Source organism: Microseira sp. BLCC-F43, assembly GCF_041929235.1.
Classification (GTDB): domain Bacteria; phylum Cyanobacteriota; class Cyanobacteriia; order Cyanobacteriales; family Aerosakkonemataceae; genus Microseira.
In genome coordinates, this window is sequence record NZ_JBHFNP010000031.1 from 56,318 (window position 1) to 99,728 (window position 43,411).

Here is a 43,411-nt window from a genome sequence, read left to right on the forward strand (position 1 = left end):
TTGCTCGCGTTCGGCAATTTCCTGCTCTAATTTCACATTGGCGCGGGCAAGTTGGGCAGTGCGTTCTGCCACTTTGGTTTCTAAAGTATGATAGTAGTCTGTTAAAATTTCTTCAGCTTCTTTGCGTTCTGTAATATCTTGAAAAACATTGATCGCATAAATCACCTTGCCTTGGTCGTCAAAAATGGGGATGCTTCGTACTTCTACAGGGATAACTTCTCCTGATCGATGAATTTCCATATCATCAACGGTTACAGTTTCCCCCTTTAATGCCCGTACCGCTGGCAGTTGCTCGGTGGGGTAGAACCGATCGGTTCCAGCCAGATAAATCTGGTAAACTTCTGTTAATTTTTCAACGCTGCATTCTGAGACTATCCCTTGACCCAATAAACGCTGTCCGGTTTGATTGACATAGGAAACCGTGCCATTGGCAGCAATGACACACACCCCGACGGGTAAGGCTTCCAAAAATTGATTCAGTCGGCGTTCGCTTGCTAATAAGGCTTGATTCAATGTTTTCATTTCGGCAAAGGATTCTTGCAGTTGCTTAGCCATATTATTAAACGAATTGGCCAATTGCCCTACTTCATCCCCTCGGTCAATTTTTACCGTATTTTCCCAATCCCCCTTGGCAATATTTTTAGCAGCGGCGTTGAGGTGTAAAATCGGACTCGTGACCCAACCAGCGGTGATAATCCCCATGAAAATAGCGCAGATTAAAGCTACCAGACATAACAGGAATGTCGTGCCAGTGTTGGCATTAATTTGCTCCATAAAGTCAGTTTCTGGAATGACCACGACAATTAGCCAGTCGAGTCCTTTATTATCTTTAAACGGCAAGACTTGCAAAAAGTGTTTCTCACCGTTGATTTTAAATTCCAGTTGCTCAGACTTTTGCAACAGCTTTTTCTTGTCAAAATTTGCGGCTAGGTATCGCGCTGTAGCTTGCGTGAGAGCGTTTTGACTGTCTGTGGCTTTAACTCTTTCGGCTCCGTATTCCTTTGGTTTGGTGCGAAAAGGTTGTTCCCCTGTCGAAGTTGCCACCAACATGCCGTCGCGCTCGATAATAAAACTTTGTCCGGTTTTTCCAATTTCTATTTTTTGTAAGAAATAGCCAATTTGCGATAAATTAATATTAGTTAGTAAAACACCTTGAAGTTTACCTTGTTTATCGTAAAAAGGCATCGATGCACCCAGATAAGCGGTAATGCCTTTAGTATGAGGATAAATCGGACTCCAAGTGGGTTTACCAGCAGCAACGGCGGCTTTATACCAGGGGCGAGTACGGGGATCGAAGTCGCTTTTGTGGTCTAGGATTTTGGTGCGCTCCCCCAATTCATTTGTAGAATAAGTCCGAAAATCATATCCCGTAGCTGAAGTCCCCACTCGAATTGTCAGCGAACCATCATCGCGCCTTTCTGCCCCAACGTTATCTTTTCGCTCTAATCCCAATCCGGCATAAGTTAGGCGATCAAATATCTGGATTTGCTGCCAAAAGTGACGTTCCAATCCTGCGTTATCTTGCAAGTTCAATTGACCGAGGCGAATCGCAGCAGCGTTACTCTGATTAACCTGATGGGGAATCGTTAGGTATGCACGCAGGTTATCCTCTATATGCTTGGTAATTTCGTGGCGTAATTGACTGGCTAAATCGTTAACAGCCTTCTGTCCGTTACGATAGGAGAGATACCCCACCAGTCCCACCGCCCCGGCAATTTGCAGGACAAACGGAACGATCAGAACCGTTTGCAGCGGTACTTGTCCATAAATTTTCACAATAACCTGCTTGAGTGGTTGAATAAACATCGAGTAACTCCACCTTGGCGGTTTGTTGTTGATTTCCCACTAGCCGAAATCAACATACCCAGCCTACGCTTGTAAATTTTGGCAGCGCAGCGATCGCACAGGCTGTATACTGAAAGCTATTTTTACGCCGGACTGGCGCCAAATCCGGCAATTTCCCAGTCTTTAATCCCCAATCGGCAACCCAACTTGTAAAACTTGCACCGCCTCTCCAGCGTTGATTGAGGTTATACCCACTGGCAAAACCGCTAATCCATTGGTTCGCGCTAAGTTAATCAAATTACCGGAACTGTGGCTGCCACCTGCAAGCTGAAATTCATACCCTCCATCTATTAAATGCATCTGTCCCCAGAGGTATGTTTCTCGCTTGCCATCCGAACGCAAATCTTGACCAGCACGCGCCTGCACGAACATCGGTTTCCAACCCTGAGCAAGTCCTGATAGTTTCTTCAGTGCTGGTTGGACAAACCGCCAAAACGTTACCAAAGAAGATGCGGGATTTCCCGGAAGTCCGAAGTATAAAACCCGGCGCAGGGCTTCGCCGCGCTTAAACGTGGCAAATGTCAAGGGTTTACCCGGTTTAATCGCAACTGCACGCAGGTGTATTTCAGCACCGAGGGATTCCAGAATCCGGTCTACGTAATCGTAATCTCCCACAGAAACGCCGCCGGAAGAAACAACGATATCGGCAGAGGTGAGGGCGGAGGCGATCGCATTTTTCAGCGCTTCAGGTTCATCTGGAACAATGCCCAGCAAAAGAGGAATGCCGCCGCTTTGTGCAACTATTGCAGCCATTGCATACTGATTCGAGTCTACAATCTGACCCGGTTGTAAGGGACGATCCGGCGTCACCAGTTCGTCACCCGTAGATAAAATCGCCACGCGAGGATGGCGGTAAACCGAAACCTGCGGACATTGCGCCGATGCCAAAATTGCGATTTCCGGGGCGAATAGGGGTATTCCCGGCATCAGGAGGGGCGTACCAGCTTGGTAATAAGATGCCCGATGGCGCACGAAAGCTTGGGGTTTTGGCGCTGCTAAAATGACAACGCGGGAACCTGAAAGTCGCGTCACTTCCTGCATTACGACGGTATCCGCACCCTCTGGCATCATCGCCCCGGTGAATATCCGCGCCGCTTGTCCTGGTTGAATAGTATGCTGGGGCTGCTTTCCCGCCGCGATTTCCTCTACAATTTCCAATACTGCTGGCTGTTCGGCGCTACAGCCTTCCACGTCCGCATATCGCACCGCGTAACCATCCATCGCCGAATTATCCCAATGGGGAAAATCCAGATGACTCGTTACCGGCATTGCCAAAATGCGTTCGCGCCGCGTGGCTAAAGTCGTATCAAAAGCCGCCAATAAGTCTACAACCTCTGCATCAAGCTTTGCATCCAACGGTTGCACCCGATGGAAAATTATTTCCTCTGCTTGTTGAACCGAAAGCATTGCCTTTTCCCCAGCCTCGTACAATAAGTTAGATTTTAGATTTTAGATTTTAGATTTCAATACCAACTTGCGCTCTCACAAGTAACATAATTTCCCCCCTGCTCACCTGCCCCCCTGCCCCTGTGACTCCTCAGCTGCCAGCGGCTGCTTGCACAAGCGACTTGTCTTATGCGAGAATAGAAATTTGTGATTAATTCTGTTCTTGACTTTACACCTGAGTTTAAAGTATGGCAAAAGGTGTTCGTATTATCATCACCCTGGAATGTACCGAGTGTCGCTCTAACCCAGCCAAGCGCTCAAAGGGCGTATCTCGTTACACTTCCACCAAGAACCGTCGCAACACGACGGCAAGGTTAGAACTGAAAAAGTTCTGCACTCACTGTAACAAACATACCGTCCACAAAGAAATCAAGTAGATGGTAATGGGTAATGGGTAATCGGTAATGGAAATGACCAATTACCAATCACCAATTACCAATCACCAATTACCAATGACCAATGACCAATTACCAAGAACTATGACCTACTACCGTCGTCGCCTTTCGCCGATTAAACCAAGCGAACCAATTGATTATAAAGACATCGATCTGTTGCGGAAATTTATCACCGAACGCGGGAAGATTTTGCCGCGCCGCATTACCGGGTTGACCGCTAAGCAACAAAGAGATTTGACACTTGCGATTAAGCGGGCACGCATTGTGGCATTGTTGCCTTTCATCAATCAAGAAGGCTAACAAAAATAGTTTTGAGTGGTAGAGATAAGGGTTCATCCCTGTGGGAGAGTTTGCCATGAAAGCAGGAACTTAAAACTCTACACTCATAACTATTCAAGCTACTAAACAGATAAACAGAGGAATTGGGCAAATTAAGAATAGCTTAAAGTCGGAAACGGCGAAGAGGGCGCCTACTAGGAACAAAGCGATGGCGCGCGTCTGGGATAACTTATATATATAGAAGTGCCGGGAATCAAAGTAACTTGTGGAAAAAGGAACCCTAGTCGAATTTCGGTTACATGGAGAGCGCTGCCTCGCCGTGGCAGAACGTCCGGAGGGCAAAAACCACTGGATCGTAGTAGACGATCGCGGTCAAGCTCGTACCATTAATGCTAAACAAGTTAGTTACGAAGTAAACGGTGAAACTTACAAACCGTCGGATATACCCCGCTTCCGCAAAGAGGTAGATCCGTTTATCGACCCAGAAAGCTTGGAAGTCGCTTGGGAATTCCTAGTAGAAGAGGGTTTGGCAGTAGATCCGGCGGAAATGGCAATGCTGCTGTTTTCGGAAAAAAGTCCGGCCCAATGCTACGCGGCGTACTATTTGTTAACAGAAGACAAACTGTATTTTAAACAAAAAGGCGATCGCTACGAACCCCGCTCGACGAACCAAGTGGCGGAAATAAAACATCAATTGGAAGTAGCAAGAGAGCGGGAGACTCAGCAGAAGGAGTTTTGGGCGCGGGTAGAGCAAGCGCTGAGTGGCTTTCAGGTAGAATGGCAGCAGAGCGATCGCAATCGCCTAGAAGCACTGGAACGGTTTGCCATCCAAGGAGACGAAGCAACTGGGCGCGCTGCCGCAGTGGAAACCCTGGCTGCCCTCAAACGACCGGAAAACCCCCAAGGTGCTTTCGATTTGTTAGTGGACTTGGGCGTGTGGAGTCGCCACGAAAACCTATTTTTGCGGCGCTCGTCAATTCCAGTTAATTTTTCAACAAAGGTGCTAGAAGTGGCGAAAGAGCGAACTGAGGTTGCTCCCCCCGACCCGGACTCAGAGCGCCTGGATCTGACCCGACTCAAAGTTTATACGATTGACGACGAAAGTACAAAAGAAATCGATGATGGTTTGAGTTGGGAATTACTCCCAGACGGGAAACAGCGACTATGGGTTCACATCGCTGACCCGACGCGCTGGCTGACTCCAGGTGATGAATTAGACTTAGATGCCAGACGGCGCAGCACGACGTTGTATTTGCCAACTGGCATGATTCCCATGTTTCCAGCGGAACTAGCTACAGGACCGATGAGTCTGGTGCAGGGGAAAATCTGCAACGCCCTCAGTTTTGGCATTATTTTAGATGACGACGGTGCCGTTGCCCAATACAGCATCCACGCCAGCATTATCAAACCTACCTATCGCTTGACTTACGAAGATGTGGATGAAATGCTGCAACTGGGCCTCCCATCAGAACTGGAAATAGATGCGATCGCGCGATACGCCCAACGGCGACAAATGTGGCGGCGTTCCCAAGGCGCGATCAATATCCACCTACCAGAAGCGAGCATTAAAGTTGACGCCGACGAGATCCACATCGAAGTGTTGGAGGACTCGCCTTCGCGGCAATTAGTAGCAGAAATGATGATCTTAGCAGGCGAAGTCGCCGCACGCTACGCTCAAACGCACCAGCTGGCACTGCCGTTCCGCTCTCAACCCCAACCCGAACTGCCCCCAGATGAAGAACTGCTACAACTCCCCGCCGGTCCAGTGCGCGCCTGTGCCATCCGACGCTGTATGCCCCGCAGCGAAATGAGCATTACCCCCGCTCGCCATGCTAGTTTGGGCTTAGACAGCTATACCCAGGTAACTTCTCCCATCCGGCGCTACAGCGACTTGCTCACCCACTTCCAAATTAAAGCCCACCTGCGAGGCGAACAGCCACCCTTTTCCCCAGAAGAAGTCAAAGAAGTGATGATCGGCGTCACGACGGCTTCTCAAGAAGCCTCGCTCGTAGAACGCCAAACCCAGCGCTATTGGGCATTGGAATATCTCCGACGCACCTCCGAGCAAGCTTGGCAAGCGGTATTGTTGCGCTGGTTGAGGGAAGATGAACGGTTGGGTTTAATTCTCCTAGAAGATCTGGGACTAGAATTACCCATGCAGATCAAGCGTTCCGTGGCACTGGGCGAGAATCTGGAAGTCCGCGTCAGCTATGTTGACCCCCGCTCCGACGCCATCCGGTTCCAAGAACTGATCGACCAACCCGCTCAACCTGCTGCCACGTAGGGAATTGCAGATTGCAGATTGCAGATTGCAGATTGATTTTAAATCTGCAATCTGCAATCTAAAATTTGCCATTACCCATTTCCGAATTAACAAAATTCAGTAACACCCACATCAGACGCTGCGGGTGACCAAATTTGACTGTTAGCGATAAAAAATTCTATCTGCACCGGACCTAACTGGATCAGGTCCCCATCTCTAAGGGGACAACGCTCCAAATGAGCTAGGCGGCGATGATTTACCCAAGTCCCGTTGGTGCTACCAACGTCTGTAATGTAGAACTCTCTGCCGAAAACATGTCCAATCACGGCATGTTGGCGAGAGATACAGGTATCTTTAATCGCGATCGCGCAATTGGCAGATCGTCCCACCAACCAGCTGGCAGCACTGTCCGTAATCTGAAGCGCTTCCGACTCTTTTAGGTTCGTCACGAGAAAAGTCGTTCTACCCGTTGTAATTGCCTGAATGTAGAAGCGAGCAATTTCACAACGCCAGGCAGCATTCAAAATCGGTTGGATAATCGTTGTAACCTTTTGGACATCGTGGTTACAGTCAGCCAACAATGAATCTGAGATCGCAGGATTTTGTTCCAGGAAGCTCAAAGCTTGGTCAAAATTATTAGGTTTAGGGGACTTCAGGTGGAACATAACTACCTATCTGACAAACGACTTTTACCCGCAAGAATCACATGTTAATCATCAGACCTAGATACCCTGATTAAACCCCTGATGAAGTAAATTTAGGTCTGCTTAATCGTGCTGCACAGACAAGAAGTTTACCAATTTCTTCTATTGCCTATGCCCAAACTGTTACTTTTTCGCTTCCCATTCAACTCAACGTAGAGCTAGTTGTTAAGCTTACATTTTATCAGCGTTCTAATTTTATCCTTGGGCTAGATGAAAATTGAACTCTTATTCATATTAATACACCCCTATTTGTGACGCCGGTCATATTTTTAGTGTGATTTCACCAAAACTTTACATGATCGGCGTTACCTACTGGGTTTTTTAAAGTTTTTGTGAAGCAGCTCTCAATCCTTATACTTAAATTAAAATACACTTTTCGGAGAAATGTCTTGGGTTATTCTACTGAATAGAGTCAGGAAAAATGGCTGCTAGCCACTGGTCGCAGACGCAGGCAATATTTCAGTAATTCTAAGGTTGACAAATAAGACTAAAGGCTAGAATGATTAGATTTTTGCATATAGCAAAACTAACAATCGTCTCAGGGCTATGAATTGATAGAATTTTTATATAAAACGAAGATTAAATAAAATAAACTCATCAATTCCACCGAATAACGACAGCTATGAGTCAGGTTCAACCGCCTTTAGAATTTATTCCACCGGCACTCAACTCGGTAGTTTTACGGGGAAGCCAGTGGATACTACCGTTGTGGTTGCGCTCGCGCACTAACATCAGCGACATTCAAGCAGATAACGTGGAACGCCTCGTCGATCTCTACCACGAGTTTCAATCTGGGAAAATCCGCTTCCTGCTTGCCTTTCGCCATCCCAGTGGCGACGATCCTTTTAGTCTAATGCACCTGCTGTGGCATCTGGTACCCCAGCTTGCCAAACGAAAGCAAATACCGCTAAACTATCCCGTACACGCCCATTTTATCTACGATCGGGGAATTCCCCTATGGGCTGGTTCAATCGTAGAATGGCTATATCCCCGTCTAGGTGGAACCCCCATCCTGCGAGGGAAAGTAGACCGACTCGGTTTGCGCTCGGCACGGGAGCTATTTGCCAACGGTAACTTGCCCATGATGGCAGCTCCAGAAGGCGCCACCAACGGACATAATGAAGTTGTCAGCCCCCTAGAACCGGGAATATGCCAACTGGGATTTTGGTGTGTCGAAGATATACTGAAAGCCGGACGCTCCGAACAAGTTTTAATCGTGCCAATTGGTATTAAGTATCAGTATATACACGATCCGTGGGATGCCTTAGATAAGCTTTTAACTCAATTAGAAATTGATAGCGGTTTACCTGTAGAAAATTTGAATTTAAGCGAAGAAACCCCAAAAAGCCAACATCATTTGCGTTACCGGCGCTTGTTTCGCTTAAGCGCACACTTACTCACCCGCGTGGAAGAATTCTACACTCGGTTTTATCACCAAACCTTGCCCGCCGGGACTGCTTTTGAACATCCCAGTACGAATGAAGAATTAGTCACTCGACTGCGCTCGCTCCTAGATGTAGCCTTAAAAGTAGCAGAGCAAGCGTTTAACCTCCAGCCCAAAGGTAGCTTAATCGACCGCTGTCGGCGTCTAGAGCAAGCGGGGTGGGATTGGATATTTCGAGAAGATATTAAAAATATTGACGCTTTACCCCCTCTAGAACGAGGACTCGCAGATCGGATTGCCGAAGAGGCCAGTTTGCGAATGTGGCACATGCGCTTGGTGGAAAGTTTCGTAGCTGTAACGGGTAGGTACGCGATCGAAAAACAAACCCCCGAAAGGTTTGCCGAAACAACTTTACTGATTTGGGACACAATGACCAAAATTAAAGGCGGCAACGCCTTCAAGCGCCCAAAACTGGGTAAGCAACGGGTATGCTTAAGTGTAGGAGAACCGATCTCAATTTCAGAACGTTGGGATGCTTATAAAAGCAATCGTCGTCAAGCTGTTGCCGATCTGACAAAAGACTTGCAAACAGCTTTAGAAAAAATGATTTAATTTTATCAGGCGCAAAGAAACCCGGTTTCTCACCTCTACCTGCGAATTCCTGTTGATGCAACCAATCGACAAAGAAACCGGGTTTATAGGAAAAGAGATTGACGCAGAAACCCGGTTTCTGGCGCAAAAACTGACGCAGATCCTAGAAACCGGGTTTCTTGCTGCGATCCTAGAAACCCGGTTTCTTTGCCTAAGTGCTATAAATGGTTTAATTTTATGCAACCAATCGAGCGTTATCGGGGATGTCTTCTTGGTTTAGCTGCTGGCGATGCGGTGGGAACTACCCTAGAGTTCCAGCAACCTGGGAGATTTACACCTATTAAAGATATGGTTGGCGGCGGTCCTTTTGGACTGCAACCAGGAGAGTGGACAGATGACACGTCAATGGCATTATGTTTAGCAGAAAGTCTGATCGAGCAAAAGGGTTTTGTTCCCATCGATCAACTGCAACGATATTTGCAATGGTTTAGAGGCGGACACCTAAGCTGCAAAGGATACTGCTTTGATATTGGTCGTACTGTCGCAAAGGCGCTGATCCGGTTTGAGAAGACACGAGAACCTTACTGTGGTGACACAAATCCCCGCAGTGCTGGAAATGGTTCGATTATGCGCTTGGCTCCCGTACCCCTGTTTTTCGCTCGAAACTTTGAAGATGCGATCGCATTTTCCGCTGCAAGTTCTCGCACAACTCATGGTGCAGAAACCGCTGTTGATGCTTGTCGATATTTAGGCGCGCTGCTTGTGGGAGCCGTCAATGGAGCAAGTCGAGATCAGTTACTCTCCCCATATTACAGCCAGATTCCCAACTATTGGGAAGAAAATCCCTTAGTTGATGAAATCGACGCCATTGCAGCAGGATCGTTTAAACATCGTCAACCCCCAAACATTAAAGGTTCCGGCTATGTAGTCGAATGTTTAGAAGCAGCTTTGTGGGCATTTTATCGCAGTCAATCTTTTGAGGAAGGCTGTCTTTTAGCCGTCAATTTGGGGGATGATGCCGATACAACCGGAGCAGTTTACGGACAGTTAGCCGGAGCCTTTTATGGAGAACAGGGAATACCCCAATCTTGGCGCGATCGCCTAGCATACCGCGATTTGATAGCATCCTTTGCTGAGCAACTTTTCTCTTTGTCTCAATCAAATTAAAACAGCGTTGGTAGTAAGGACTTTAGTCCCGATCGGGTGACAGCATTCGTAGTAAAAACAAGTGTCGAATAGCACTATAGCAGTTTGCACATCTATGAGGTATACCTTCGACAGCGGTGTGCGGGCACCCTTAAGGGTGCGCGCTTGACAAACGAGAGCCTTAAGGCTGTACCTAGACGAGCTTGCAATCTGCTGTAAGGTTAAGCGCGATCGCCTTGAGAAATAGCTTTACTTGAGAGCGATCGCTTCCAATTTGCACAGCCTCCCACAGGTCATAATAATTAATATGTAATTAAACCAACTTGCCTAAATTTCTAGCTCAAGGAGAAATTTCTATGGCTACAACACCCATTGCTAAAGCACCAGAGGACGTTTTTGGTTATACGGCTGCTTTTGAGGAGGCACTGCAAAAAATTGGGCAGATTTCCCCGCCAGAATTTGCCAAACGATATGCCAGCAATGCTAAATATCTCCCTCAAATTAGCTTCGACCCAACTACTGCAAAGTTCTGGGAGGATTTCCATCAAAATAACCTGTTTCAACTTAATGCAGAAGAACTGGCAATTTTTAAGCAAAATGGCTTCGTAGTCAGCGAAAGGCTAGGAGGACATAATTTTGCCGACTTGTTCTATCGCATCTACAGCCACGATCTGCCAGTTTTCGTTTCCGCCGATGCGGTGCTTCATGCTTGGCATCGGTCATACGATGCGATTCTCGAAGAACTAGAAGAAACTTACTTGTCTAGTTCGTTAGATGAAATTCTTGAGGGGATGCAAGAGGGGATTCCCGACGCTTGGAATCAGTATAGCAAGGGAGTGCTTGGTGCAAGCATCCTCGATGCTGACTACTTCCTGAGCGTAGCACGCTCGCTGCTTGCAGGTGAGGCGATTAAGACTTGCTTAGATCGGGATGCCCGCGTTGCCACTACCCTTGAAGCGATCCAAAACGAGCAACTTCAGAAATTTGAACTATTTGGACGCTGGCGTGAGGTAGATTTTTCTCAATTTAAAGTGCGCGGACATTATGAGAACTCCGAATTGCTCAAGCGATATTTCCGTGCCATGATGTGGTGCGGCAGAATTGACCTCCGCATTGCTGAAATTCCTTCTGAATCCTCCCCGGCTGAATCCTCACCGCGAGAACTCGGCGCAGCAGTAATTCTTTACGATCTCCTCAAACAATCTGGTAAGTTTGAGCAATGGCAACAATTCGACCAATTACTCCAAACTTTTGTCGGTCGAACGGATTCCATGACCTTTGCCCAACTGGGAGATATTTTGTCCAAGGCTAAGATTAAATCCCCAGCAGATGTTAAGGGTTTGGGAACGTTAGAACAACTACAAGCTGATATCCTAGCAAGTTCGATCGGCTTTCAAGATATTGGCAGTCACTACTACGAATCCCCGTTTGGGTCGGAAAAAATTCAGCTGCCGCGATCGCTCACAGTTCTTGGTCAAAAGTTTGTTTTGGATAGTTGGGTGACATCCAAAGTTGTATACGACGATATCCTGTGGGACGACGAGAAAGTGGGTCGTCGTATTCCTACCTGTCTAGATATGGCGTTCGCTGCACTGGGAAACGACCAAGTGGTGCCAGAACTGGTCGATCGCATGACTGACAAAAAAGGACGTAAGTTCAGAGATGGACTCAACTATCAGCACAATTTAGCAGCAGTCAAGACTGTAATTGACGAGCAAAATCCAGCAGTTTGGGAAGAAAATATTTACATGAACTGGCTTGCCACGTTGCGCGAACTTTCTGCACCGACAACAGACTCCAAATATCCCGAAGCTATGTGTACCCGTGCATGGGGAATGAAGACGCTTAACACGCAATTGGCTTCTTGGACGCAACTGCGCCACGACACCATTCTTTACGTCAAACAATCCTACACTTTTATGACCAGGTGCTACTACCCGGCAGGTTTTGTGGAACCTCGATTCGCATTTTGGGAGCGCTTTGAGAAAATGGCTCTGCTAGCAGCCGATTTAATTGAAAAAACTCCCTTTCCAGATCGTTCAGTCGAAAAGTCTAACGAATGGGGTCGTAAATTTACGGTTCAACTCCAAGACCTACATAAAAGACAAACCTCATTCTTCAAGAACTTCGCCGAGAAGTTAGCCATCCTCAAAGGAATTGCCAAGAAGCAACTCGCACAAAAGAAACTCAGTGAAAGTGAAACCGAATTTCTGAAAAAGATTGTTGAGTTTGAAGATCGCGCATCCGGGAAGCGAACCTACAGCGGCTGGTATTTTGGTCTTTTCTATAAGGGTCATCAGGATTCTAAAAAAAGGGATGCGATTGTCGCGGATGTACACACAGACGTACCCGATCCAATAATGCGAGATCCAGGTTGTGTGCTTCATCAGGGCGTAGGTAATGTCGATCTGCTGATGATTGCGGTAGACAACGGTGAGGACAAAATGGTCTATGTCGGACCAGTGCTTTCGCATTACGAATTTGAGATGCCGGGAGTCTCGCGTAAATCAGATTCTGAGTGGCTCAATGACATTAAAATCGGTAAGGTTCCACCCCGACCAAACTGGACAAACAGTTATCTCGTACCTCTGACACCTGAAGAGATGATTCAGCGTGAATCTGACGATGAAGAATTTGATCGCTGGTAAAGAGTGAATTTTATTTGCTCTTATAGCTAGTTGCGATCGCACCTGAAGATTCAGAAGCAGTTGGTGGGATGCGATCGCAACCTAGACGCTTGAAAATTCTTTCTTGGAGCGATCGCTACCCTTCACGCCCAGTGTTTGTAGTAAGGACTTTAGTCCTGATTCAGCCACAGAAACAGGACTGAAGTCCTTACTACGAACGATTAGTTTGAATCAACAAATAAACGTCATCTTGTTTAAATTTTAACTGAAAATTAGGATTATTTTGCCGTTTATTCAATAAATTTTCCGCAAATTCGCGGCTACTTTTCCAACCTGGATGGCGCAAATTGAGCAAGATATATTCAAACTCAGTCAAGTCAGTCGGTGGTGAATCGGCGTTGGTAAATTTAATTAAACTTCGGTGCGCTAAATGCGGTGCAATATTATGGGTAGTTAAGACACTTTCTGAGGTTTGAATTTGAGCGATCGCATCCCGCGTAGCCTTCCAAGTATCCAGCGAATTCAGATAAATAGAACCAAAATAACCATACTTTGCCAATGCTAAAAAAGCGACTAACGACCAAATAATTATTCCTCGCGCTCGCAGCCATCCCCGCCCCGCAGCTAAGCTAGAAATTACTGCTAATAGCAGAAACGGCAAAACTGGCAGCGAATATTGATGCACTAAGTTTTTTTGAGTTAAGTCATCTGCAAGCAGGTTCATCGCCAACGCAGGAATTGCACCTATTAAAGGCGTTAAATGTCGCGGGTAAATTCCCCAAATTATCGGTGCTAATAACAGAACAAGATATTCTATATTAGCCAGGGAGAATAGACTTTTAATCAATAAACCTGGCTGAAGCAGAAGATTTTTTACAATTTCTGAAAAAGAGTTTCCTAAATGTTGATAGCGGGAAAGGTGACGCCCAATAGTTGCTAACTCGCCGCCGAAAAAGGGAATAATAAAACCAGTGGCAATTATAAACCACGCGATGCCAGAAAACAGAGCGATCGCACCGCACAAACGCCGCTTTTCAAACACCAGCAGCCACAATCCCATTGCTGCTACCGTTAAAGCTAATACTGCCTTACAACTCAGAACTAAAATAATGCAAACACAAAACCACCCAACAGCACCTAACCTCGCCGCCAAAACAGCTGCTAAAATTCCGGGTAAAGCGATCGCTTCTGGGTGAAAATCGAACAAATTTATATTAAAAACCAGCGGATATAAAAGATATACCGCCGCCATTGCGATTGCTTGTGCTTTTTTTAACCCAGCATCACGCGCTAAATACCAGGTAGGTAGAGCGCCAAATGCTAACGCCAAGGCTTGCACTGCCAGCAACCAATGAACATCGGGATAAATTTTATACAAGATTGCTAGAGGATATAACAAAAAAGCAGCGTGATCGCCGAGAATGTGAAACCCGATCAAAGACGAAATGGGAGATTGACCTTGGCTAATTAAATAAACCGCTTGGTCAAAAATGGCTAAATCCCACGCCGAGGATTGAAACAAAGCGTGCCGGATACTACTGGATGCAAAAAAAAGCAGAGCGATCGCAACAATTATGACGCCAATCGGATGGGATCTTAGCTTTACCCAGAACGAGCGAGGAAGGTTCAAGTTTCTATTTTTAGCTTTTTGCCCATTTTAATGGACACGAGGCTATGACCAACAGAAATTCACGCTTTTCTTGGTCAAGAAAGGTGGCGGTAGGGGCACGGCAGTATAAAACTTCTCTGCTTTGAGAATAATATTTGCTGGTGCCGTGCCCCTACAGGTTGTTCCACCGATTGATTCGCCAACAGAATCAATTACCGGCGTACCAGGTGCAGCCGAGGTCCTACCCCTGGATTAACCATAGATGCTACTGCTTCTGGGGGTAATTTTTCAATCTGAGCTTGCAACTGTTCCACCGTGAAGTGATAGCCTTGGTCTGCGGCAATCTTGATGAAAGTTTCTGGCTCGGTGGTGGCTTTAAGTTTTACTTGCAATGCCTCGTCTTGCTGTGCGGCTTTAAAAAAGCGGGAAGCGCAATCTTGGGTCATAAAAACATCTCCTTAATCAAAGCGCGATTTTGATGCAGTCATTAGACTTCTTCAATAACTCTTGTGGGATAGGCGTCTCGCCTGTCTTTGAGATTCTTTGTTGGAGAAGTCTAATCGAGGTAGAGCATATTATTTCGGCTGAACTGCCATATATCGCACCCGGTGCAGAAATGCGAACTGTAACATTCCTACTGAATCCCTTGATGGGCAAACATCAAGGGCGAATTGCCGATTAATTTTAATTGCCTACTGGGTAATGAGACGGGTGCAAGATCGGAGATCAACCGATGATTGTATCTGAAAGGATAAATCAAACTCCGCTAAACTTTACAAAATCTTGACATAAATTAAAATTTCCGGTATCAAAGCGAACCTACAGGCTAATAACTTTGTGCTGTAGGTAATGGGTAATGGGTAATGGGTAATTGGTAATTGCTAACTCTCCTCTACCCCTTTGCCCACCTGCCCACCTGCACACCTGCACACCTGCCCACCTGCCCATCCGATCCCCAAGCAATTTATAGTGGATGGCGACGAGATAATTAAGCAATTGTCAGCACCCCGCTCTAAAGACACGGGGCTTCATACCCCAAATCTTTAGGTAGCTGACCAGCCTAAGTCCCAACAACGGGGAAACGAAGTTATCGGCAAGTGTTAAAGACCTACCAGGGAATGCTTTGCTAGTTCGCAAGCTCCTAGAACTCAAGGGTTAAACAGTTTTACGAGGGGTAAGACAGTGCTTTTGAGATAGTACAGACCGATAACTTTGGCCTTGCTAACTTTACCCCAGCAATGGGTGAAATGGGAAAACCACTTCCCCAGGTCGGGGAAACCATACCCCTCCACCCCGCAAGGGGACGGCAATTAAAATAGCTCGTCTCTATTTCCCCACTTAAAAGATGGGGCTTCCATACTCCCAGAGGTTTAAGGTGAAAGCAATAACTCTACTTGGTTCTACAGGCTCTATTGGGACTCAAACGTTAGATATCGTGTCGCAGTACCCGGATCGGTTCCGGATCGTGGGATTAGCCGCTGGGCGTAACGTGGAGATGCTGGCGGCACAGATTCGGCAATTCCGCCCGGAAATTGCTGCCATATCGGATGCAGAAAAACTGCCCGCACTAAAACAAGCGATCGCAGACCTCGACCCGCAACCTATACTACTAGCTGGGCAAGCGGGTATCATCGAAGTTGCCCGTTACGGCGATGCCTCAGCCGTCGTCACGGGAATTGTCGGTTGTGCCGGTTTATTACCCACCATCGCCGCCATCGAAGCGGGCAAAGATATCGCCCTCGCCAATAAAGAAACTTTAATTGCAGGCGGCCCAGTCGTAAATCCTCTAGTAGAAAAATACGGCGTCAAGCTATTACCTGCCGACTCGGAACACTCGGCAATTTTCCAGTGCTTGCAAGGCTTACCAGATAAAGGTTTGCGGCGAATTTTACTTACCGCTTCTGGGGGTGCATTCCGCGATTGGCCTGTGGAAAAATTATCAGAAGTAACGGTAGCAGATGCATTGAAGCATCCCAATTGGTCGATGGGTCGTAAAATTACCGTAGACTCCGCCACGCTGATGAATAAAGGACTGGAAGTAATCGAGGCGCATTTCCTCTTTGGTTTGGACTACGACGACATCGAAATTGTCATCCATCCCCAAAGCATTATTCACTCGCTGATCGAACTGCAAGATACTTCAGTATTAGCTCAATTAGGTTGGCCTGATATGCGCTTGCCCATCCTTTATACCCTATCTTGGCCCGAGCGAATTTATACCAATTGGGAACGGTTGGATTTAGTCAAAGCTGGCAATCTTACCTTCAGGGAACCCGATCATGAAAAATATCCCTGTATGCAATTAGCTTATGCCGTAGGAAGGGCAGGGGGTTCGATGCCAGCGGTATTAAATGCAGCCAACGAACAGGCAGTCGCTCTATTTTTAGATGAAAAAATCCGATTTTTGGATATTCCCCGCTGTATAGAATGGGTGTGCGATAAACATCAATCAGATAATCGAGCGAATCCTTCTTTAGATGATATTTTGGCAGCGGATGAATGGGCGAGGCTGCAAGTGTTGGAAGCGATCCAGGTTTTAAGCGATCGCGTAGTTTCAGTTCGTTAAAATAACTAATAGACCTCTCCAATAACTCTTGTGGGATAGGCGGATCGCCTGTCAAAGACAGGACTTACGCACGACTCACCTATCACCAAAGTTTCTGCGTGGATCTTTAGTTTTAAAGCGACGATTTTTCAGAGAAACTTTGGTGTTTGCGTAAGTCCTAAAAGAGTTGGTTTTTTGGAGAAGTCTAAGGTAGAGACGTTACATGTAACGTCTCTACATCAATCCCAATCGAAGTAACCATTCATCCCATATCGATTCCGGTAGTAGGGGCGGGTTTTACCAACAATTGGGTGGAACCACGAGATATGCAAGTTAAACCCGCCCCCCCACGATGCCGATAGATATCATATCCTCTCTGGCTCGATCGCAGAAGTAATTAGTTAAAACAAGCAAAACTTATGCCAGTAGATTTAATTATTTGGATAGGAGCGTTAATCGTAGCTGGGTTAGTCTTAACCTGGTTGCTCAAGGTTGTGAAAGCAACTATTACCACTGCTATTTCAGTAGCCATCATCATACTAATTTTACAGTTAGCCTTTGGCATCGGCCCCGATCGCCTTTGGCAGCAAATCGTCCAAATTCCCCAAATTGTTTGGCAGCTGGTAACGGGTAAATAAGTCTAATTTCCTGTGATTCTGTTAGCCAAAAACCCAATGCCAGTTAATTAGTAATCGAGGTCAATTAATTTGATACTCGACTCGATTGCAAGCTTCATCAAATCTTTAAATATTTTTGCTCAAATTTATTGGTTACAAACCCAATGGACGCTTGAGCGTTCATGAGAGGTTATTTGATAAACCGATGGGGCTATATGCGGCTGGCGATCGCTTGTACATGAGTACCCGCTATCAAATTTGGCAATTGGACAATTTCCTGGCACCAGGGGAAGTGTATGGGGAATGCGATCGCCTTTACATCCCTCGCACCGCCCACACCACCGGCGATATCAACGTCCACGATTTAGTGCTGGACAATACACAACAACTCATTTTTGTCAATACCGACTTTAGTTGTTTAGCCAGCTCTCCCGTAGTTAAGGTGATAATAAAAACTGATGAATCCCCTGAGAAGCTCAATGAATAAAGGTTGTAGGTTGGGTTGAGGTACTACACCCAACTTATTAGCTGATAGAGTTGGGTAACGCTATGCTCAACCCAACCTACGAATTATTAGATAAATTTATCACTCTTAGTAGGGGAGAGCCCCTATACCCTTAGCAGCGATCGGTTATATCATATCATGTCCGGTCGATTACCCATAATTAGAAGCCGGGACACGGCACGAACAACGTTATCTGTTTGTCCGATAAATCTATGATGCCGTGTCCCTACGCAACGACAGAGTGAGGTTTTTTTATTATGGGCAATTCAACGGACATCATATCATTTCCCCTAGCAATGCTTATGCCAGTGTTTTTTGTATTGTAGCGGCGGGTTTAACCAATCAATCCGCGCCAAGAAACCGGGTTTCTATTAAAACTAGAGATCTAGGTCGAAACCCGGTTTCTTTTCTCGTTTATCTTCTTGGTTGTGGAGCGCGATACCGCCAGTTGATAACCTGTTGACGAGTGTAACTATCAATTAATTCTTGAGCGCCACCCTTAAAAGCTTTCCCGACAGCCTGCATTGCCCATCCTCCATCTTGGCGGTATAGTTCAGCCATAATCATTGCCGTTGCACCAGATGAAGTCTCTCCCAGATTGTAGCGTAGAACTTCTTCTTGATTCTGATCGTTAACTAAGCGCACAAACGCATTTTTTACTTGTCCAAAATTTTGCTTGCGTTCTTCTGCATCAAAAATTGTTACAGCGAAAACAATTTTTTGTACCTCAGCAGGCACTTTTTTTAAATTTACCTTGATAACTTCATCATCGCCCTCACCTTCACCTGTTGAGTTATCCCCCATGTGCTGAACTGATTGATTTGGATCGGGACTTGTCAGGTTATTATAAAAAACTAAATGAGAATCAGAAATTAGCTTTTCGTTACCACCTAAAAGAAATGCAAAGGCATCTAAATCGCAATCAACATTGTTATTAGATTGAACGTCCCATCCTAGACCTAAAAATACTTCGGAAAGACCGGGGTTGGTTTTGCTAAGCGATACGCCTTGTCCTTTGCTCAATAAAATGGCCATTATCTAAGTTTCCTGCTGAAAAAATATCAATAAACTTTTTATACACTAAGAGATTATCTTTTTATAGGTTTTTTGCATAATTTTATATTTATTAATAAAACTTCAATAAAGGCTGCTGCACTCTATAAGAGTTGGGCGATCGCAAGTTTTTGACTTTGATTAATTTAACAAACATTAATTTTCCTTGACAGCGATGACGAAAAAGATATGTGGAGCATCAGGAACATTGCGATCCGGAAATTGATAAGTAAATCTGCCAAAAGAAGCGCCATCTTCCCCTGGTTGAATCGCTGATGCTTGCCAACCATAAGCAGCAAAAAAAGATTCAGGTTCATCACAACTGGATTGCCAATATTTAGCCCAGGCATCAGACCCATTGCGAACAACTGTGTTGATAATATCGGCTCCGAAATAACTTCCTGATGCAGATAAATTAGTGATGGTTGTTAGCAGATTTTCAACTTCTGTTTGGTTGAGATAATAGAGAAATCCTTCCAATAGCCAGATGGATGGTTCTGAAGGTTGATAGCCTTGTTATAGCAGTAATTTAGACCAAAGTGATTCTTTTAAGTTAGCACAAATTGAGTGGTGAGTACACTGAGGAGCAATCCCGCTTAAAACGGATTCTTTATAATCCAATACATCGGGTTGATCGATTTCATAAACATGAGTTCCAAGTTGCCAATTCAGGCGAAAAGCTCTTGTATCCATTCCCGAACCCAAAAGAACTATTTGCCGTATATCATCGGAGTATTTATTCAGGAAATCATCAAAAAAGCGAGTCCGAACCGATGCAAATGGCCTGCCTTGTTTTTCATATTCTTCTAAGCGGGGAATGGCAGCTTCAATCGCTTCTTGACCTGCTAACTGTGCGGCGAAGGGGTCGGTAAACAAAGCATCAGGTCTTTGTGTTTCTATCGCCCGCCCAGCAGCCATAATTTTGGCGGTAAAACTGACACCAGTTTCTTTTGATTCAGGCATTTTGTTTCTGATACTGATTAATTCCGTTATTTATTTTACAGCGGCTTGCAGCCGCGTGAGGTACAGCGCAATCGCGCTCGTTTGTCAAGCGCGCACCCTTAAGGGTGCCGCTATACAAACCTTCGGTGTACCTCATTCGAGTGCAATCCGCTATAGTGCGTTAGTGGAAAGCATATGCGATCGCTAATTTTAATAGGATTTACGCGCCCAGACTAGAAACCGGGTTTCGACCTAGATCTCTTTTTCAGAGAAACCCGGTTTTTTGTGTAATTCCTGTTTAAGTTAATCAATGCCGTCACCAATGGTAGCTATAGCGAACAGCTAAAATAACGAGGGCTATCAAACCGGATTTCCTCTGGTTTATATTTTGCCTCTAAGTTTCGCAAATGCATTTTTTACGTCTGGTGGCAATTGTCGCATAATCTTGCCTTTTTCCATATCGACTGCGACCAATGTCACCTTCGCCGTTACATAGAGTTCCTGTCCATCAAGCGACTGAATTTGGTAATCCCAATTCAAACGAACCCCAGCCATTTCTAACATTCGCACCCTCACAACTGCGGTCATTCCCAGTCGCAAAGAGCGATGGTAGCGCACTGAAAGTTCTACCACTGGCAGATCGCAACCTAGCGCTACCAAATCGGCAAATTCAATACCAAGTGAGCGCAAGCATTCGACTCGCGCTTCTTCCATCCAAGCAATATAAGAACCGTGCCAAACTACACCAGCATAATCTGTGTGGTGAGGTTGCGCCCGCACGGGATATTCAAACCAGCTATCCGCTGAAATGTTAAGCAAGTTTTGGATAGCGTCAGTGGGTGGTAATTGAGGATTTTGTTCTTCAGACATAGCGGGAATTGCTAATTGCTAATTGCTAATTGCTAATTGCTAATTGCTAATTGGGAGAGAGAAGCTTTGCTCACCTGCTCAAGAGCTCACCTGCTCACCTGCTATATAATTTAACGGGGTTTGATCGTCTGGGGTGCGCCGACGGCAAAAACTTGACTGGGGTCGATGAGAAATTTTTCCGCATCGTAAACGCCTGACCAAGTTGCTAACAGACGCGCTGCCAGACGCAACAGTTCTGCTTCTGAATTTATACCCCAAAGTGTTGCTAAAGGCGAAGTGTCGCCTTTTTGTTGTTCGAGTGCCAACCGCCACGCCGGGGGAATTCCCGCCACGCTATTGTACGCCCCAGATATAGCACCGGCGATCGCACAAGTCACCTGCGCTTGCGGACACCGTGCAGCACGAAGCACAGAAAGACGCAAGTCTTCTATCGTACTCAAAAAACAGTAAAAGGCTAACGCCACCGGAAAATTAGGCGGCGGCGCTGTTTGACGCGGTATTAGTTTATTTAGCGCCATTTCTTTTGGCGCGCCTTGTTCTAATAAAGTTTGCACTTGTCGCAGTTGGGTTACCAGCGGCGTTTCGGCATCCAGATAGCTGATGGTTTGAGGAATTAGGGTATCGCGATTGAGTTTTTCTTTTAACGCACTGGCAATCGCATATCCAATCGCTAACGTCCCATCCTTTAACACCGAATCATCTTGCCAAACATCTGCCACCTGCTGCAAGTTTTGTCGCAGTTTTGCTTCATCTTCATGAAAAAATAAAGCTACCGGCACGGCAGAAATAATCGCCCCATAACCCTTAACGCTTTGAAGAGGACCCCCTGGCACGGGGACGCGGTGACGCTCTGAAGCGGGGTAAGAGGACACGGGGACATTTTCACTCGACCCTCTCCCAAGTCTCCCCCTCTCCCCGTCTTCTTGGTCACTTTTTGAGGCGGATTTGGTTTTATCCTTGCGACGCCGTCCCGGGGATTTCCCTGGATTAACCGACGCTTCGCCGGAGTTTTCCCCCGCCGACTCTTGCCAATCGGCTAAATCGAGTTTTCCCCGTCGAATCAATCCTTCGGTTCCCTTGACCACCAAGCGTCCCGAACCATACGGGGGTATAGACTGGGGTTGACCGAGCTGCCAGGACTCACCGTAAGCGCCCCAAATTTCTCCCATCGCAGTCCCCAGCAAGGCACCGCGAAACCGGCTCAAAAGGGAATACCGCATTAGACCATTTTAGATTTTGGATTTTAGATTTTAGATTTTAGATTCTAGATTTTAGATTCAATTTTAATCTCAAATCTGCCATCTAAAATTTGCTATTCTTATTGATTCTGCCTAATGTGGTGAATCAGCGCCTGTAATCCCAAACGATAACTTTCGGCACCAAACCCGCTAATTTGCCCAATCGCCACAGGTGCGATATATGAGTGATGGCGGAATTCCTCGCGCCGATAGATGTTGCTCAGGTGTACCTCAACCGTAGGAAGGGCAACGGCTGCGATCGCATCTCGAATTGCCACGCTGGTATGAGTATAAGCACCAGGGTTGAGCAAAATTCCCTGATGACGATATCGTGCTTCGTGAATCGCATCCACCAGCACGCCTTCATGATTCGACTGTAGAGTCGAAACATTTGCCTGCAACGAATGCCCTTCTGTTTCCAGCAGGCGGTTGATTTCATCCAATGTCACGCGCCCATAAACTCCTGGTTCTCTTAGTCCCAGCAGGTTCAGGTTCGGGCCGTGCAGTACCAGAACACTTAGTTGCTGCAATTGCTTAACTTAATGTGTGCCTGAGTTTCTAACGACGACGTCCTGGATCGTGGACAGGAATGGGAATCGGTTCGGGTTCGGGTTGCACTTCTGGCCCCAGTAGCGCTTCGATAATCTTCCGCGCCCATTCTTTCACCTTATCCAGTAGATCTTCGATGAAGTCCATTTAACAGACTACTCCTTCAATACAGCAGGCTACTTACTGCGCCTTGCGGCGAACACCCAAGCTTTCGCTGGGCTGGTTGGGGAGAACTCTTACACCCCATCGTTTCTGTATACTATGATACTGAATTTTATTAAATGACGGGGAGTCTAAGTATTGAGTTCTTTACTTTATGATAACCAACTTATCCAAAATCGTTAAGGTAGATTGTGAATTTCTTGCTTAATTACACAATAACTGACGCCGCAGGTGGTCGAGAGCCGTACAAGCACTGAAATGGCGAATCAAATCGCGGTCTTGCAGGGGGCTAAAGCGATGCTCGAAACTTTCTGCGCGATCGCTTGGCGCTGCCAGACCGATGTAAACTAAACCCACGGGCTTGCTATCCGTACCGCCGCCTGGACCTGCAATACCCGTAATGCTCAATCCCCAGGTTGTTCCCAAGCGTTTTTGCACGCCTTTTGCCATTTGCTTGGCTACCGTATGGCTGACAGCACCGTGGGTGGCTAAATCTTCTGAATTAACGCCTAGAAGGTTAATTTTTACCGAATTATCGTAAGAAATTATGCCTCCCATAAAATAATCTGAACTCCCGGCAACCGTGGTCAACATGTATCCCAAACCGCCACCCGTACAAGATTCCGCCACGCTGAGAGTTTCCCCAGATGCTTGTAGCAGATTCCCCACAACCGAAGCCAGGGTATCATCGTCAGCACCGAAATAATTTAACCCGCCAATTTGTTGCAGTTGTTGTGCTACGGGTTCAATTATTAAGTTGGCAGCGGAGGCAGACTCAGCTAGTGCCGAAACCCTCAACTTGACTTCTCCCCGACTGGCATAAGGGGCAACTGTAGGGTTTGATAGATTGAGGAAATCAGCTGCTGCCTCAGCCAGTGCAGATTCCGCAATCCCCCAAAATTTTAACGTCCGGCTGTAGATAATTTCTTTACCCCAACCTTGGCTTTTAAGATAGGGGACGGCGATTTCTTGCCACATCCGGTGCATTTCTAAGGGGACGCCTGGAAAAGTGAGAATTATTAGATTGGGGCGGGGTTGCCAGATAATACCGGGGGCGGTTCCCAAAGAGTTAGTTAGAATATCTGCGCCTTGCGGAATTAAAGCTTGCTTGCGGTTGCTAGGAGCCATCTCGCGCCCGCGACGGGCGTATTTTTCCGCGATATTTTCGATAATTTCCGCTTTTTCTACCAGGGGTGCGCCAAAAAAGTCGGCGATGGTTTCGTGGGTCAGGTCATCGGGGGTGGGGCCAAGACCGCCGGTGAAGATTAGGATAGAAGAGCGCGAGCAAGCAATCTCCATTACCTGTTTAATTCGCCCCGGATTATCCCCTACAACCGTTTGGTAATAGTGAGGAATTCCCAAGTCAGCTAATTGCTGGGCTAAAAACTGGGCATTGGTATTGAGAATATCGCCCAGCAGTAATTCAGTTCCGACGCAGATAATTTCAGCACTCATAGGATTTTCTTTGACATCCTCCCACACTAACTTTTCGAGTATAGTGTGAGCTTAACCTTGGGAACGATGATTTTCCGCCGTCATTCAATCATCTACGTATAAAAATTTACACCTTCCACTGTTGGTTCAAGGGATATCCTATATGGAACAGGACTGACGCAAAAAAACCCGGTTTCAATCGATTAATCGTTGGTTGACAGTCGCGACATTGACGCATCACCTTTGTTTTTGGCCCCGCGTGCGTAAGTCCTGTGGAAAACTTGTAGCGATGGTTACATGTTAACCACTGGTGTCAACTTAACCAGGACTGACGCTCATATTCCCGGTTTATACGAAAAATCGTTGGTTTGGCAACCAGAGATATGCATACCCTAGCTTGCGCGAACGACGGTCGAAACCGGGTTTCTGGCAACGCCCTTGCGTAAGTCCTGTTAACGCTAAGCGCCGTCAGGCTAAAGCCTGCGGCTATACAAACTAAGCCTGCCGACCCAGGCTCAAAAGAGGAACTAGCCCTTGTCTTGCGGGCTTTGCCTGTATAGCTACACCCGAAGGATTTTGCATTTGTGTTGGAACTAACGCAAAAATGCACGTAGGCTTTCAAGTTGATCGGATTTTAGACATTTGGCAAAAGAGCGGACTTTTCGCGCATTTGGGTGAGGAAGGAAAGTAATGAGCTTTTCTCTACCACGGATCGCTATCGGCGCAAACAGAGCAACATCTTTAGGAATCTCAAACTGAGAGTGCATTGCCTCTTTTGCCCACCTTCCAAGCACTACAACAACCCGTGCTGATGCTATTTCCAATACTTTTTGCAAATAAGTTTCAACACAATGTTTTTCTGCTTCTTTGACTTGGTATTCGTTCAGGGTGGAAGGTGACTGGGAAAAAACAACCTGACGACATGGATGCTCAACTGACGGATTTTGAATACAAAACTGTACGTGAGGACAACGAGCAATCTCATTTAACAACCTTGTCATAAATTTCCTAAAAACAAGACTTTCAATTGATTCAAATTATCACTCAGGTAGTAATAATAACTCAAGTTGCTAGTTAGATACAAAGAGAGTGGTAATGGGTAATGGGTAATAGGTAATTGTCAAGAGTAGGCTGCCAATGAATCCAATTACCAATTACCGAGCGTCAGAAACCCGGTTTCAGCGTCAGAAACCCGGTTGATTCGGAGATTTCTCGGTGTCAAACGCACGATTTTTCCGATCACCAAAGTTTCTTTAGCGTCAAACCCACGATTTTTCCGATCACCTTAGTTTCTTTGCCGCCAAAGCTTATAACTAGCAACTTGAGTTAATAGCGCTCGCCGCTAAAATTTCCAGTAAACCCTTACCCCTAAACGGATCGTTGGCAACACAACGCTTAAATGTATAGCAAATCACGTTTGGTAAAACTCCCCAGTTATGTCTGATGAAAGATGTTGATCCAGGGATGATCAACTGCAATCGTTAGTAGGCTTGTTAAAATGATTGTGCAGCCTGGTACAGCCAGGTCTATTGTGCCGATAGGAAGATGTTGTAAACTTTTCCTTGGGTTGGAATTGGCTCATGGCTATATGTAGTTAAGCAATAGCTGCCAGATAAGAAGAACAGATGTCAGGAAGTATGTCAAACTCAGAAATGCTATACCGAACTCTCGGCAGCACAGGCGAGAGGGTTTCTGCGATTGGACTTGGTGGCTGGCACCTCAGCTTGAAGCACGTCGATGAGGAACTGGCTATCCGGATTGTTCGCAGTGCGATCGATCGTGGCATCACTTTTATGGATAACTGTTGGGATTATAACGGTGGAGCCAGCGAGATTAGGATGGGGAAAGCGCTGCGCGATCGCTACCGAGATAAAGTATTCCTGATGACGAAAATTGACGGTCGCTCGCAGAAAGAAGCCGCGAGGCAGCTAGACGAATCACTACAACGCTTGCAAGTTGATTGCATCGATCTCGTCCAGCACCACGAAATCATCCGCTACGAAGATCCCCATCGCGTGTTCGACGAAGAAGGGGCAAATGCCGCTTTAATTGAAGCGCGTCAAGCTGGCAAGTTGCGATACATTGGCTTCACCGGACACAAACACCCCCAGATTCATTTGTACATGTTGGAAGTTGCAGCCAAATATGGGTTTAAATTTGATGCGGTGCAGTTGCCCCTAAATGTAATGGATGCCCATTTTTGCAGTTTCGAGAAGCAAGTTGTGCCGGAATTAGTGAAACAAAACATCGGCATTTTGGGGATGAAAAGCATGGCAAACGGGATTCTTTTAGGGTCAAATACGGTAACGCCGATTGAGTGTCTGCACTATGCCCTGAATCTGCCCACATCGGTTGTGATTGCGGGAATTGATAGTATGGAAATTCTCGATCAAGCGTTTGAAGCGGTGCAAACATTCCAGCCAATGAATGAGGAACAGGTGCGAAATCTCTTAGCAAAAACGGCACAAGCGGCATCACGCGGCGAGTTTGAGCCATTTAAAACCTCATCAATTTTTGACGGTACTGCCCAAAATCCCGATTGGCTGGGAAAGGAACCGCAGCGCATCCAGCAATTAATGTCAGCCTAATCCCAGAACGGATCGAATCGATTGATTTCAGGACTTACGCAAGACGAGAAAAGAAACCCGGTTTCTCAGGGGTGTGGTCAAAACCAGTTGGTCATATCGAAAAAATTTCACCGCGTCAGGAGCGTCCCCTTCCGCGTCAATCTCAACCAACTACTTTTGACCGCACCCGTTTCTCAGTCGCCAGAGAGTTGCCTCTGCCAAGGATTTTGCCCAGCAACCGGGTTTCTTTTGCATTGTTAGGACCTGGGCAAGCGCGGTGCCAGAAACCCGGTTTCTGCCCAGCAACCGGGTTTCTTTTGCATTGTTAGGACCTGGGCAAGCGCGGTGCCAGAAACCGGGTTTCTCAGTCGCCACAGAGTTGCCTCTGCCAAGGATTTTGCCCAGCAACCGGATTTCTTTTGCATTGTTTTTCATCTCTACTGCAAAGCGATTCGGTCAATGCTGTTATACAGCAGTCTGCGAACACCCCGTGTCAAGAGACTGGGGTGACCGCGTGAGACTTAGGGTTAACTATGGCACAGTTAGCTCTGGCTTGGGTACTACGTTCTGAGTATGTATCTTCAGCGATTATCGGTGCCAGTCGTCCGGAACAAATTGTTGATAACGCTGCTGCATCAGGAGTTCAACTGGATGCGGATATATTGGCAGCAATTGACCAGGTGCTGGTATCAGTTATTCGCAAATGAGGAAAGTAGTTTAAGTTGTTAAGCGACCTATGGGTTCATCCTGGAAACTCAAGCAGACAGACAAGTTTACAATGTAATAGCGTTCGTGTATAATTTACCAGTCAATGTAGAAATGTTATTTTATGGATAATCTGACTAATAAGGAAGTGGTTAGACAGTTTTTTGAAATCTATAACAATCAAGATTACGAAGCTGCGTACAAATATATTGCGCCGAATTATCTAGATCATGGGCTACCTCAAGTGCGAAGCGTCGAAGATGCAATTGAGATATTGAAGGGGACTCACAAAGCATTTCCAGATATCAAAGTGGTGATTGACGATCTGATTGAAGAAAACGACAAAGTTGTATTTCGAGGTCACTTTACAGCTACGCACCTAGGTGAGTTTGTTGCTATAGCTCCCAGTGGAGTGAAAGTAAAATTTGAGGCGGTAGAAATATTCAAGATTGAGAACCAGAAAATTACAGAATCTTGGGGGTATTGGCCCATGCATACCATTATAAATCAGATTACTGCTGCCGAAAAATTTAAGTAGGAAATTGTTATGTAGGGTTTGCCAAAAAAGTCTTCAGAGGCAATGTGAGAAGCTATAAAGATTACCAATCGCTAATTTTGTATGTCAGATTTACCGCTCCTGTTTCAAAATGTTCAGCTTTGACCAAATCAAATTTGGTTTCCTTGGGATCGTTCGGAAATAATTTGATTCCACTTCCAATAACGATCGGGAATATGCAAAGAATCATTTCATCAATTGCTCCGAGATTGAGAAGTTCAGAAATTATTTGTCCGCCACCAACGACATAAATATCTTTCTGACTTTCGGTTCTGATTTTGTCAATAGTCTTCTTGTCCAGTTGTAGGAGAACCTCTGTATTGTCGGTCTGTGGTGTGTAGTTCTCATTGGTTGTGAGAATGTAAATTCTACAGTTACTCTCAGCCCATTTTCCGCCCAGATTACGGCTTGCATATACTAGGTCTTCTTCGTAGGTTTTTCTTCCAATTATAACTGTATCGATGCCCGATAAGAATTGGGTATATCCGTGGTCAATCCCTTTTGGATTGGGAAGTTCAAAAAGCCAATCCAAAGAATCATTTTTTATGGCGATGTATCCGTCAAGTGTTGTCCCGATGAAAACTTTGATTTTGCTCGTATTCATTGTGTTTTAACCTCGTCAAACTCACGTTAACCTTTAAGAATTTAGACTTACTGTGAGGGTCTCCATATTTTCGAGATGACTCACATCATTCCAGACAATCAGACTCCAGCGTTTGTTAACATACTCAAAAACGCAGAGGTTCCCATTATGCAGCTTGAAGCGCCAACTATTTCCAGGTGGGAGACCAAGCACCATTTCAAAAAAAACCATCAAGAGACAACCATGAGTAACCACCACAACGGTTTCATCTAAATGTCGTTCAGCGATCGCATTCAGGACAAGACAGCCTCTGTCCTGACATTGCCTTAAACTTTCTCCTTCTGGGATGACGTATTCAAAGCCGATGCGTTCATAGTCTTGCTGCTCCTGGGGAAACTTCTGGTGCATTTCAGAGACTGTTAATCCCTGAAATATTCCCATATTCCACTCTCTTAATTCCGAGTCAAAAATAACTTTCTTTCCACATATTTCAGCAATGATGTTGGCTGTTTGAACAGCACGACCCAGGTCACTGCTGTAAAAAGTGGTGAATGAAAGACGGCGTAACCGCTCGGCAATAGCATACGCCTGCCGGATGCCTTTGGGTGTCAATGGACTATCGAGTTGTCCCGTCGCCTTGTTCTGTACATTCCACTCGGTTTCCCCGTGGCGTACAATGACCAGTTTCATCTAAAAATCTCCGTTCGTTTAGGAAACCGTGTGTTTATTTATAAGTTGTGACAGCGGTAATTGGTAATTGGTAATTGGTAATTGGTAATTGGATTCACAGGCTTTTGCCCTCAGTACAATTATCCATTACCCATTACCCATTACCATTTCCATAAGCCTCAACTCGTTATTCACCAATGGTGTTGGACTAAGTATTCTAAGCCCAAGCGAGAGGAAAACATCAGAGAGCAAGGTTCTTGCTCTCCAGGTAACAGTCCATGTTCCAGTAGAGCAAGAGCTTCAGCTTTACTGCGAATGGGAACCAAACAAGAATGCTCTCCCCACTGCTTTGAGCGAAAATGGCGATCGGGCATTTCCGTTTGCACCACAAAGACCAAATCAACTTCCCCCGTAATCGGGTTGCCAGACATACCAACAAACCGAGTATTCGTATCATTTAAGGTCATGGCAACATTCACTTCTTCCCACAACTCCCCTTGAGCATCTTGATAAAAATTGATGTCTTGAACTGTAGGAGAAAATGTAGCCCAACCCGCCACAAAATTGAGAACGCCTGTGTATTCCGATGAATTCAACCGCTTGCCGATGTAGACATTACCATCTGTAGTCAGAGGAACCACCGCCACCCCAATTCCTCTGGCAAAATAGGCGTAGGGATCTCGGTAATTTGTCAGACCACGCATCATCAGCTTGAGTGCTGACAACGGACTACGAGTCAAATCCAGACGACACTGGGGATAGCTAGTCGGTCCAACTTCCAGGGTGAAGGTGTCTTGACTGCGAGACCAGAATCCAGCCACTCCATTCCCAGACCAGCGGAGTTTGCGATCGTCATAACTTCCGGGTTTCGTGCCATCTGAGAGGAAACCAGTACGGATCTGGGGATTAATCGCAGCTTCCAAGTAAGCATGGAACTGCGTGTCAAGCGTACTTTCATCGTTGAGATTTTGAGGACCATGCCCCTCCCGCACCTGAATTCTGCTTACGCCTGCCACCTCATCGGGATGAATTAAGTGAACAAAGTCGCGACCTGCAATCAGCGCCTCAGATAACGCTTTACCCTGGGGTAAATCTGCCAAAGCTGCAACTACCTGCTCGCGACAGGCAAGATATTCGGAGGTTTGGGAGGGTAGAGATTTCAGCACTTTCCAATTGCTCGCAAAGCTGATAGAACTGGTGAATTTGAGCGATGATAAAATCTAGTTCTTCATCAGTCAAATTATAGGATGACGGCAAAGAAATTCCTCGCTCATAAGCAGATGTACTGACAGGATAGGTCATGCTTGGATCTGTCCAGTCTTGATAGCAAGGTTGAAGATGAAGCGGACAGAAAAAGAGTCGAGTTTGAATTCCCTGATTTGCTAAATAATCAGCCAGTTCATGCCGGTTTTCAGCATAAAAAGAAGTAAACCAGTGGACAGGTTTACAGCGTGGGTCAATAAACATCGGCTGCAACTGGGGCACATCTGCTAAACGAGCCATGTAAGCTTCATAAATTTGCTGTTTGCGCTTAATAATTGCAGGTAACTTTCTCAGCTGGGCAACACCAATGGCTGCCTGCATTTCTGTCATGGAGAAATTAAAGCCAATATGTTCGTGGACAAAGGTGCCGCGACGCGATCGCCCATGATTCTTCAGCTTGAACAGCAAGGAGCCTCTCACCTACCCGAAGGGAGGTGATGAGAGGAATTGCGAGGCAAAAATGAGACACCCTTTGACCATATCAATCCGCAGGATTGACCGGGAGAAGGGTAGTTGAATTTTTGCCAATTTCTGTGTTCGGCAGTCGGTCAACCCAGTCCTCTACTATTTGGGTTACTGTTTTATCTTTACCTGCTGCATACGCCCTTAACTTATTCAATCGGCGTTCGGACATCCGCACATTTAATCTTGTCGTTTTCATGCTTACGTTTACCCATCGTTGTCACATCTATGCTATCATATCTTTAACAGGAGGTGAGAAGCAAGTGAAAACGGCATACCAATACAAACTACGTCCAACAAAGCAACAAGCGCAAGAAATAGACCGATGGCTGTCTATGTGTTGCGCTCAATATAACTATTTGCTGGCAGATAGATTTAATTGGTACGAGCAAAATCGTTGTCCAATCAATGCCTGTCCACTTGTTTGTCATCTCCCAGAACTACGAGACAACCCTGAATATTTTGGACAAAAAAGAACACTCCCTAAGTTAAAACAGACTCACCCTCATTACAAAGATGTTTATTCCGACGTTTTGCAAGATGTAGTCAAACGAGTGAAAACAACCTTTGACCGATTCTTAAAGGGCGATAGCAATGGGAAACGTAGTGGCAAACCAAGGTTTAAGTCTCGTAGTCGATACAGAACTTTCTTGTATCCAAGGATTAAATATGACTGCATAAGCAACGGCAAAATATTGTTGCCTAAACTAGGAAATATTAAAGTTATTTTGCATCGTTCTTTGCCGGATGGTTTCAAAATCAAAACCGCATCTATCACCAAAAAAACTGATGGTTATTATGTAACCCTTAGCTTGGAAGATGAAACAGTCCCAACAATTAAGCCTGACTTTAATCCCGATTCCATCACTGGAATCGATGTTGGTTTAAAAGAGTTTCTGACAACTTCCGAGGGCGAAACTGTTGCTATTCCTCAACAATACCGCAAATCCCAAAAACGTTTACGGGTTATCCAAAAACGTGTTTTTCGTCGTAAAAAGGGGAGCAAACGAAAATTAAAAGCGGTAAAACAGTTGAGTAGGCAGCACAAAAAAGTTGCTGATAAACGCAAATATTTTCATTTCAAAAATGCTAACAACTTATTGAAAAAATATGATGTTGTTGCTGTTGAAGATTTGAATGTTAAGGGACTGGTACTTACCCGATTAGCAAAGTCTGTACTTGATGCTGGATGGTCAAACTTTCTGTCGATACTGACAAACAAAGCTGAAAATGCTGGTTTGTTGGTTATCCCGGTTAAAGCGTCCGGCACAAGTCAAAATTGTTCTAATTGTGGCGTTAAAGTTCCTAAAAAGTTGCATCAACGCTGGCACGATTGTCCTGATTGTGGGTGCAGTCTTGACCGTGACCATAATGCAGCCATAAATATAAAGAATAGAGCGGTGGGGCATCCCGTTCTTAAAGCCAAGAGTCTCCTAAGCAATAGCCGGATTGTCTTGGAAGCCTACACTTACTGCGAAGCAGAAGTGTAGGAGTATGTCACTAAGAATATACCGGAAATTCACGATTTCAATCGGATGCTGCGGACGCTTGTCGAGGAGTATGGCGATCGCCTTTTGATTGGTGAACTGTATAAGTCCCTCGAGGAAATTATCAAGCACTATGGCTCAAATGATGAAATTCATTTACCACTCAATTCGGAATTGATGTCAGTCCGATGTCAGTGGAGTGCAGAGTGCGTCCGAGAAATTGTCGATCGTTATGAGAGACTGTTGCCTGAAGGTGCATGGCCTAATTGGACATTGGGGAATCATGACAAGCATCGCGTCGCCAGCAGAATTGGGATTCCTCAAGCCAAAATTGGCATGATGCTATTGCTCACCCTGCGTGGGACACCAACAATCTACTACGGAGAGGAACTGGGAATGGAGGACGCCTGGATTCCCTCCGAACACATCCAAGATCCTTGGGAAAAAAAAGCTCCCGGTATTGGGGTTGGGCGGGATTGCGAGCGCACACCGATGCTCTGGGATAGTTCTGCTAATGCAGGTTTCTGTCCGCCCTCAGTATAGCCCTGGTTACCCATCACTCATGACTACAGCAATATCAACGTTGAGGCACAAAAGCAAGACTCCCGGTCATTCCTCTCACTAACCCGCGCGCTGTTGCACTTGCGTCGGCGACAACCAGCACTACAGCTTGGTGACTACGTTTCTTTATACTCACCATCACAGCTGTTCTGCTATCGACGCTTTGACGAGACATCGGATCTGGTTGTGGCATTGAACTTCAGTTCACAATACCAGAAATGGGTATTACCGATTGAGTTTCGTAACCAGTCAAAAGTTCTCCTCTCCACATTTATGGATCGCCAGGGTGGATGCGTGGGAGATACCCTTGAGCTACGAGGAAATGAAGGTCTGATCCTCGAGCGTAGCTATCAATCACAATCACCTCATACGAAGGAGAAAAGATGAGCTATTAATCTGTTGAAACTGTACGATCGCTAGATTTTTGCAACCTCCATCCTGTCAAACTATTCCCACGAGTCATTATTATTATGAGTACTGAGCGCACAATCGTTTTCTCCACAAAGCATCAAGTGACCATGAAAGATCAGATTACGCCAGATATTGGCAAAGATTCGGTTTTCATGGATTTATTTCAGCAGGTAAGTCCCTATACAATGACCAGCGTAGAGGCACTCTTTGCGCTTTATACAGCGGTGAATTATGTACTCGATCGCGAGATACCCGGTGACATTGTAGAGTGCGGAGTTTGGAGAGGAGGAAGCGCGTTACTGGCAGCCTTGATTTTGAAAGCGCGAAATGTTAGCGATCGCAAGCTATACCTGTATGACACGTTTCAGGGTATGCCAACCCCCACCGAATTTGACGTGGACAAATATGGACGTACCGGCTTTGAAATGATGGAGCAATATGGGGACGATATTGGTTGGTGTTACGCTTTATTGGAAGAAGTTCAAGCCGCTTTCTCCGTCCATAATTTTGAGTTTGAGATTCAGTTTATTCAAGGCGATGTCCTTGAGACATTGGAAAAGATTAAGCCAGAAACCATCTCTGTGCTGCGTCTAGATACCGATTGGTATGAATCCACTGCTGTTGAGTTTCAGCTTCTCTACCCTCGCCTCTCGACCGGAGGCGTTCTAATCGTTGATGACTATGGCTGTTGGGCAGGATCGCGCAAAGCTACTGATGACTACTTCCGTGAGGTGCCAAGACCAATGCTGACACGCATTGATAAGGAAGTGCGGCTTGGAATCAAGATCTAGACCGATGATTTCTTAGTAAACTATAGCTCTTAAACCAATGAGTTATATCATGTCCGGTCGATTACCCATAATTAGCAGCCGGGACACGGCATTATTAACGTTATTTGTTTGTCCGAGATATCTATGATGCCGTGTCCCTACGCAACAACGGGGTAAGGTTTTTTTTATGGGCAATTTAACGGACATGATATTACAAACAAGGGGCTTAAGCCCTTTGCTTGATGGCATATGGTGTACCTTACAAGTTGAGGAGTTGCTATGTGGGGGGTAGTGAAATCTGATGAAAATTAATGCAAAAATGGAGCCTGATAACAGAAGCGATCGCTCTTTAGAAAAGAATTCCAGCTATGACTATAATTTAGAGGGGATTAGAGGACTTGCTGCACTTTCAGTCGCATCATTTCATGTTTTGTTTCTCAAAAACTTTTTAGACCCTACCTACCATCCCAATATTTATTTTGGTTATTTACAAGCGGGAAGAAGTGCTGTTTTATTATTTTTTGTTCTCTCAGGCTACGTCATTGGCTTAACAACCACAAAAGAGTTCTCAATTCAGCAGCTTCGTAACTATATATCACGCAGATCTATTAGAATTTTACCAATTTATGTCATTGCTATTTGTTTGGCATTATTGGCTGAACCGAATGAAAAATTAAGTATAGTTTTAGGAAATTATTTTTTTTACAAAATTTTGATAAATACTTTTCTTTTTCCCTACCTCCTTTAGCAGGTGATGGAGCTGTATGGAGTTTAAATTACGAAATTCTATATTATTTAGTTTTTATTTTAGTCTGGTGGTTGCGACCTAAAATCTTAGATTTATTTTTAGGTGATCTTCTAATCAGTGTTCTTGGCTGGTTTGTTCCGTTATTTCCACAGTTTATTTCCGGTTATGCATCCGGATGGATTTTTTGGTTGAGTGGACTATTATTATCATGGAAAGTACCACCATCTAGTCAAAAAAAATCAGGGTTTTCTTTTATTAGTTATCTTTTATTATTTAATGCTACAAATCATTTTTTCACATGTAAATTGATTTCAAACGATCCAGTTTTTCCCGGTATGGTAAGTTTGGTTGACCTAACAATTTTGCCAATCTGTATATTAATAATCTGTGAAATTACAGGTCGCTATTTTTCTGGTTTTATTTATTTGTATTTACTCTGTTTCTTGCTACCTATCTTTCACCTAGTTTGGATAGTTTTGAATGGACAGGTTTTTCAAGACCCTCAGTTGGTAGCAGCATCTTTTTTCACTATACTTGCAATTTTATTGCTTAAATGTGAGACATCTGCTAACGACTTAAAAAAAATGACTTTTATGGGTCGTATTTCTTATGCATTCTATCTATTACATATGCCGATTGCGATACTAATGCATAAATACTTTCCTTGGCAGGGAACAGTTTTGAGTTTTTTACTAGGTGTATTAATTTGGCTTGTTATAACAATAACATTATCAAGTTTTCTAGAGCTTGTTGTACAACCTAAGATTAAATACTATCTAAGCACATCCTTGTTATTAGAAATAATTGCTCGGAGAACAATGGCTGTTGATACTGTATCTATCGAACTTAAAAAAGAGGTAAAATCTAATTAGGCAAAGGCAGTGTTATCGACAACTTGCGGATGATTGCATCCATAGAAACTGAGATGGTCAGTATCTAGAACGTACAGAGTCATCACTCGGCTTCTTGCTTGTGCAACACTTGTTCACAGCGATCGCGTTCCCTAAGTTGCGCTTCCAGCACAGCATAAGCTCGCTCCAACTGGACTACCTGCGACGGCGAGGTTTGCGATCGCTGACAGGTTTTCCAGTCTAACTCATGCTTTGCTCTAGTCCTAACAGATAGAGGGAGATATGTTGCCCAATTTTGTAAATACAGCGCCCGGTGCTATTCGTAACCCTACTTTCTTCTCTTTTGCAACTCACAGATATAAAATTCCTCAAGTCGTTGCATGTGATTCTTGATGTCGTATTGTTGGGCACAGAGAAAAGCGTTGTTAGCGATCTTTTCTCTCAGGTGCGAATCGCTTAAGAGTGCTAATATCCCTTCGGCAATTTGATCGCTGTTCTTGTAATCAACAACCCAGGCATTCTCTTTGTGTACAGCATGATCCAAAGCACTACCGGCAAGGGTAATAACCGATGGAACTCTGGAAAGCATGGCATCTACATACACCTGCCCAAACGTCTCTTGAATAGAATCGGTAGGGGCATGGACAAAAACATCAAATAATTTGAACAAAGCGAAAAGGTCTTCTTCAAATGGGATTTCAATATAGCTATGATCGGGTAATTGCGCCAACTTGTCTGTGATGCTGATAATGTCCTCGTATTGAGGTGCAACAATGTCTTCTTTGCGCGCATTACGCTTTTGCTCCTCGAATCTGGCACGATTTACATGTGTACCGGAAAGAACTAACATTGCATTGGGATAAGCTTCGAGAACCTGCTTGTGTGCTTCAATGACGTATTCAAGTCCTTTCCATCTGACATACCGCGCCGCCACACCGATAACAGGACCGTGATGATTGGCTAGATATTTAGTTCGCAATTTATCAATGCGCGAAGTCTCTACATTCTCAAATTCACTGACATCAAATCCCGTCGGTATAAGTGTGATTTTATCATCAGGTATGCCGTCTTCTATCATGCCTTGCTTGCTTTTATTGGTAACAGCAATCACATTGGTGGCACATTCCCATATCAAGCGATGCTTGCTGGGAGCATGACGCGAATAGTATTTAATCGAAGGATGTTCTCTGGTGAAGATTCTTACTGGAACATGGGCGTAATAAGCTGCTTGCATCCCAGCCAAGCTTCCCGCAAACCAATGAGTCTGAACAATATCAGTCTGATTTTTTATCAAGTGTTCATAAAGAAATTTGACTATTTCTGGGGTATTGCTATAGTCCTGAAAGGAAGTAACAGTACAAGGAATATCCATCTGGTTTAAAAAGGAGATTATCGGATCGCCTTCATTGAGAATGACATAGTCAATTGCGAACTTATTCTTATCGATATATTTGGCAACCAATTCAAAGGGAACCCAACGAATATGGTGCGTGAAGATATAGGTAATTTTAATTCTTTGCTCTGCTCTGGTCATAACTGGTAGTCTTTGTATAGGTGATTGGGGATGTCCATTAGACTTCTCCAATAATTCTTGTGGGATAGGCGTCTCGCCTGTCTTTGAGGTTGTTTTTTGTCGAGTTCCATTAGGCTTCTCCAACAAACAAACTCTCCCGCGATCGATCCCATATTATAATCGAATTTTGCAACAAACAAACTCTCCCGCGATCGATCCCATATTATAATCGAATTTTCCGCTGAATAAAATGAGCCTACTACGGGAATATATAGAAAAACATCCCTCACAAACCAAGAGACTATTGGGGATTGACTATGACCAATTAATGGGACTAATTACTCATGCAGAATCTGCGATCGAAGCCGGAGGTAGTAGGCCACCCAAACTAGGGATTGCGGCTCAAATTCTTTTTACTTTAGTATACTTGCATCATCTCCCTACATTAGATTTCCAGGAGATAAAGCTTATGTAGGAGAACCCAGAATTGATTATCCTCATAAAACAACTAGAATTCAAGATATTACTCCAGCTCAAAATCAGGAAAATCAAGCGAAAGAAAAAAAAAGGATTTTGTCGAACATTTAATTAGACTGAGGCGGGAAAATTTTTAGAATATCAGCAGAAATATTTCGGTTAATATCGGACAATTATGAAGCAGTAATTCAGATGGTATGTGGATTAAGAAGATGGCGGATAGCCGCGATAGTTATTTGTACAGGACTTACGCAAGATCGTTGGCAGAAACCCGGTTTCGACCGTCGTTCGCGCCGCGGAAGGTAGGCATATCTCTCGCAACCAAACCAAAGATTTTTCGGATCGCCCTTAGTTTCTTTGCGTAAGTCCTGTTGTAGCTAAAAGCATGTCAAACCAGATTGAAAGAGTGGCAGACAGTCAATAAAATTTGGTCAGTTTTTCGGGAAAAATCCTCAAACCCTGAGCTGATATTTGTTTTGGACTGCCTCCCCTTTGAGAGGCAGGCAGTGCAAAACCAACTGGGGAGAGACTTTGGCAGTTATTGTCGAGGTCTAATGCACTTGTTTCTCATAAACAAAGCAGTTCTAATCGCCTGATTAATCAGGCCATATTGCTCTACTTTGCCTTTGAGTTTAAATTCCTACACTAGGATTGAGTTAACCATCCTTACGCTATCATTCTAGCGTAGCTTATCTGTTCGTGAAGCCTGACGGCGAATAAATTCACCGCGTCCCATTTCATCCACCGTGATTTATCCGGTGAATGAAATGGGACCGATTTTCTTTAGGTAATCAAACGGAGATCGTAAGACAGTCAATGCAGGCGATCGCCACGTTTATTGGGTAGCGATCGCCTGGGGATCGATGTTGTCTAAACCTGAACCCAAACTGATACGGAACCGCCCAGACAGCGGAATTCACCCCAGCCCCATTCGTTGGTGTATACGGGTTCTTTAATGTGTTCCGTCAAGTCAATAAAAGTCGCATTAGGTTTACCGACTTCCATCCACTTGAAACCTGCCTGACCATCGCTCATAATCACTGCCATTGCTTTAGGATGATTTTCATCGCCTAAGCGCGTCCAACCGATGGTATTCCAATGATCGAAATAGTCGTATTGAGGTCCATAAGCGTAGTGCTGACGCGCATAAAGAAACTTATCAATTAGCCAACGGTGATCGGGCATAAAAATCTTGTAACGATTTCCATCCCGTCCCCAATCTTCGTATTCCGCGCCGTAATAATCAGCGTAAAATACACAAGGATAGCCTTCTCGTCGCAACAGAATCAGGGCGTAAGCTAAAGGTTTAAACCAAGGTTCAACAACGGATTCTAAAGCTTGTAATGGCTGGGAATCGTGATTTTCTACAAACGTAACCGCATGAGTGGGACGCTGTTGCATCATCGTTCCATCTAAAATGCGCCGCATATCGTAGTTGCCACCCGATTTACTGGCGTAATGGAAGTTATAGTGCAGCGGCACGTCAAACACTGAGATCCTGCCGCCAACTGTATTGACGTACCAATGCAGAGTATTGACATTGTTAAACCAATACTCGCCTACTGCAAACAGATCTTTCTTAACGTGTTTTTCCAGTTCATCCAACCAGATGGGAAAGAACCAGGCTGAAATATGTTTGATGGCATCAAGACGGAAGCCATCTACATTTGTGGTGTCGAGATACCACTTGCCCCAATGGGTGATTTCACCGCGTACCCATTGATTTTGGTAATCTAAATCGCACCCCATTAAATAAGCAAAATTACCTTTTTCCAAGGAGACGTAGTCGTCGAACCGTTTCCCTTCTAGCAAATATACGGTACCGCGATCGCTCGGATTATATTCGTTATAATCCACCCCATCAAAATGCCACCAATGCCACTCAAAATTCGAGTACTTCTGCCCACGTCCGGGGAAAGTAAAATGGGTGTGACATTTGATTTTTTGCAGTCCGCCTTTGGGGTTGATGCGATCGTCTTGCGAGTAAGGTGTTGCTAACGGTGTCTCCGTCGCATCGGCACCCATTTTGTGGTTCAGCACTGCATCCCCATAGACTTGAATGCCTTGCGCTTGCAGTGCTTTAATCGCATCGGTATACTGCTGACGAGTGCCATACTTGGTGCGGATAGTACCTTTCTGGTTAAATTCCCCTAAATCGAACAAGTCATAGACGCCATATCCAACATCGCTTTTTCCCGCGATTCCTTTATAAGCAGGTGGCAGCCAGATCGCGGTGAAACCTGCATCTGCTAGTTCCTGGGCGTTATGTTTAACCTTATCCCAAAGCGTTCCATTATCAGGAATGTACCAGTGGAAGTACTGCATCATCGTGCCGTTAAGGTCTGCCATGCCGTTCTCCTGCGATCGCACTTCGGGATTGATTGCTCCATCATGGCCTTACGGCGGGCTAAATGAAAAGATTAGTAAGACCCTGACTCAGAGTGTAGGTGAGCAGGTAATATCATGTCCTTAGGCATCGGTTGTGCAAGTGGACACGATCTAATCTCTTCATTTCTTCTGCTAAGGCGGCGGCGACCCGACCGGAGATGATGGGGACGCGGATATCGAGGCAGCGATCGATCTGTCTGATTCCAGTGGCATTGAAACGAATCCCAGGAGTTGTCGAAAGTAACTTTTCTCACATCTCGTTTCTCGTTCCCAGGTTCAACCTGGGAACGAGATCCGGGAGGTTCTATCTCCCTTGGTGCAAGATCTGAGTTTTTAGACTTTTTTGTCCGCAAATCAGTCTTCCTGTTCCCTGTTCCCTAAAAATTTTTAGTGTGACACTTGAGGATGCGGAAAGTGAGTAATAACGCAAGTTGCTAGTGATAAACAAGGGCGTTGCTAATTGCAAGCTTGCTAATTGTTAATATAGGATTTTTACCAATCTCGCCATTAGCCATTAGCCATTAGCCGCTGCAAGAGAGATAACTAGCAACTTGAGTTAATCAGGCACTACAGAGTATCAGGCGAGACTGAAGTCATTGGCAGAGAAGTTTGCCAGGTTCGCCAAGCCAGCATTTCCAGCCTGATTGTTCAGATTCGCCAGAACACTGATGTCACCACCATCACCAAGGTCTTTGGAGTACACTAAGCGGCTGATACCAAGGGTGGTGTTGAAATAGACAAACACGCCTTCATCTGAGGTAATCTGGTTGTTGTCTGCAATAGCTTTCGCGGCGGCACCGGCGGCTGGGAATGGGTTAAGCAGCACGATGACGTTGCTATTGCCAGAGATCTGGGAGGAGTTCCCCTTCAAGAAGATGATATTGTCAATGCCAAGGTCGCTGGAATCGAGGACGAACTGATCTTTCCGGATTTCGTAATCGGTAATGATATCTGGCTGATTCAAGACGTTGATTCCGGTGTTGCCAGCGGGTGCTGGTGTACCGTTAGCGAAGGGGTTACCAGAATAGACAAAGCGATCGTCGCCCCTGCCGCCGGTGAGGGTATCAACCCCGTCTCCACCAAAGATAATGTCATCCCCTATGTCACCCAGGATCTTGTCCTTACCAACTCCCCCATCCAGGAAATCGCTGCCGCTGCCGCCATCAATTTGGTCATCCCCTGCGTCACCGAAAATCAAATCCCGACCGCGATCGCCCTTGAGGGAATCATTGCCCCCACCGCCCACAATCAGGTCATCCCCAATGCCGCCATTGAGCAGGTCATCCCCTCCCTTGCCAAAGAGAATGTCATCCCCTTCCTTACCATCTGCCACATTATTCTGGTCATTACCCAAAAAAATATCGTCCTTTCGAGAACCGCTGAAGTCTTCTCCTGAAGCAGGTTGGTTGTTAATATGGCTTTGAATGATTTGTGTTGAACTTGTCATGGTTAGCTCCTGAATATGAATTCACAACCCGACTGGTTCTGCAAGTAGATACCTTGAATCGTACAAGTTCAAAACCGGCATAAACATCTGAAAAAAGTCTTGAATCCCCCTGCAACTAAATAGATAAATTCCCTCTGACTTTCGTAGCCAAACTAGGTATATTTCTCTATGACTTTCGTCAGAGGCTTTAGCCCCTGGGTCAACGAAAGTTGTAAACTCACGCCCTGTGTCCCTCTAGGCAGGGAATTAGAGATATTAATAAATAAAACGTCTGGACTCAGCTATTGCTATGATTTCCATCCTGAAATTCCAACCCAATCCCATTCGTTTATTGCTCTATACAGAATGGGTGATGCTCGCCAGTTGCGCTTCACTCGCTGTGATGGAACTCCTAGATCTAGGGTATTTACCCGTTCAACACATTCTCATCCTTGCCCTGCTCGGTCTGATGGGTTTGAGGTTGCCGAGCGGTTCAACTTCAGTCAAAGTGTTATATACCACCATCGAAGTGGGCTTGGTTTTTTACGGCACAGTCTTAGGCTATCTCCACATCTTGCCAACACTGTACCTAATTGTAGTTATCCGCAGTTGCTTTATCTTTGAATTGCCGGGTCGTTGGATAGTTGCGAGTTTGTCTTTTATCTTGTTTACCTTGCATCAGGTACAGTACGTCAAAAGCATTACCCCACTTGTAATGCCCGAGGGACTGCATCGGTTCTGGATGCATCAATTATCCGAACTTCTAATGTTTGCTTTGGGATTGTTATTTGTGATGCAGTTTGTCAATACATTGATAGCTGAGCGCCGAATGCAGCAACAACTTGCCCTAGCTCACGAGCAACTGCGAGAGTATGCCTTGCAAATTGAAGACTACGCAGCGGTGCAAGAGCGCAACCGCATCGCCCGCGATATTCATGATTCCTTGGGACAGGCGCTGACGGCACTAAACATTCAACTGCAAACAGCTGCCAAACTTTGGCAAGTTAACCCAGAGCAAGCCAAATCATTTCTAAAACAGGCTCAACGACTGGGAGAAACGGCAATCAAGGAGGTACGTCAATCTGTCAGCGCTTTGCGGGTGGATGCGCCGGAAGAAAAGCCTTTGGCAGCAGAGATCGCATCTTTGGTAGAAGATTGTCGTCAAGCCACTGGCATATCTATTTCTACCCGTATTAACCTGGGTGCTACTCTACCACCACCAGTCGTCAAAACCCTCTATCGACTCGTACAAGAAGCCTTAACCAACATCTGCAAACACGCACAAGCCACAGAAGTACAGATTCAGCTAGATGCTACCCCAGAACAGGTGTCCCTCACCGTTGAGGATAATGGTAGGGGATTCAATTGTGACTCAAAAACCACGGGGTTTGGACTCCAAGGAATGCGAGAACGGGTAGCAGCCTTGCAAGGCAACTTCGAGCTGAAAACTGAACCGGGCGCTGGCTGTCGGATTACTGTTGAGCTGCCTTTAATACAGGTTGCAAAATGATGGCCAATAGGAGCATCTCAGTTTAGCTCAAACGTGCCGTAGCCTCACACTGTACGTGCAGCGGAGCGTGTTGAGATGAATGCGAGCGTTCCTCTGGAGTGCAGGAGTACCGATGCCGTATCGAATCAGGCAAGGGAAATCTGCAACGACGAAACGAGCAAATCGCTTGTGGTATCATTCAATCATCTTGACACTCCCTGCCATAAGCAAAAACCAAGTTAAAAGGTACAGTTGTCAAGAAAAAGTATGGGTCTTGGGAA

Annotated in this window: 43 protein-coding genes and 1 pseudogene (1 of these 44 only partly in view); 22 read left to right on the forward strand and 22 right to left on the reverse strand. The window is 45.4% G+C overall.

What is annotated here, in order from left to right; translation table 11 throughout:
- Both ACE1CM_RS05125 and glp read right to left on the reverse strand, forming a co-directional pair.
- On the reverse strand, window positions 1-1,806 hold the beginning of the coding sequence (locus ACE1CM_RS05125; RefSeq protein ID WP_374876325.1) for a PAS domain S-box protein. 2,505 nt of this gene lie to the left of the window's left edge; only the first 1,806 of its 4,311 coding nucleotides appear in the window; its start codon is at window positions 1,804-1,806; the stop codon falls past the left edge of the window.
- Window positions 1,807-1,968: 162 nt separating this feature from the next.
- Window positions 1,969-3,252, reverse strand: coding sequence for a gephyrin-like molybdotransferase Glp (glp, locus tag ACE1CM_RS05130; RefSeq protein WP_374876326.1), 1,284 nt, complete (start codon window positions 3,250-3,252; stop codon window positions 1,969-1,971).
- A 227-nt stretch (window positions 3,253-3,479) separates the two neighbouring features.
- On the opposite strand from glp, the gene rpmG reads away from it, so the two are divergent.
- From rpmG to ACE1CM_RS05145, 3 genes are all read left to right on the forward strand, one after another.
- The gene (rpmG, locus tag ACE1CM_RS05135; RefSeq protein ID WP_226585397.1) at window positions 3,480-3,668 is read left to right on the forward strand and encodes a 50S ribosomal protein L33; all 189 of its coding nucleotides are present in this window, start codon (window positions 3,480-3,482) and stop codon (window positions 3,666-3,668) included.
- A gap of 102 nt (window positions 3,669-3,770) precedes the next feature.
- Complete coding sequence (gene rpsR / locus ACE1CM_RS05140; protein ID WP_226585466.1) at window positions 3,771-3,986, forward strand: 30S ribosomal protein S18; 216 nt, start codon at window positions 3,771-3,773, stop codon at window positions 3,984-3,986.
- Window positions 3,987-4,230: 244 nt separating this feature from the next.
- Window positions 4,231-6,249 (forward strand): ribonuclease catalytic domain-containing protein, encoded by a 2,019-nt coding sequence (locus tag ACE1CM_RS05145; protein ID WP_374876327.1) that lies wholly within the window; start codon window positions 4,231-4,233, stop codon window positions 6,247-6,249.
- Between the two features lie 86 nt (window positions 6,250-6,335).
- On the opposite strand, the gene ACE1CM_RS05150 is transcribed toward ACE1CM_RS05145, so the two are convergent.
- Entirely contained in the window at window positions 6,336-6,893 is a 558-nt protein-coding gene (locus tag ACE1CM_RS05150) for an FHA domain-containing protein (RefSeq protein ID WP_374876328.1), read from the reverse strand.
- A 649-nt stretch (window positions 6,894-7,542) separates the two neighbouring features.
- Between ACE1CM_RS05150 and ACE1CM_RS05155 the strand changes: the two genes are divergently transcribed.
- From ACE1CM_RS05155 to ACE1CM_RS05170, 4 genes are all read left to right on the forward strand, one after another.
- A complete protein-coding gene (locus ACE1CM_RS05155) occupies window positions 7,543-8,928 on the forward strand; it encodes a 1-acyl-sn-glycerol-3-phosphate acyltransferase (protein WP_374876368.1) in 1,386 nt (461 codons plus the stop codon).
- A gap of 55 nt (window positions 8,929-8,983) precedes the next feature.
- Window positions 8,984-9,187, forward strand: a complete 204-nt coding sequence (locus ACE1CM_RS05160; RefSeq protein ID WP_374876329.1) for a hypothetical protein — start codon at window positions 8,984-8,986, stop codon at window positions 9,185-9,187.
- Window positions 9,145-10,074: an ADP-ribosylglycohydrolase family protein gene (locus ACE1CM_RS05165; protein WP_374876330.1), complete on the forward strand. Its 930-nt coding sequence runs from the start codon at window positions 9,145-9,147 to the stop codon at window positions 10,072-10,074. The genes ACE1CM_RS05160 and ACE1CM_RS05165 overlap by 43 nt, the downstream gene beginning before the upstream one ends.
- A gap of 335 nt (window positions 10,075-10,409) precedes the next feature.
- A complete protein-coding gene (locus tag ACE1CM_RS05170) occupies window positions 10,410-12,701 on the forward strand; it encodes a DUF3160 domain-containing protein (protein WP_374876331.1) in 2,292 nt (763 codons plus the stop codon).
- Between the two features lie 190 nt (window positions 12,702-12,891).
- Here ACE1CM_RS05170 and ACE1CM_RS05175 read toward each other — a convergent pair whose 3' ends face one another.
- Together ACE1CM_RS05175 and ACE1CM_RS05180 are read right to left on the reverse strand one after the other, a co-directional pair.
- The gene (locus ACE1CM_RS05175; RefSeq protein WP_374876332.1) at window positions 12,892-14,310 is read right to left on the reverse strand and encodes a DUF2079 domain-containing protein; all 1,419 of its coding nucleotides are present in this window, start codon (window positions 14,308-14,310) and stop codon (window positions 12,892-12,894) included.
- A gap of 191 nt (window positions 14,311-14,501) precedes the next feature.
- Window positions 14,502-14,735 carry a Nif11-like leader peptide family natural product precursor gene (locus ACE1CM_RS05180; RefSeq protein ID WP_374876333.1) on the reverse strand — a complete coding sequence of 78 codons (234 nt, stop codon included), beginning with the start codon at window positions 14,733-14,735 and terminating at the stop codon, window positions 14,502-14,504.
- 32 nt (window positions 14,736-14,767) lie between these two features.
- Here ACE1CM_RS05180 and ACE1CM_RS05185 point away from each other — a divergent pair, with 32 nt between their 5' ends.
- The 4 genes from ACE1CM_RS05185 to ACE1CM_RS05200 all read left to right on the forward strand — a co-directional run bounded on the left by ACE1CM_RS05185 (window position 14,768) and on the right by ACE1CM_RS05200 (window position 17,938).
- Window positions 14,768-14,971, forward strand: a complete 204-nt coding sequence (locus ACE1CM_RS05185) for a hypothetical protein (RefSeq protein WP_374876334.1) — start codon at window positions 14,768-14,770, stop codon at window positions 14,969-14,971.
- 693 nt (window positions 14,972-15,664) lie between these two features.
- Complete coding sequence (dxr, locus tag ACE1CM_RS05190) at window positions 15,665-16,855, forward strand: 1-deoxy-D-xylulose-5-phosphate reductoisomerase (protein ID WP_374876335.1); 1,191 nt, start codon at window positions 15,665-15,667, stop codon at window positions 16,853-16,855.
- 398 nt (window positions 16,856-17,253) lie between these two features.
- The gene (locus tag ACE1CM_RS05195; protein WP_374876336.1) at window positions 17,254-17,472 is read left to right on the forward strand and encodes a hypothetical protein; all 219 of its coding nucleotides are present in this window, start codon (window positions 17,254-17,256) and stop codon (window positions 17,470-17,472) included.
- 115 nt (window positions 17,473-17,587) lie between these two features.
- Complete coding sequence (locus tag ACE1CM_RS05200; RefSeq protein ID WP_374876337.1) at window positions 17,588-17,938, forward strand: DUF4915 domain-containing protein; 351 nt, start codon at window positions 17,588-17,590, stop codon at window positions 17,936-17,938.
- A 432-nt stretch (window positions 17,939-18,370) separates the two neighbouring features.
- Here ACE1CM_RS05200 and ACE1CM_RS05205 read toward each other — a convergent pair whose 3' ends face one another.
- From ACE1CM_RS05205 to ACE1CM_RS05240, 8 genes and pseudogenes are all read right to left on the reverse strand, one after another.
- Window positions 18,371-18,994, reverse strand: a complete 624-nt coding sequence (locus tag ACE1CM_RS05205; protein ID WP_374876369.1) for a TerD family protein — start codon at window positions 18,992-18,994, stop codon at window positions 18,371-18,373.
- A 171-nt stretch (window positions 18,995-19,165) separates the two neighbouring features.
- Window positions 19,166-19,972 (reverse strand): annotated as a pseudogene (locus ACE1CM_RS05210) (SAM-dependent methyltransferase).
- A 360-nt stretch (window positions 19,973-20,332) separates the two neighbouring features.
- A complete protein-coding gene (locus ACE1CM_RS05215; protein WP_374876338.1) occupies window positions 20,333-20,821 on the reverse strand; it encodes an acyl-CoA thioesterase in 489 nt (162 codons plus the stop codon).
- A gap of 110 nt (window positions 20,822-20,931) precedes the next feature.
- Window positions 20,932-22,041: an ADP-ribosylglycohydrolase family protein gene (locus ACE1CM_RS05220; protein ID WP_374876339.1), complete on the reverse strand. Its 1,110-nt coding sequence runs from the start codon at window positions 22,039-22,041 to the stop codon at window positions 20,932-20,934.
- 98 nt (window positions 22,042-22,139) lie between these two features.
- Window positions 22,140-22,589, reverse strand: coding sequence for a type II 3-dehydroquinate dehydratase (gene aroQ / locus ACE1CM_RS05225; protein WP_374876340.1), 450 nt, complete (start codon window positions 22,587-22,589; stop codon window positions 22,140-22,142).
- Between the two features lie 28 nt (window positions 22,590-22,617).
- Window positions 22,618-22,755, reverse strand: coding sequence for a hypothetical protein (locus ACE1CM_RS05230; protein WP_374876341.1), 138 nt, complete (start codon window positions 22,753-22,755; stop codon window positions 22,618-22,620).
- A gap of 219 nt (window positions 22,756-22,974) precedes the next feature.
- Window positions 22,975-24,225, reverse strand: coding sequence for a competence/damage-inducible protein A (locus tag ACE1CM_RS05235; RefSeq protein ID WP_374876342.1), 1,251 nt, complete (start codon window positions 24,223-24,225; stop codon window positions 22,975-22,977).
- A gap of 572 nt (window positions 24,226-24,797) precedes the next feature.
- Complete coding sequence (locus tag ACE1CM_RS05240; protein ID WP_374876343.1) at window positions 24,798-25,205, reverse strand: hypothetical protein; 408 nt, start codon at window positions 25,203-25,205, stop codon at window positions 24,798-24,800.
- Between the two features lie 636 nt (window positions 25,206-25,841).
- On the opposite strand from ACE1CM_RS05240, the gene ACE1CM_RS05245 reads away from it, so the two are divergent.
- Entirely contained in the window at window positions 25,842-26,792 is a 951-nt protein-coding gene (locus ACE1CM_RS05245) for an aldo/keto reductase (RefSeq protein WP_374876344.1), read from the forward strand.
- A gap of 150 nt (window positions 26,793-26,942) precedes the next feature.
- On the opposite strand, the gene ACE1CM_RS05250 is transcribed toward ACE1CM_RS05245, so the two are convergent.
- Window positions 26,943-27,206: a hypothetical protein gene (locus ACE1CM_RS05250; protein WP_374876345.1), complete on the reverse strand. Its 264-nt coding sequence runs from the start codon at window positions 27,204-27,206 to the stop codon at window positions 26,943-26,945.
- 98 nt (window positions 27,207-27,304) lie between these two features.
- Here ACE1CM_RS05250 and ACE1CM_RS05255 point away from each other — a divergent pair, with 98 nt between their 5' ends.
- Together ACE1CM_RS05255 and ACE1CM_RS05260 are read left to right on the forward strand one after the other, a co-directional pair.
- Entirely contained in the window at window positions 27,305-27,478 is a 174-nt protein-coding gene (locus ACE1CM_RS05255) for an aldo/keto reductase (protein ID WP_374876346.1), read from the forward strand.
- A 122-nt stretch (window positions 27,479-27,600) separates the two neighbouring features.
- The gene (locus ACE1CM_RS05260) at window positions 27,601-28,014 is read left to right on the forward strand and encodes an ester cyclase (protein WP_374876347.1); all 414 of its coding nucleotides are present in this window, start codon (window positions 27,601-27,603) and stop codon (window positions 28,012-28,014) included.
- A 61-nt stretch (window positions 28,015-28,075) separates the two neighbouring features.
- Here the strand turns inward: ACE1CM_RS05260 and ACE1CM_RS05265 are convergent, their stop codons facing one another.
- The 5 genes from ACE1CM_RS05265 to ACE1CM_RS05285 all read right to left on the reverse strand — a co-directional run bounded on the left by ACE1CM_RS05265 (window position 28,076) and on the right by ACE1CM_RS05285 (window position 31,208).
- Entirely contained in the window at window positions 28,076-28,636 is a 561-nt protein-coding gene (locus tag ACE1CM_RS05265; RefSeq protein ID WP_374876348.1) for a dihydrofolate reductase family protein, read from the reverse strand.
- A gap of 33 nt (window positions 28,637-28,669) precedes the next feature.
- Window positions 28,670-29,305 carry a histidine phosphatase family protein gene (locus ACE1CM_RS05270; RefSeq protein WP_374876349.1) on the reverse strand — a complete coding sequence of 212 codons (636 nt, stop codon included), beginning with the start codon at window positions 29,303-29,305 and terminating at the stop codon, window positions 28,670-28,672.
- A gap of 170 nt (window positions 29,306-29,475) precedes the next feature.
- Window positions 29,476-30,450 (reverse strand): hypothetical protein, encoded by a 975-nt coding sequence (locus ACE1CM_RS05275; RefSeq protein ID WP_374876350.1) that lies wholly within the window; start codon window positions 30,448-30,450, stop codon window positions 29,476-29,478.
- On the reverse strand, window positions 30,362-30,955 hold the full coding sequence (locus ACE1CM_RS05280; RefSeq protein ID WP_374876351.1) for a DegT/DnrJ/EryC1/StrS family aminotransferase: 594 nt from the start codon (window positions 30,953-30,955) through the stop codon (window positions 30,362-30,364). The genes ACE1CM_RS05275 and ACE1CM_RS05280 overlap by 89 nt, the downstream gene beginning before the upstream one ends.
- A 73-nt stretch (window positions 30,956-31,028) precedes the next feature.
- Window positions 31,029-31,208 (reverse strand): hypothetical protein, encoded by a 180-nt coding sequence (locus ACE1CM_RS05285; protein ID WP_374876352.1) that lies wholly within the window; start codon window positions 31,206-31,208, stop codon window positions 31,029-31,031.
- Between the two features lie 64 nt (window positions 31,209-31,272).
- On the opposite strand from ACE1CM_RS05285, the gene ACE1CM_RS05290 reads away from it, so the two are divergent.
- The 6 genes from ACE1CM_RS05290 (at window position 31,273) to ACE1CM_RS05315 (ending at window position 35,858) form a co-directional block, all read left to right on the forward strand.
- Entirely contained in the window at window positions 31,273-32,499 is a 1,227-nt protein-coding gene (locus ACE1CM_RS05290; protein WP_374876353.1) for an RNA-guided endonuclease InsQ/TnpB family protein, read from the forward strand.
- 18 nt (window positions 32,500-32,517) lie between these two features.
- Entirely contained in the window at window positions 32,518-33,039 is a 522-nt protein-coding gene (locus tag ACE1CM_RS05295; RefSeq protein WP_374876370.1) for an alpha-amylase family glycosyl hydrolase, read from the forward strand.
- A 99-nt stretch (window positions 33,040-33,138) separates the two neighbouring features.
- A complete protein-coding gene (locus tag ACE1CM_RS05300; protein WP_374876354.1) occupies window positions 33,139-33,444 on the forward strand; it encodes a DUF3459 domain-containing protein in 306 nt (101 codons plus the stop codon).
- A gap of 131 nt (window positions 33,445-33,575) precedes the next feature.
- The gene (locus tag ACE1CM_RS05305; RefSeq protein WP_374876355.1) at window positions 33,576-34,259 is read left to right on the forward strand and encodes a TylF/MycF/NovP-related O-methyltransferase; all 684 of its coding nucleotides are present in this window, start codon (window positions 33,576-33,578) and stop codon (window positions 34,257-34,259) included.
- 280 nt (window positions 34,260-34,539) lie between these two features.
- Window positions 34,540-34,986: an acyltransferase family protein gene (locus ACE1CM_RS05310; RefSeq protein WP_374876356.1), complete on the forward strand. Its 447-nt coding sequence runs from the start codon at window positions 34,540-34,542 to the stop codon at window positions 34,984-34,986.
- Window positions 34,987-35,057: 71 nt separating this feature from the next.
- Window positions 35,058-35,858 (forward strand): hypothetical protein, encoded by an 801-nt coding sequence (locus ACE1CM_RS05315; protein ID WP_374876357.1) that lies wholly within the window; start codon window positions 35,058-35,060, stop codon window positions 35,856-35,858.
- 307 nt (window positions 35,859-36,165) lie between these two features.
- On the opposite strand, the gene ACE1CM_RS05320 is transcribed toward ACE1CM_RS05315, so the two are convergent.
- Window positions 36,166-37,371 carry a glycosyltransferase family 4 protein gene (locus ACE1CM_RS05320; protein ID WP_374876358.1) on the reverse strand — a complete coding sequence of 402 codons (1,206 nt, stop codon included), beginning with the start codon at window positions 37,369-37,371 and terminating at the stop codon, window positions 36,166-36,168.
- Between the two features lie 229 nt (window positions 37,372-37,600).
- Between ACE1CM_RS05320 and ACE1CM_RS05325 the strand changes: the two genes are divergently transcribed.
- Entirely contained in the window at window positions 37,601-37,825 is a 225-nt protein-coding gene (locus ACE1CM_RS05325) for a hypothetical protein (protein WP_374876359.1), read from the forward strand.
- 872 nt (window positions 37,826-38,697) lie between these two features.
- Here the strand turns inward: ACE1CM_RS05325 and ACE1CM_RS05330 are convergent.
- Window positions 38,698-40,176, reverse strand: coding sequence for an alpha-amylase (locus ACE1CM_RS05330; protein WP_374876361.1), 1,479 nt, complete (start codon window positions 40,174-40,176; stop codon window positions 38,698-38,700).
- A 616-nt stretch (window positions 40,177-40,792) separates the two neighbouring features.
- Window positions 40,793-41,662: a calcium-binding protein gene (locus ACE1CM_RS05335; RefSeq protein ID WP_374876362.1), complete on the reverse strand. Its 870-nt coding sequence runs from the start codon at window positions 41,660-41,662 to the stop codon at window positions 40,793-40,795.
- 289 nt (window positions 41,663-41,951) lie between these two features.
- Between ACE1CM_RS05335 and ACE1CM_RS05340 the strand changes: the two genes are divergently transcribed.
- Window positions 41,952-43,151: a sensor histidine kinase gene (locus ACE1CM_RS05340; RefSeq protein WP_374876363.1), complete on the forward strand. Its 1,200-nt coding sequence runs from the start codon at window positions 41,952-41,954 to the stop codon at window positions 43,149-43,151.
- Window positions 43,152-43,411 lie beyond the last annotated feature (260 nt).

Excerpts from the sequence above, each read along its gene's own strand:
- ACE1CM_RS05195 (WP_374876336.1), top strand. The coding sequence starts at position 17,254 with ATGCCAGTAGATTTAATTATTTGGATAGGAGCGTTAATCGTAGCTGGG.
- ACE1CM_RS05330 (WP_374876361.1), bottom strand. The coding sequence starts at position 40,176 with ATGGCAGACCTTAACGGCACGATGATGCAGTACTTCCACTGGTACATT.
- ACE1CM_RS05250 (WP_374876345.1), bottom strand. The coding sequence starts at position 27,206 with ATGAAAAACAATGCAAAAGAAATCCGGTTGCTGGGCAAAATCCTTGGC.
- ACE1CM_RS05240 (WP_374876343.1), bottom strand. The coding sequence starts at position 25,205 with ATGACAAGGTTGTTAAATGAGATTGCTCGTTGTCCTCACGTACAGTTT.
- ACE1CM_RS05285 (WP_374876352.1), bottom strand. The coding sequence starts at position 31,208 with ATGAAAACGACAAGATTAAATGTGCGGATGTCCGAACGCCGATTGAAT.
- ACE1CM_RS05340 (WP_374876363.1), top strand. The coding sequence starts at position 41,952 with ATGATTTCCATCCTGAAATTCCAACCCAATCCCATTCGTTTATTGCTC.
- ACE1CM_RS05325 (WP_374876359.1), top strand. The coding sequence starts at position 37,601 with ATGAGCCTACTACGGGAATATATAGAAAAACATCCCTCACAAACCAAG.
- ACE1CM_RS05180 (WP_374876333.1), bottom strand. The coding sequence starts at position 14,735 with ATGACCCAAGATTGCGCTTCCCGCTTTTTTAAAGCCGCACAGCAAGAC.
- ACE1CM_RS05265 (WP_374876348.1), bottom strand. The coding sequence starts at position 28,636 with ATGAATACGAGCAAAATCAAAGTTTTCATCGGGACAACACTTGACGGA.
- ACE1CM_RS05320 (WP_374876358.1), bottom strand. The coding sequence starts at position 37,371 with ATGACCAGAGCAGAGCAAAGAATTAAAATTACCTATATCTTCACGCAC.
- ACE1CM_RS05160 (WP_374876329.1), top strand. The coding sequence starts at position 8,984 with ATGCAACCAATCGACAAAGAAACCGGGTTTATAGGAAAAGAGATTGAC.
- ACE1CM_RS05185 (WP_374876334.1), top strand. The coding sequence starts at position 14,768 with ATGCAGTCATTAGACTTCTTCAATAACTCTTGTGGGATAGGCGTCTCG.
- ACE1CM_RS05235 (WP_374876342.1), bottom strand. The coding sequence starts at position 24,225 with ATGAGTGCTGAAATTATCTGCGTCGGAACTGAATTACTGCTGGGCGAT.
- ACE1CM_RS05150 (WP_374876328.1), bottom strand. The coding sequence starts at position 6,893 with ATGTTCCACCTGAAGTCCCCTAAACCTAATAATTTTGACCAAGCTTTG.
- ACE1CM_RS05245 (WP_374876344.1), top strand. The coding sequence starts at position 25,842 with ATGTCAAACTCAGAAATGCTATACCGAACTCTCGGCAGCACAGGCGAG.
- ACE1CM_RS05260 (WP_374876347.1), top strand. The coding sequence starts at position 27,601 with ATGGATAATCTGACTAATAAGGAAGTGGTTAGACAGTTTTTTGAAATC.
- ACE1CM_RS05170 (WP_374876331.1), top strand. The coding sequence starts at position 10,410 with ATGGCTACAACACCCATTGCTAAAGCACCAGAGGACGTTTTTGGTTAT.
- ACE1CM_RS05310 (WP_374876356.1), top strand. The coding sequence starts at position 34,540 with ATGAAAATTAATGCAAAAATGGAGCCTGATAACAGAAGCGATCGCTCT.
- ACE1CM_RS05270 (WP_374876349.1), bottom strand. The coding sequence starts at position 29,305 with ATGAAACTGGTCATTGTACGCCACGGGGAAACCGAGTGGAATGTACAG.
- glp (WP_374876326.1), bottom strand. The coding sequence starts at position 3,252 with ATGCTTTCGGTTCAACAAGCAGAGGAAATAATTTTCCATCGGGTGCAA.
- ACE1CM_RS05165 (WP_374876330.1), top strand. The coding sequence starts at position 9,145 with ATGCAACCAATCGAGCGTTATCGGGGATGTCTTCTTGGTTTAGCTGCT.
- ACE1CM_RS05255 (WP_374876346.1), top strand. The coding sequence starts at position 27,305 with ATGGCACAGTTAGCTCTGGCTTGGGTACTACGTTCTGAGTATGTATCT.
- ACE1CM_RS05220 (WP_374876339.1), bottom strand. The coding sequence starts at position 22,041 with ATGCGGTATTCCCTTTTGAGCCGGTTTCGCGGTGCCTTGCTGGGGACT.
- ACE1CM_RS05230 (WP_374876341.1), bottom strand. The coding sequence starts at position 22,755 with ATGGACTTCATCGAAGATCTACTGGATAAGGTGAAAGAATGGGCGCGG.
- rpmG (WP_226585397.1), top strand. The coding sequence starts at position 3,480 with ATGGCAAAAGGTGTTCGTATTATCATCACCCTGGAATGTACCGAGTGT.
- rpsR (WP_226585466.1), top strand. The coding sequence starts at position 3,771 with ATGACCTACTACCGTCGTCGCCTTTCGCCGATTAAACCAAGCGAACCA.
- ACE1CM_RS05215 (WP_374876338.1), bottom strand. The coding sequence starts at position 20,821 with ATGTCTGAAGAACAAAATCCTCAATTACCACCCACTGACGCTATCCAA.
- ACE1CM_RS05305 (WP_374876355.1), top strand. The coding sequence starts at position 33,576 with ATGAAAGATCAGATTACGCCAGATATTGGCAAAGATTCGGTTTTCATG.
- ACE1CM_RS05335 (WP_374876362.1), bottom strand. The coding sequence starts at position 41,662 with ATGACAAGTTCAACACAAATCATTCAAAGCCATATTAACAACCAACCT.